At 57.5% G+C, this 56,130-nt stretch carries 56 protein-coding genes, 2 tRNA genes and 1 pseudogene (1 of these 59 only partly in view); 23 read left to right on the forward strand and 36 right to left on the reverse strand.

The genetic code is table 11. The features are described 5' to 3' along the window. Window positions 1-121: 121 nt before the first annotated feature. Window positions 122-195, reverse strand: a tRNA-Gly gene (locus tag ACTG3T_RS00005). Window positions 196-270: 75 nt separating this feature from the next. Here ACTG3T_RS00005 and ppk2 point away from each other — a divergent pair. Continuing rightward, the gene (ppk2, locus tag ACTG3T_RS00010; protein WP_439100211.1) at window positions 271-1,050 is read left to right on the forward strand and encodes a polyphosphate kinase 2; all 780 of its coding nucleotides are present in this window, start codon (window positions 271-273) and stop codon (window positions 1,048-1,050) included. Here ppk2 and ACTG3T_RS00015 read toward each other — a convergent pair. After that, window positions 1,047-1,538, reverse strand: coding sequence for a DUF2141 domain-containing protein (locus ACTG3T_RS00015; protein ID WP_439100212.1), 492 nt, complete (start codon window positions 1,536-1,538; stop codon window positions 1,047-1,049). The genes ppk2 and ACTG3T_RS00015 overlap by 4 nt on opposite strands. A gap of 102 nt (window positions 1,539-1,640) precedes the next feature. Then, window positions 1,641-3,203: an acetolactate synthase large subunit gene (locus ACTG3T_RS00020; RefSeq protein WP_439100213.1), complete on the reverse strand. Its 1,563-nt coding sequence runs from the start codon at window positions 3,201-3,203 to the stop codon at window positions 1,641-1,643. A 286-nt stretch (window positions 3,204-3,489) separates the two neighbouring features. Between ACTG3T_RS00020 and ACTG3T_RS00025 the strand changes: the two genes are divergently transcribed. The 4 genes from ACTG3T_RS00025 (at window position 3,490) to egtD (ending at window position 7,240) form a co-directional block, all read left to right on the forward strand. After that, entirely contained in the window at window positions 3,490-4,044 is a 555-nt protein-coding gene (locus ACTG3T_RS00025) for an outer membrane protein (protein ID WP_439100214.1), read from the forward strand. Between the two features lie 65 nt (window positions 4,045-4,109). Continuing rightward, complete coding sequence (locus tag ACTG3T_RS00030) at window positions 4,110-4,985, forward strand: PhzF family phenazine biosynthesis protein (protein WP_439100215.1); 876 nt, start codon at window positions 4,110-4,112, stop codon at window positions 4,983-4,985. Continuing rightward, the gene (egtB, locus tag ACTG3T_RS00035; protein ID WP_439100216.1) at window positions 4,982-6,223 is read left to right on the forward strand and encodes an ergothioneine biosynthesis protein EgtB; all 1,242 of its coding nucleotides are present in this window, start codon (window positions 4,982-4,984) and stop codon (window positions 6,221-6,223) included. Before ACTG3T_RS00030 ends, egtB begins: the two co-directional genes overlap by 4 nt. A 39-nt stretch (window positions 6,224-6,262) precedes the next feature. Continuing rightward, window positions 6,263-7,240, forward strand: a complete 978-nt coding sequence (gene egtD, locus ACTG3T_RS00040; protein WP_439100217.1) for an L-histidine N(alpha)-methyltransferase — start codon at window positions 6,263-6,265, stop codon at window positions 7,238-7,240. Window positions 7,241-7,281: 41 nt separating this feature from the next. On the opposite strand, the gene ACTG3T_RS00045 is transcribed toward egtD, so the two are convergent. Next, window positions 7,282-7,794, reverse strand: a complete 513-nt coding sequence (locus tag ACTG3T_RS00045) for a DUF427 domain-containing protein (RefSeq protein ID WP_439100218.1) — start codon at window positions 7,792-7,794, stop codon at window positions 7,282-7,284. A 116-nt stretch (window positions 7,795-7,910) separates the two neighbouring features. Here ACTG3T_RS00045 and ACTG3T_RS00050 point away from each other — a divergent pair, with 116 nt between their 5' ends. Next, the gene (locus ACTG3T_RS00050) at window positions 7,911-8,678 is read left to right on the forward strand and encodes a hypothetical protein (protein ID WP_439100219.1); all 768 of its coding nucleotides are present in this window, start codon (window positions 7,911-7,913) and stop codon (window positions 8,676-8,678) included. A 5-nt stretch (window positions 8,679-8,683) separates the two neighbouring features. Here ACTG3T_RS00050 and ACTG3T_RS00055 read toward each other — a convergent pair whose 3' ends face one another. From ACTG3T_RS00055 to ACTG3T_RS00105, 11 genes are all read right to left on the reverse strand, one after another. Beyond that, on the reverse strand, window positions 8,684-9,607 hold the full coding sequence (locus ACTG3T_RS00055; protein WP_439100220.1) for a 3-keto-5-aminohexanoate cleavage protein: 924 nt from the start codon (window positions 9,605-9,607) through the stop codon (window positions 8,684-8,686). 42 nt (window positions 9,608-9,649) lie between these two features. Further along, window positions 9,650-10,159 carry a peptide deformylase gene (def, locus tag ACTG3T_RS00060; RefSeq protein ID WP_439100221.1) on the reverse strand — a complete coding sequence of 170 codons (510 nt, stop codon included), beginning with the start codon at window positions 10,157-10,159 and terminating at the stop codon, window positions 9,650-9,652. Beyond that, window positions 10,160-11,593, reverse strand: a complete 1,434-nt coding sequence (locus tag ACTG3T_RS00065) for a PucC family protein (protein ID WP_439100222.1) — start codon at window positions 11,591-11,593, stop codon at window positions 10,160-10,162. 78 nt (window positions 11,594-11,671) lie between these two features. Next, window positions 11,672-11,815 (reverse strand): light-harvesting protein, encoded by a 144-nt coding sequence (locus ACTG3T_RS00070; RefSeq protein ID WP_009024244.1) that lies wholly within the window; start codon window positions 11,813-11,815, stop codon window positions 11,672-11,674. A 10-nt stretch (window positions 11,816-11,825) separates the two neighbouring features. Continuing rightward, window positions 11,826-11,978 carry a light-harvesting antenna LH1, beta subunit gene (gene pufB / locus ACTG3T_RS00075; RefSeq protein WP_008293020.1) on the reverse strand — a complete coding sequence of 51 codons (153 nt, stop codon included), beginning with the start codon at window positions 11,976-11,978 and terminating at the stop codon, window positions 11,826-11,828. A 380-nt stretch (window positions 11,979-12,358) separates the two neighbouring features. After that, the gene (locus tag ACTG3T_RS00080; protein ID WP_439100223.1) at window positions 12,359-13,093 is read right to left on the reverse strand and encodes a hypothetical protein; all 735 of its coding nucleotides are present in this window, start codon (window positions 13,091-13,093) and stop codon (window positions 12,359-12,361) included. 107 nt (window positions 13,094-13,200) lie between these two features. Continuing rightward, window positions 13,201-14,433, reverse strand: a complete 1,233-nt coding sequence (locus ACTG3T_RS00085; protein ID WP_439100224.1) for an amidohydrolase family protein — start codon at window positions 14,431-14,433, stop codon at window positions 13,201-13,203. After that, the gene (locus ACTG3T_RS00090) at window positions 14,430-15,407 is read right to left on the reverse strand and encodes an oxidoreductase (protein WP_439100225.1); all 978 of its coding nucleotides are present in this window, start codon (window positions 15,405-15,407) and stop codon (window positions 14,430-14,432) included. The genes ACTG3T_RS00085 and ACTG3T_RS00090 overlap by 4 nt, the downstream gene beginning before the upstream one ends. Window positions 15,408-15,457: 50 nt before the next feature. After that, window positions 15,458-17,623 (reverse strand): PQQ-dependent dehydrogenase, methanol/ethanol family, encoded by a 2,166-nt coding sequence (locus ACTG3T_RS00095; RefSeq protein ID WP_439100226.1) that lies wholly within the window; start codon window positions 17,621-17,623, stop codon window positions 15,458-15,460. A 158-nt stretch (window positions 17,624-17,781) separates the two neighbouring features. Further along, the gene (locus ACTG3T_RS00100; RefSeq protein ID WP_439100227.1) at window positions 17,782-18,861 is read right to left on the reverse strand and encodes a HupE/UreJ family protein; all 1,080 of its coding nucleotides are present in this window, start codon (window positions 18,859-18,861) and stop codon (window positions 17,782-17,784) included. Between the two features lie 125 nt (window positions 18,862-18,986). After that, window positions 18,987-20,891 carry an adenine deaminase gene (locus ACTG3T_RS00105; RefSeq protein WP_439100228.1) on the reverse strand — a complete coding sequence of 635 codons (1,905 nt, stop codon included), beginning with the start codon at window positions 20,889-20,891 and terminating at the stop codon, window positions 18,987-18,989. Window positions 20,892-21,081: 190 nt separating this feature from the next. Between ACTG3T_RS00105 and ACTG3T_RS00110 the strand changes: the two genes are divergently transcribed. After that, complete coding sequence (locus ACTG3T_RS00110) at window positions 21,082-23,094, forward strand: prolyl oligopeptidase family serine peptidase (RefSeq protein WP_439100229.1); 2,013 nt, start codon at window positions 21,082-21,084, stop codon at window positions 23,092-23,094. A gap of 54 nt (window positions 23,095-23,148) precedes the next feature. Here the strand turns inward: ACTG3T_RS00110 and ACTG3T_RS00115 are convergent, their stop codons facing one another. Next, window positions 23,149-23,409, reverse strand: coding sequence for a helix-turn-helix domain-containing protein (locus tag ACTG3T_RS00115; protein ID WP_439100230.1), 261 nt, complete (start codon window positions 23,407-23,409; stop codon window positions 23,149-23,151). Beyond that, window positions 23,409-23,693 carry a type II toxin-antitoxin system RelE/ParE family toxin gene (locus ACTG3T_RS00120; protein WP_439100231.1) on the reverse strand — a complete coding sequence of 95 codons (285 nt, stop codon included), beginning with the start codon at window positions 23,691-23,693 and terminating at the stop codon, window positions 23,409-23,411. The genes ACTG3T_RS00115 and ACTG3T_RS00120 overlap by 1 nt, the downstream gene beginning before the upstream one ends. A 117-nt stretch (window positions 23,694-23,810) precedes the next feature. On the opposite strand from ACTG3T_RS00120, the gene ACTG3T_RS00125 reads away from it, so the two are divergent. The 4 genes from ACTG3T_RS00125 (at window position 23,811) to ACTG3T_RS00140 (ending at window position 28,661) form a co-directional block, all read left to right on the forward strand. After that, entirely contained in the window at window positions 23,811-25,151 is a 1,341-nt protein-coding gene (locus ACTG3T_RS00125) for a Zn-dependent hydrolase (protein WP_439100232.1), read from the forward strand. 288 nt (window positions 25,152-25,439) lie between these two features. Beyond that, window positions 25,440-27,197, forward strand: coding sequence for a hypothetical protein (locus ACTG3T_RS00130; protein ID WP_439100233.1), 1,758 nt, complete (start codon window positions 25,440-25,442; stop codon window positions 27,195-27,197). Between the two features lie 3 nt (window positions 27,198-27,200). Then, the gene (locus ACTG3T_RS00135) at window positions 27,201-27,734 is read left to right on the forward strand and encodes a DsrE family protein (RefSeq protein ID WP_439100234.1); all 534 of its coding nucleotides are present in this window, start codon (window positions 27,201-27,203) and stop codon (window positions 27,732-27,734) included. 51 nt (window positions 27,735-27,785) lie between these two features. Continuing rightward, the gene (locus ACTG3T_RS00140) at window positions 27,786-28,661 is read left to right on the forward strand and encodes an alpha/beta fold hydrolase (RefSeq protein ID WP_439100235.1); all 876 of its coding nucleotides are present in this window, start codon (window positions 27,786-27,788) and stop codon (window positions 28,659-28,661) included. 61 nt (window positions 28,662-28,722) lie between these two features. Here the strand turns inward: ACTG3T_RS00140 and ACTG3T_RS00145 are convergent, their stop codons facing one another. Continuing rightward, a complete protein-coding gene (locus ACTG3T_RS00145; RefSeq protein ID WP_439100236.1) occupies window positions 28,723-28,875 on the reverse strand; it encodes a hypothetical protein in 153 nt (50 codons plus the stop codon). A 141-nt stretch (window positions 28,876-29,016) separates the two neighbouring features. Here ACTG3T_RS00145 and ACTG3T_RS00150 point away from each other — a divergent pair, with 141 nt between their 5' ends. Further along, a complete protein-coding gene (locus ACTG3T_RS00150; protein WP_439100237.1) occupies window positions 29,017-31,305 on the forward strand; it encodes a fatty acid cis/trans isomerase in 2,289 nt (762 codons plus the stop codon). A 47-nt stretch (window positions 31,306-31,352) separates the two neighbouring features. Here ACTG3T_RS00150 and ACTG3T_RS00155 read toward each other — a convergent pair whose 3' ends face one another. From ACTG3T_RS00155 to ACTG3T_RS00180, 6 genes are all read right to left on the reverse strand, one after another. Next, window positions 31,353-31,541 (reverse strand): hypothetical protein, encoded by a 189-nt coding sequence (locus ACTG3T_RS00155; protein WP_439100238.1) that lies wholly within the window; start codon window positions 31,539-31,541, stop codon window positions 31,353-31,355. A 55-nt stretch (window positions 31,542-31,596) separates the two neighbouring features. Beyond that, complete coding sequence (locus ACTG3T_RS00160) at window positions 31,597-31,920, reverse strand: hypothetical protein (protein ID WP_439100239.1); 324 nt, start codon at window positions 31,918-31,920, stop codon at window positions 31,597-31,599. Between the two features lie 46 nt (window positions 31,921-31,966). Continuing rightward, a complete protein-coding gene (locus tag ACTG3T_RS00165; protein WP_439100240.1) occupies window positions 31,967-32,638 on the reverse strand; it encodes a DsbA family oxidoreductase in 672 nt (223 codons plus the stop codon). A gap of 182 nt (window positions 32,639-32,820) precedes the next feature. Further along, the gene (gene katG, locus ACTG3T_RS00170) at window positions 32,821-35,082 is read right to left on the reverse strand and encodes a catalase/peroxidase HPI (protein WP_439100241.1); all 2,262 of its coding nucleotides are present in this window, start codon (window positions 35,080-35,082) and stop codon (window positions 32,821-32,823) included. Window positions 35,083-35,217: 135 nt separating this feature from the next. After that, window positions 35,218-35,856, reverse strand: a complete 639-nt coding sequence (locus ACTG3T_RS00175) for a hypothetical protein (protein ID WP_439100242.1) — start codon at window positions 35,854-35,856, stop codon at window positions 35,218-35,220. A gap of 10 nt (window positions 35,857-35,866) precedes the next feature. After that, window positions 35,867-37,153: a serine hydrolase domain-containing protein gene (locus ACTG3T_RS00180; protein ID WP_439100243.1), complete on the reverse strand. Its 1,287-nt coding sequence runs from the start codon at window positions 37,151-37,153 to the stop codon at window positions 35,867-35,869. A 200-nt stretch (window positions 37,154-37,353) separates the two neighbouring features. Here ACTG3T_RS00180 and ACTG3T_RS00185 point away from each other — a divergent pair, with 200 nt between their 5' ends. Together ACTG3T_RS00185 and ACTG3T_RS00190 are read left to right on the forward strand one after the other, a co-directional pair. Then, the gene (locus tag ACTG3T_RS00185; protein WP_439100244.1) at window positions 37,354-38,532 is read left to right on the forward strand and encodes a phosphoglycerate dehydrogenase; all 1,179 of its coding nucleotides are present in this window, start codon (window positions 37,354-37,356) and stop codon (window positions 38,530-38,532) included. 15 nt (window positions 38,533-38,547) lie between these two features. After that, complete coding sequence (locus ACTG3T_RS00190; RefSeq protein ID WP_439100245.1) at window positions 38,548-39,843, forward strand: purine-cytosine permease family protein; 1,296 nt, start codon at window positions 38,548-38,550, stop codon at window positions 39,841-39,843. On the opposite strand, the gene ACTG3T_RS00195 is transcribed toward ACTG3T_RS00190, so the two are convergent. Continuing rightward, window positions 39,840-40,049: a penicillin-binding protein gene (locus ACTG3T_RS00195; RefSeq protein ID WP_439100246.1), complete on the reverse strand. Its 210-nt coding sequence runs from the start codon at window positions 40,047-40,049 to the stop codon at window positions 39,840-39,842. The two genes, ACTG3T_RS00190 and ACTG3T_RS00195, sit on opposite strands and share 4 nt — an antisense overlap. 91 nt (window positions 40,050-40,140) lie before the next feature. Between ACTG3T_RS00195 and ACTG3T_RS00200 the strand changes: the two genes are divergently transcribed. After that, a complete protein-coding gene (locus tag ACTG3T_RS00200; protein ID WP_439100247.1) occupies window positions 40,141-41,694 on the forward strand; it encodes a hydantoinase/oxoprolinase N-terminal domain-containing protein in 1,554 nt (517 codons plus the stop codon). After that, window positions 41,691-42,782, forward strand: coding sequence for a DUF917 domain-containing protein (locus tag ACTG3T_RS00205; RefSeq protein ID WP_439100248.1), 1,092 nt, complete (start codon window positions 41,691-41,693; stop codon window positions 42,780-42,782). The genes ACTG3T_RS00200 and ACTG3T_RS00205 overlap by 4 nt, the downstream gene beginning before the upstream one ends. A 13-nt stretch (window positions 42,783-42,795) precedes the next feature. Here ACTG3T_RS00205 and ACTG3T_RS00210 read toward each other — a convergent pair whose 3' ends face one another. The 3 genes from ACTG3T_RS00210 to ACTG3T_RS00220 form a co-directional block, all read right to left on the reverse strand. Beyond that, window positions 42,796-44,052 (reverse strand): serine hydrolase domain-containing protein, encoded by a 1,257-nt coding sequence (locus tag ACTG3T_RS00210; protein WP_439100249.1) that lies wholly within the window; start codon window positions 44,050-44,052, stop codon window positions 42,796-42,798. A 5-nt stretch (window positions 44,053-44,057) separates the two neighbouring features. Then, entirely contained in the window at window positions 44,058-44,567 is a 510-nt protein-coding gene (locus tag ACTG3T_RS00215; protein WP_439100250.1) for a hypothetical protein, read from the reverse strand. Between the two features lie 148 nt (window positions 44,568-44,715). Next, window positions 44,716-45,249 carry a DUF4252 domain-containing protein gene (locus ACTG3T_RS00220; RefSeq protein ID WP_439100251.1) on the reverse strand — a complete coding sequence of 178 codons (534 nt, stop codon included), beginning with the start codon at window positions 45,247-45,249 and terminating at the stop codon, window positions 44,716-44,718. Window position 45,250: 1 nt separating this feature from the next. Between ACTG3T_RS00220 and ACTG3T_RS00225 the strand changes: the two genes are divergently transcribed. Then, window positions 45,251-45,607: a hypothetical protein gene (locus ACTG3T_RS00225; RefSeq protein ID WP_439100252.1), complete on the forward strand. Its 357-nt coding sequence runs from the start codon at window positions 45,251-45,253 to the stop codon at window positions 45,605-45,607. A gap of 125 nt (window positions 45,608-45,732) precedes the next feature. On the opposite strand, the gene ACTG3T_RS00230 is transcribed toward ACTG3T_RS00225, so the two are convergent. Further along, window positions 45,733-46,104, reverse strand: coding sequence for a hypothetical protein (locus tag ACTG3T_RS00230; protein WP_439100253.1), 372 nt, complete (start codon window positions 46,102-46,104; stop codon window positions 45,733-45,735). Between the two features lie 16 nt (window positions 46,105-46,120). Continuing rightward, window positions 46,121-47,809, reverse strand: coding sequence for an amidohydrolase (locus ACTG3T_RS00235; protein WP_439100254.1), 1,689 nt, complete (start codon window positions 47,807-47,809; stop codon window positions 46,121-46,123). A 249-nt stretch (window positions 47,810-48,058) separates the two neighbouring features. On the opposite strand from ACTG3T_RS00235, the pseudogene ACTG3T_RS00240 reads away from it, so the two are divergent. The 3 genes and pseudogenes from ACTG3T_RS00240 to ACTG3T_RS00250 form a co-directional block, all read left to right on the forward strand. After that, a pseudogene (locus ACTG3T_RS00240) lies at window positions 48,059-48,982 on the forward strand (ATP-grasp domain-containing protein); the annotation flags it as partial. Next, window positions 48,965-49,261, forward strand: a complete 297-nt coding sequence (locus ACTG3T_RS00245; RefSeq protein WP_439100264.1) for a cation:proton antiporter regulatory subunit — start codon at window positions 48,965-48,967, stop codon at window positions 49,259-49,261. The pseudogene ACTG3T_RS00240 and the gene ACTG3T_RS00245, both read left to right, overlap by 18 nt. Window positions 49,262-49,315: 54 nt before the next feature. Continuing rightward, a complete protein-coding gene (locus ACTG3T_RS00250; protein WP_439100255.1) occupies window positions 49,316-50,386 on the forward strand; it encodes a succinylglutamate desuccinylase/aspartoacylase family protein in 1,071 nt (356 codons plus the stop codon). Window positions 50,387-50,475: 89 nt separating this feature from the next. On the opposite strand, the gene ACTG3T_RS00255 is transcribed toward ACTG3T_RS00250, so the two are convergent. Beyond that, window positions 50,476-50,552, reverse strand: a tRNA-Arg gene (locus tag ACTG3T_RS00255). Window positions 50,553-50,650: 98 nt separating this feature from the next. After that, window positions 50,651-51,202: a hypothetical protein gene (locus tag ACTG3T_RS00260; protein ID WP_439100256.1), complete on the reverse strand. Its 552-nt coding sequence runs from the start codon at window positions 51,200-51,202 to the stop codon at window positions 50,651-50,653. A gap of 330 nt (window positions 51,203-51,532) precedes the next feature. On the opposite strand from ACTG3T_RS00260, the gene ACTG3T_RS00265 reads away from it, so the two are divergent. Then, entirely contained in the window at window positions 51,533-52,687 is a 1,155-nt protein-coding gene (locus ACTG3T_RS00265) for a DUF819 family protein (RefSeq protein WP_439100257.1), read from the forward strand. 16 nt (window positions 52,688-52,703) lie between these two features. On the opposite strand, the gene ACTG3T_RS00270 is transcribed toward ACTG3T_RS00265, so the two are convergent. Next, window positions 52,704-53,129, reverse strand: coding sequence for a YqaA family protein (locus ACTG3T_RS00270; protein WP_439100258.1), 426 nt, complete (start codon window positions 53,127-53,129; stop codon window positions 52,704-52,706). A gap of 253 nt (window positions 53,130-53,382) precedes the next feature. On the opposite strand from ACTG3T_RS00270, the gene ACTG3T_RS00275 reads away from it, so the two are divergent. Further along, a complete protein-coding gene (locus ACTG3T_RS00275) occupies window positions 53,383-53,703 on the forward strand; it encodes a 2Fe-2S iron-sulfur cluster-binding protein (protein WP_439100259.1) in 321 nt (106 codons plus the stop codon). Window positions 53,704-53,768: 65 nt separating this feature from the next. Continuing rightward, window positions 53,769-54,155, forward strand: a complete 387-nt coding sequence (locus ACTG3T_RS00280; RefSeq protein WP_439100260.1) for a YchJ family protein — start codon at window positions 53,769-53,771, stop codon at window positions 54,153-54,155. Window positions 54,156-54,166: 11 nt separating this feature from the next. Here the strand turns inward: ACTG3T_RS00280 and ACTG3T_RS00285 are convergent, their stop codons facing one another. The 3 genes in view from ACTG3T_RS00285 to ACTG3T_RS00295 are tightly spaced (at most 14 nt apart) and all read right to left on the reverse strand, a layout consistent with a single transcriptional unit that may run on beyond the window. Then, window positions 54,167-55,306 carry a serine hydrolase domain-containing protein gene (locus ACTG3T_RS00285; protein ID WP_439100261.1) on the reverse strand — a complete coding sequence of 380 codons (1,140 nt, stop codon included), beginning with the start codon at window positions 55,304-55,306 and terminating at the stop codon, window positions 54,167-54,169. A 14-nt stretch (window positions 55,307-55,320) separates the two neighbouring features. Continuing rightward, window positions 55,321-55,923, reverse strand: coding sequence for a hypothetical protein (locus ACTG3T_RS00290; RefSeq protein ID WP_439100262.1), 603 nt, complete (start codon window positions 55,921-55,923; stop codon window positions 55,321-55,323). Then, window positions 55,920-56,130 carry the 3' portion of a hypothetical protein gene (locus ACTG3T_RS00295; RefSeq protein WP_439100263.1) on the reverse strand. The gene runs 128 nt beyond the window's last position, so only the last 211 of its 339 coding nucleotides appear in the window; its start codon lies beyond the right edge, outside the window — the gene reads right to left on this strand; the stop codon is at window positions 55,920-55,922. Before ACTG3T_RS00295 ends, ACTG3T_RS00290 begins: the two co-directional genes overlap by 4 nt.

A 56,130-nucleotide genomic window follows, 5' to 3' on the forward strand; every position in this document is an offset into this window, starting at 1 on the left:
CTGCGATGCCGGCGAAGCAGCGGCTCTCGCTCCCGATCCGTGACGGCCCCATCACTGTTGCGCCTACCTTTGGCAACGCTCACGCAGTTTTTTGCAACTACGACGTGGTTGTCCGATGAGATGGAGCGGGTGATGGGAATCGAACCCACGTCATCAGCTTGGGAAGCTGAGGTTCTACCATTAAACTACACCCGCATCGCCCGACCGGCCTGAATACAATAATCACAAGCCAGCTGTGAGTCCACAGATGAATGCCTGGGAGATAAGAGAATGAAGCGCAAACATTACGCACAGGAATTGCGCGAGCTGCAGGCCGAACTGGTAGCGCTCCAGGAGTGGGTAAAAGATACCTCCCAGCGCATCATCGTAGTCTTTGAAGGCCGCGATGCCGCGGGTAAGGGGGGGTGTATTCGAGCGCTCACCGAGCGGGTAAGTCCTCGGGTATTTCGCGTGGTGGCGTTGCCCAAGCCTTCAGACCGTGAAAAAAGCCAAATCTATCTGCAGCGCTATATCAGTCATTTTCCCGCGGCGGGGGAGATCGTGGTATTCGATCGCAGCTGGTACAACCGGGCCGGCGTAGAGCGGGTCATGGGGTTTTGTACTGAGCAGGAGTCCCAGCGCTTCTTGCAGGAATGCCCAAATTTTGAGCGGAGCATGATCGTAGACAGTGGTGTGATTTTCCTGAAGTACTGGTTGGAGGTCAGCGAAGAAAAGCAGGAGCGGCGTTTTCAGGACCGCATCGATGATCCGGTCAAACAGTGGAAACTATCGCCCATGGATCTGCCGTCACGGGAGCGTTGGTACGAGTACTCCCGGGCGCGAGACGATATGTTCCGGGCCACGGATACGGATTTTGCGCCCTGGAACATTCTCAACGCCGATGATAAACGACGGGCCCGGTTAAATATGATCCGGCACTTTTTGTCGCAGGTGCCATATACGAAAGAGGATCGTCCCTCTATCGCACTACCGCCCCGGGATATGAATGATGCCTACGATGACAGTGCCAGCATCGCAGAGCGACGTTGGGTGGAAGACCACTACCGTTAATTCAGCGTGATTTCGATAGTCGTTTCGCCGTCCACCATGAACATCGATTCCTCGAAGTCCGGCTCGCCCAGCATGCGCTTATAGTTGCTGAAGCCGTAGCCCTCGCTGGGTATCCCCAGCATATTGGTATCCAGCTCGCCGTTAGCGTTTTCGTCGTGATACAGCTTGACGGCGTAGGGTCCTGGTGCCAGATCCTGGAATACAAGGCGGACTTTAGGACCTGCAACGCTGTCTTTGGCGGTGGCCACGGGTCCCAGGCTGTCTTCCCAACCCTCGGGTGAGTTGAATACCGCCACCATCATCGCACCGCCCATGCGCTCGATGCCGACGACATCGACGATCAACTGGTCTGCTTTGCCCGGGATTGCCAACCCAAGTCCCAGACACAAGACTGCGCCGGTCAATTTGTTTGAGAGTGTTCCGCCCGACATCGCTGTGCCTTTGAGTAGCTTCCTGGGGAACAAGGGTAGTACGCGGCGCGCTTTCATGCATCTTTTATCCCCTAATACCGAGTTGTCGGTTAGCTGGATAGCGCGTTAGCAGCTTCATCGGTTTCACGGGTTCCAATGGCGACTTTCCTCTGACACTCATTAAATCGAGCAGGTAAGCTCGCCCAGTCTTTCTGTGAGCTTCTGGTTTTCGCGATAGTCGATGGGGACCAGAACCAGGCTCGGTCCTCGGTGTTCCCGCGCGGCCTGCAGCACCTCAGGGAGCTCACCTCCTGACTCCACCTGCTGATAGTGCCAGTCAAAGGCGGCGGCCAGCTGACGCCAGTCAGGATTGCCGAAGGCCAGGTCGGTGTGGTGGCCGAATTCCTGGTCCTGCTTCCAGGCAATGAGTCCATAGGCATGATCTTCCCAGATCATCACCGTGATGTTGCTCTCCAATCGTTTCGCTGTCTCCATTTCCTGTACGTTCATGAGAAAACCAGCATCACCACAGATGCTGATGATCTCGCGCTCCGGATCCACCATGGATGCCCCGATGGCACCGGGAAGGGCGAAACCCATGGAGCAGAATCCATTGGGAATGAGGCAGCCGTTGGGCGTGCTGCAGTGATAGTGGCGCGCAATCCACATTTTGTGAGCCCCCACGTCGGACAGGAGCAGGCCGTTGTCGCCGTAGAGCTTTTCTACTTCGTGGAGTACTTTCTGTGGCTTGATGGGGCCTCGTCCGTCATCACTTGAGTGCTCCAAAAGCTCCGACTGCATATCGCCGCGCGTGGCTGCCTGCTGGGCCATGTCAAAATCCGGCGCGGACTCTTCTTTAAAGGCCGCTACCAGCGCGGCAAGATTGTCCGCGATGTCTCCCACCAGCTCGCATTGCGGGTTGAAATGCTCGTCGATCTCGGCAGGGAGGAAATCGATGCTCACCACCGGTTTGTCACCCTCGGGGTTCCACAGGTGGGGATGATACTCAACCATGTCAAAACCAATGGCGATAACCAGATCCGCAGCGTCGATGGCGCAGGTGCCGATGTCTTTCGTGCCCAGTCCGATGGTGTACAGGCACTCGGGCGCATCGGGGTCTACGGCGCCTTTGCCCATGAACGTATTGAGTACGCCGATACCGGTAAGGCTCACGAGCTCCCGGAGCTCACTGGAAGCGCGCTTTCGTACGCAGCCGTTGCCCGCAAGAATCACCGGTCGCTTGGCGCTGCGAATACGAGCGGCTAATTCCTTAACCGCCTCGGCTGCGGCCTGCGGGCGCCGGTAGCGGATGGGTAATATGGGCTCCGCGGCGGTGTGCCTTTTGGCGACGTCTTCGGGAAGTTCCACCAACACCGCGCCGGGCTTCTCCGTGCGTGCCACCCGCACGGCCTTGCGGATGATTTCGGGGATGGTGTCCGCATGGATCACCGTCTCGGCCCACTTGGTGACCGGTTCGAACATCTTTACCACATCCATGATCTGATGGGATTCCTTGTGCAGGCGCTTGGTGCTGCCCTGGCCCGTGAGCACCAGCATGGGCGTACGGTCCATATTGGCATCAGCGACCCCGGTGATAAGGTTAGTGGCGCCGGGGCCCAGGGTGCTGAGACAGGCCGCCGGTGTGCCGGTCAGACGACCGTAGACCTCTGCCATAAAGGCGGCGCCCTGCTCATGGCGGCAAAGAATGAAGCGCAGCTGTGAGGAGTTTTCCAGACTCATCATAAAGTCGGCGTTTCTTCCCCGGGTACGCCGAAAATGTATTCGATACCCTCCATTTCAAGACATTTAACAAACAGGTCTGAAGCCTTCATTCCCTTTATTCTCCCAGTGAAGCTGTGGATGAGCTGCCCGCTGCGTGCATTAAGCGGGGAGGGCGACGGGTCAACGGGCCGTCGCAGTTGGGACAGAGGGTATCTAAGTTATTGATACAACTCCTATAGCAGGTGCATCACAGGAACCGATGGTGGCTTCGCCTATACTGGGTATCTTTCACCGAGGAAGAAGTCACATGTTCAGACCAGGCAAAGTTACGGCTATAAAGCCCGCCATTGCTCTGCTGCTTAGTTTGCTGGGGTTGGGAACCGCGGCAAGCCGCGCGGATTCACTGTACGTAGGTGCTGGCGCTTACTTTACCGATGTGGAGCTCACCGTCGGCGGTGAGGACGACATTACGCCGGCGGGCTTTATCGGCTATCAGTTTCTGGACAGCAATGTACTCATGTTGTCGGCGGAGGCGGGCTACTACGACCTCGGTGCCTGGTCCGGGACCCTGGATGACGTCAGTTACTCCGTGGATGCCAGTGCGCTGACGGTGGCTGGCGTTGCCTATGTGCCCCTGGGACCGTTCTTTGAGGTTTATGCGAAGGCGGGACTTGCCGCGGTAGAGTTGAAATCGCGGTTTGCGGATATTCCCCGTACCGATGACGATACAGAAACTTTTATTGGCGCCGGCGTGGCTCTGGATTTTTTTGACACCATCGACGTCTACGCAGAGTACCTGCAGTTCGACAACCAGATTGATTCACAAATGGTGGGTGTAGGCATTCGCTTCGATTTTTTTTGAGGCGCTCCGTCGTGACTGTCATGCTCTGCACTAAAAAAGCTGTTAGCATTTTAGGATAATAGCTCTTGCGGTTGCTTTGGACAGCCGCCTGGCTGTTGGATGTCGCCCCAAAAAAAGAAAAGGCGCTTATCGACCCTCACACTCCAAGCTTGGTTCTTTATGCATTCGCTGGCGGCGGTCAAGCCGGGGAGGGTGGCTTTCCTGAAGGCGGCGCCCGTGGCAATCCCTGTCAGCTGAGTCTTCTTTCTTCGGCCCCCGACGCGTCCCCTATCCCCGACTGCGATACCCAGTGTCTGAGTTGGCGCATCGACGATGATGTCTGCGCGCTGCGCTGCTGGTCCCCCGCTGATCGTGAAATACAGCTTTGCGGCCACGGTATGCTGTGCAGCGGCGCGGCGTGGCTTCGCGAAGGCCAGACTCTGAGTCAGCTGGAGATGAACGGTCTCCGCGCGGCTTTCCATGCGGACGACGACAGGTACTGGATCGGTCTGCCCTCAATCAGCTGCTCAGCCTGCCGGGTTCCCCATTGGATTGGCGAGTTTTTTACCGTACCACCCTGGCGCGCGGCAGAAGCGGGGGATGAGGACGGCTACCTCGTGCTGGAATGGCCCGAAGGTTTTGATTTGCGCAGTTTGCCGGTTCCCCGTTACGCGCTTTATCGCCGCACCCGTCGCGCGCTTATCGTGACGGCGCGGGTAAGGGATCCTCGCTTTGACATACAGCTGCGCTATTTTGCGCCTCAGCATGGGGTGCCTGAAGATACCGCCACCGGGTCGGCTATGCGCGTGCTGGCTACTTACTGGAGGAATCGGGATTTGAGCGACCAGCTGAGCGCGCAGCAGTGCTCCCACTACGGTGGCGAGTTGCATAGCCGTATTCGTGGCGATCTTACCTGGGTGGGTGGGCGCGTCAGCGGGATCTCACCGGGGGCGGCTCCGTGAGCACTGAATCCATCATCGATCGCTTTGTCTCAACGCGTGAGCGCTTCCTGACAATCTGTGAGCCTCTTGAGGTGGAAGATTACGGTTTGCAGGCGGCAGAGTTTGCCAGTCCTCCCAAGTGGCATTTGGCACACAGCTCCTGGTTTTTTGAAACCTTTTTGCTTAAGCCTTTCGTAGTGGGCTATGAACCCCTGGAGCCTCTTTACGAAGTGCTCTTTAACTCTTACTACAACGGTATCGGAGATCAACATCCCCGGGGGCAGCGGGGCCTGCTTTCCCGCCCGTCCCTTGATGAGGTCCTCGCCTATCGGGCGCATGTGGATCGGGCGATGGTTTCCTTATTGAAGGCTGCAGACGAGCACGCCTCCGAGGAGAGCATTATCTCTCGAACCGTGCTGGGTATAGAGCATGAGCGTCAGCACCAGGAGCTGTTTTTTACGGATCTTAAGTTTTCCCTCAGTGCTAACCCGCTGTATCCGAGCTATGTGTCTGCGCCTGCGGAGCAGGGGCAAGCGCTGGAGCCGCTCTTGTGGACAGGATTTGAAGAGGGGCTCGTGGAGATCGGGCACAGCGGGGACGGGTTTTGCTTTGATCACGAGCTGCCCCGCCACCGGGTTTTTCTTGAGTCCTTTGAATTGGCCAACCGGCTGGTGAGCAATGGCGAGTATCAGGCCTTCGTGGATGACGGTGCATACCAGCGCCCGGAGCTTTGGCTGGCAGATGGCTGGGCTGCGGTGCAGGAGAATCATTGGACGGGTCCTCTTCACTGGGTGGATCGTGATGGCGAGGCCCTGGAATTTACCTTAATGGGTTTACAGCCGCGCCAGGCGGCGACACCGGTGAGTCATGTCAGTGGCTACGAGGCGGATGCCTACGCGCGCTGGGCCGGCGCGCGACTGCCCCGTGAAGCTGAATGGGAGCAGGTGGCGGCAAGCCATGTATCAGATTCCCTCCTTTCATCGGTGGACTCGCACCACCCCCGTTCGGCAGTCGGCGGTGATCTTCAGCAGCTCTATGGTGAGTGCTGGCAATGGACCCAGAGTGCCTACAGTCCCTACCCGGGATTCGCGCCCTCGGCGGGTGCTATCGGTGAGTACAACGGCAAGTTTATGAGCAATCAGTGGATTCTCCGGGGAGGCTCCTGCGTCACTCCGCCCAGCCAGGCGCGGCCGACCTATCGCAACTTTTTTTATCCCCGGGATCGCTGGCAGTTCAGCGGCATTCGCCTCGCCAGATAGCTCTGGCCCTAAAACCAGAATAAGGAACCATTGAGCGTCATGAACGAACCGTTGGGCAAAGTGAGCCGCGTCAGCTTTAAAGATGAGCATCCGGATCTGGGCGACGGTCGGGAGGAGATAATCAAAGGGCTATCTTTACCTCAGAAAAGCGCTGATCCCAAATGGTTCTACGATCAGCGCGGATCCGAGCTCTTTGACGAGATTACCCGTTTGCCCGAGTACTACCCCACGCGTACCGAAGTCCTGATTCTTGAACAACAGCGTGAGGCTATTGCCAAAATCTGCGGCTCGGATTGCGTGTTGATTGAGCCCGGCAGTGGATCCAGTGAGAAAGTGCGTATTTTGCTGGATGCGCTCAGACCCTCTCTGTATGTTCCCATCGATATTTCGGCCTCTTTTCTCAGGGACTCGGCAGAGCTGCTGGGTGAAGAGTACCCGTGGCTGGATATTCATGCGGTGTGCGCCGATTTCAACGGCGGTTGGGCTTTTCTGGAGACACTGGCCCCGTCGCCGCGGGTGGTGTTCTATCCGGGTTCGACCATTGGCAATCTTGAGCCTGATATGGCGCTGCGTTTTTTGAAAAGTTTGCGGGACATGGCGGGCCCCGATGGGGGTGTGCTGATCGGCGTGGATACCCACAAGTCGACGGAGCGACTCAACGCCGCCTACAACGACAGCGCCGCTGTCACTGCCGCCTTTAACCTGAATATCCTCCGTCGTATGAACGAGCTCCTGGAGGCAGACTTCGATGAGTCACGCTTCAGCCACCATGCGTTTTACAACGAAAGCCTACGCCGCATCGAAATGCACCTGGTGAGCAATTGCGACCAGCAGGTTCGCTATGACGGGGGGCGTTTTGACTTTCGCGAAGGCGAAACCATCCATACGGAATGTTCCTACAAGTACAGCCTGGAGGACTTTACGGCGCTTGCCCGCTCGGGAGGGTTCGACATCGCAGAAACCTGGCAGGATGACGCGCAGCTGTTTAGCGTGCATTACCTGCGGCCGACGGTTTAGCTAGCCGTCGGTTCAGACCAAAGGGTCTACGGCGCCTGCGCTCACCAGTGCCCGGTGCCAGGCTCGCCCTTGAACGGTCCCACCAGACGGTCGGTAATCCAGCCACCGTAAAACTCCCCGGCCTGCGGTCGCACCCGCTCATCGTTCACCACACACTGCACCCGTGCGGGATAAAAAGAGGCATGGCGGTCAATGGCAGCAAAACTTTCCGAGGGATTGGCGTACAGCCAGGCCACGGGGCGCCCTTGGGGGTCGTCAACCAGCGCGAAGTAGCTTGCCTGTCCTTTCCATTCACAGAAACTGTGGTGGGCGATCTCTCGGAGTTGGGACCAGTCGATGTCTTCTTCCGGGAGGTAATAGGTTGGTGGGCTGGCGGTTTCCAGTACTCTCAATGCGCGGCGTGTTTTGGCGATGGATACACCCGCATCATTCACCTCAACGAGTTCTTCCGTCGACACCAGAACGGGCGGGCGGGGATAATCCCAGACCGACTCCTGACCGGGACCGGGTGCGACGGCAAACTCCGGACGTTCCTTACCGGTATACTTCCACATGCTGCGTGACCTCACTCGGGCGTGCAAAGCAACATCTCTGCTATTGAAAAGATCCTGTGAATCCGACCTTGGGTATCTTGGCGTATTTTAAGATCAATGCAAATGAAGTGACCAACGTGCCAACACCCCACTCGGCAAGGTCAAAAGGTTCATTCTTCTTCCTAATCTTTGCGATCACCTTGCTTGGCATTGTGCTCGTGGGCTTTACGCCGTCGTTCTTTCTGCGGTTTGTCATTGCGGCGGAGCCCCTTCCTTTCTATCTGCACCTCCACGGAGCCTTGCTCACCGGCTGGTTCCTGCTCCTTTGCATGCAGGCTTCTTTGGTTCGTAGCGGCCGTGTCGAGCTTCATAAAAAAGTAGGCCGCTATGTCATGGCCTACGCTGTGGTAGTGGCCGTAGCAGCGCTCATGGCCACGTTTAACTATGTGGGGCGGGAGCTAGGAAAGGGCTTTACGCTGGCGTCTGATATGGGGGATGTGAATCCGCTGCAGGCTTCGGGACTACCCTTTGTCGAGTTTGCCGCGGCGCTGGTGTCTTTCAATATTGCCTCGGTTGTCGGCTTTGTTGTGCTCCTGGCTATGGCGATCGTCCGAAGAGAGCAGCGAGGCCATCACAAACGCTATGTGATGTTTGCCTCACTGTCGATTGTTGCACCCGGGCTGGCGCGGATTTCGCGCATGCTTCTGCAAACGGAGCAGGGCCCCCTCATACCGCTGGGATTGGTCGGGCTGGTAGCGGCGATTGTGGTTTACGATTTCGTCACGCTGCGCGGACTCCATCGCGCCACGGCGATCGCCATCGCCGTGTTTTTTGTTCTCAACGGCATCGCCGGACTTGTGGCGTTGAGCCCTCTGGGTAAAGTTCTTGTGACAAGCTTGGCGTAGCAGGGTTAGTGCCGGGTAAAGCTCACCGGATAGCTCGGTAGGTCAAGCATCGCTGCCGCCTCCGCGGGGGTGGCGATAGGGCGTTCATAGTGCCTGGCGATCTCCACCACCTCTTTCACCAGTTCAACGTTGGTCGGCGTACGATCTCCGCCATAGGGCTCCAGGCCCACCTGTACATGGCCTCCTCGTTGAATAGCGGCTTCTGCGAGACCGCAGCCTGCGCAGTCGGCTCCAAAACTCGACACTAACCAGGGCACATCCCAGTCGCCAAGCATCCCGAGGTAGGCGTCCAGGCTCGTTGCTGTGGGCGGCATGCCAAAGGGCAGTTCGTCTGCCGCAAAGTACAGTTTGATCATGCTGCCGCGGGGAAGCTTGTCCGCCCGATGATAGGCAAGAATGAATTTTAAAAAGCCGGGTTCAAAGATCGATACGCTCATGCCGATGTTGTGGCGACGACAGGCCTCCACGTAATACCGGGAATCGCTCATGTCGTTGCGGTACAGGTAGTCGCTGGGAGCAAAGAGACCGTCTTCATCCAGCAGGGAGAGGTTAAAGGTGCCGGGATCCACCAGACCCTGGGCGAGCAATCCTTCGGCCGCCATGTCCTCGACGTGTTTGTAGCGGGTTTCCACCTTTACCCCTTCCTGGCCCACGGGCATGGTGGGGGTCAGAATGGCATCGGGACGTAACTCCAGTAGTCTGCGCCAGGGCCGGGCGTAGCGTTCGGTATCGAGCTCTCCCGAGCCGCCGATGATGGGTTCATCCGTATGATTGTGGATAAGCGCCGCACCGGCTTCCATGCAGGCCACTGCATCGGCAACGATCTCATCGTCACTGTAGGGGACTGCGGGGTTCAGAGTCTTGCTGGCTGCGCCGTTCAGGGAGGCTTCGATGATGAGCGGTTTTCCCGCTACGGATGGGCTGGTCATAGGGCGTCCTAAAATGGCGTCGTTGCCCCCAGTCTGCGTTACTCAGGCCGCGCGGGAAAGACCTGCGCCAGCGCCCGAAGCCATTCTCAGACGTAATTTCTTAAACCAGGACAGGCGGTCGGTGAACAAAATACCGTCCAGGTGATCGATTTCGTGTTGCACGCACACGGCGTGAAGTCCATCTACCTCGAACTCGCAGGACTTGCCATGGGCATCCTGAGCGCGAAGCGTCACCCGTATGCAGCGCACGACGTTTCCCTCTATGCCAGGCACCGACAGGCAGCTTTCTTCCACGAAGCGGGACTTGGAGCGTCTGAGGATTTCGGGGTTGATGTAGAGCCGAGGGCCAAAGTCATCATCAGGCACGTGAACAACAATGATGCGCTTGAGGATGCCCGCCTGGGGGGCGGAGAGACCAATAGCGCCCGAGTGTGCCAGGGTTTCGAACAGATCGTCGACCTGTTGTTGCAGCACTTCGTCAAAGCTCGACACCGGCTCAGAGTGCTGCCGCAGTCGCTCATCGGGTATTTCAATGATATCCAGGATCGCCATTTAGACGGGTTGCTCCGCCGCGTTTCGGTGTTCCTGATCAAACTGGTCCTGACGAAGAAGCGGCGCAATCAAAATCAGCGTTACAACAAGCAAAGCGATTTCGATGCCATAGACCGTCATGTAACCACTGGCGCTGGCGCTGCTGGCACCGGCGGTTAGGGAGCCGGCCTCGAGAGCGTTGACCATGTCGCGAATGACGCCGCTAAGTGCTACGCCGATCCCCGCTGCCGTAGCCTGTACTGCGCCCCAGGCGCCCAGTGCCAGACCCGCCTGTTCGCGGGGAGCACGATTCATGGTGGAGGTGAGGGTGCCGTGACCAAAGAGGGCACCACCAAAGCCCACCAGGAAGTTGCCGATGACAAACAGCCAGGGATTAACTAAGGGGGCGGCGGTGATCACCAGTGCGAAGGCCGGTAGGCCGATAAACGCGCCGATGCGTGTAGCGACATAGGGATCCATGCCATCGCCTATGGCTTTGGATGCGGCGCCAAAGCCTACCAGGCCACCCACGGCAAACAGTGCGGTGAGCAGGGTGGTGGAGCTCACGGACAGGTTTAAAACATGCCCGCCAAAGGGCTCGAGGAGTATGTCAGCCATGCCAAAGGCCATAGTGCCCATGCCGACAATGGCGAGCCTGCGGATGGTGTGTTCACCCTCGCAGAACTTCAGCCAGGCCTCTTTGAAGCTGGGGTCCTGGGCGACGGTGACGGCGCCGCGCTGGGGGCGTCGGGCTTCCTGCTTCCACACGGCGGTGACGTTAAGGACCAGGGTGAGGAGAGCGGCCATCTGGATCACCTGAACCAGGCGTCCGGGACTGAAGTCAATGAGCACCGTGCCGAAGATCAGCGCGCTGATCATCATGCCAACCAGCAGCATGACGTACATAAGACCCACGACCCGGGGATGGGATTCTTCCGGTGTAAGGTCGGTGGCCAGTGCCAGTCCGGCAGTTTGCACGGTGTGAATGCCGGCGCCGACCAACAAAAACGACGCGGCGGCTGCAACCTGACCCACCCAGGGAGACACGCTGCCGGACAGTCCCTCGCCAGCGAGCACCAGCAGGGCAAAGGGCATGATGGAAAAACCGCCGAACTGCGCCAGGGAGCCTTTCCACACGAAGGGCACGCGGCGCCAGCCCAGGGCGCTCTGATGATTGTCCGAGCGAAAGCCGATGAGGGCGCGAAGGGGGGCAAAGATCAGGGGCATTGCCAGCATCACGCCGACGATGGATGCGGGCACATTGAGCTCTACGATCATGACCCGGTTGAGCGTGCCCACCAGGAGCACCATCGCCATGCCGACGGATATTTGAAAAAGGGACAGGCGCAGAAGGCGTCGCAGAGGCAGGTCAGGCGTCGCGACATCCGCAAAGGGCATGCAGCGTGATCCAAGGGAGGACCACAGAGAAATGAGTTTTCGGTCGAAACGGTTCACCGTTACTCAAGCCTTAGAAATAGTTCGGGGCGACCTGAGCCGCCCCGAAAGGTCTTGTTTAAAACCGCTCACGCGATCTTAGCCACCCCAGAAGGCAGCAAACCAGGTTGTGTTGTTCAGGATCGCGAAATGCACAGTCAGTGCGATAACTGCTACGCCACCCAGCATCAGTGGGATTCCAACTGTAGGATTTACTACAGTCCAAAGTTTTCCGTTATTCATGGTTTACTCCTTAGCCCAACCAGGGGGTTAGTGTGTATGCCAGGGCATGCGCTACCAATGCGATGACGAAAAATACACGCGTACCATCAATGATGTACTTGTGCACCTCTTCTGATTCCCTGATGGTCAAGCCGGTGGGGAACACCTTTTCTCCATTTTCCACTTTAAGTTACTCCGTTACCTATCACAGTGATGGCGGGATCGCTGCCACCAAGGCAACTTTTCCCGTACAGATCAGAGTAGAAAGCCGTCCACTTATTGTCAACAATATATGTCAATTATAGGTGTCAATTTAAGTTTACACATCGACAGAGCAAGGGCTGCATGATGAAGCTTTATTTCAATGGCTTGGGACGGCCGGTCTGCGTACTTGGGTCAAGGAGCTTTCCGCGGCGGTTTTCTGGATGCCGCAGTGAAGCTTAAGGCTCTGAATTTTATAAAAAAACCCCGGCACCATTGCGGCAGCCAGGGCTTTGATATTGAGAATCCCGGCAGCCACCAGCCGTTCAGGTCTGTTGAGGCATACCGGCTAGCTATGTAGCTCTAGCTCAGGTAATGATCGCGCTTGGAGAGCAGGGGCAGCCCCAGCATGGACGAGAAGGGCGTATCGCTCTTGGATTGCAACGGCAGCCCGAAGGAGGTGCTTTTGCCTTCCACGCGATTGCTTTTCAGCGGCAAATTCAGCATCGATGACAGGGGGGTGTCGCTGCTGCTTTTGATCTTCCAGCCGACTTTGGACGAGAAAGTGAAGTCCGAAGCCAGGGGCTTAAACCAGCGGGACAGATGGCTGAGGCCATCCTGCTGCAGGCTGAAACCCAGCGCCTCTGACATGGTGCCGTTTACGAGCGTGGGCAGACCCAGCATATTGGAGAGGGGCGTGGCCTGTTCGCTCAGCGGTACAAAGGGCTCCGGAGCCGGCACGTGGGAATCCGGGAGCGGATCGTGCTCGTCCAGAATCACCTCGACCATGCGCGATGCAATAAAGGGAGGCGTTGCAATAACGAGTGTTCGCCCTTCGGTGAGTCGCGACATATAAAAATCGGCGTGCTCGCCCAGCATGCTGCCCACACGCACTGCATGACTCACCGCCTGGGTGTTTGAATGAGTGTCTGAGGACGTTGCAGGAGCCGCTTCAGCGGTTGTTTCCTCAGTCATCTGAGGGGCCGCCTTGGGGCCTTCCATCACCGCAACATCGTTGCTGCTGTAACCCACGTCTACCAGGGCCTGTGCGGCAGCTCGAGCCCGACCTTCGTCATTATACAAACGCGCTATTAACATCACCTGAATCCTCTTGTAGCAGGTTATTTTGCTTTTCTAGAGAAACATACGCCGGTTCTCAAAATTTGGACCGAAGTTGGACAAAAGTTTTTTGCCCCCACTGCAGCTTAGCCCAGTAACTCAGGAAATAAAGTTTTGGCGTTGCCCTGCAGAATCGCGTCACGGATGGACGAGCGCTGTGGTGTGTCTGTGGTGATAAGGACTTTGGCCAGCGTTGCACCCAGGTGGTACCAGGGCCAGTCGGTGCCAAAGAGGAGGCGTTCGCCGCCGGTCTTTTCAATAATTCGTTCCAGGCTGGTGATGCCCTGCCCGTGAATGCCTATCCAGGCGTTTTGATGTTTTACCGCGAGGTCTACCATGGCGTCGCTGTCCCGTGCCCCCGCATGACCCAGAATGACCTGCAAGCGCGGAAAATCGTCAAGGACGCGGGCGTAATGCCGCGGTACGGCAAAGGGTTGGCTGGACTCGGGCTCGATGCCTGCACGCCCCCCATGAAAGAACACCACGATGCCGAGGCGCTGTGCTTCTTCGTAAAAGGGCATGAGACCGGGATCATCCGGATAGAACTTTTGCACCGTGGGGTGAAGTTTTACCAGCTTTGCCCCCGCTGCCGCGTAGCGACGCAACTGCTCGACGCGATCCTCATCGCGAGGATGAACGGAGCACCCGCTGGTCAGACGATCGCCCGCGCCTGCCAGCGCTATGGCGCTCTCCCACTGTTCTGTGAGGTCGTCGCCAAAGGGCAGTCCCAGCTTGATGGGCAGTACGAAGGAGTGCTTCACGCCCATGGCATCCATTTCTGCGATGAGGTTGGGAATGGTGTGGCTGCGCACCACGTCATTGCCCCAGAGGCCCTGGGTGGTGAGCACTTTTTCGTTTTGTTTGAGCGCTTCCGGTGAAAAGTTGCCGTTGACGTAGATATCCAGATCCAGTTCACAGGGTGGCTTGCTCCCGTCGCAATCCAGAAGATGCCGCGTCCGCGGCGTTGCTGCCAAAAGGTCCAGTTGGGGTTTGAAGAGAATCGACATACCCAGATGCGCGTGCACATCGACGATGCCCGGCAGGCTGTCATCAACGCAGATCAGCTGTCCTCCGTCATCGGTGTCAAACCAGGGGAGCGTCGCCAGCCCCCGGTAACCGGCATAGCGATGAACCCCATAGGGACCTTTGCCCTTCTGCTCGGTCTCCCGCCTGCGCTGATTCGCAAGGTGGTCGATGTCGGTCTGGGTGTAGCGGCCCGGGGCTATTTCATCGCTGCATCCGGGAATGCCCGACAAGGCGAGACCACCGGCGGCGCCGAGCAGAAGTTGCCGGCGCGACAGAATGGTTCTGATGGTCATGCCAGGTCGGTTCCTGTCAGCAGCTCCGATAAGGCCCAGAGCTTTTTTGCTTCACCGGGATCAACAGCGTGAGCATCGACTCCGCTGAATCGCGCGGTATCACTCCCCGCTACGGTCTCGGCGGCTATATCGCAGTCTTCGCAGTACACCCCGCCGTGACCCTCCAAGGCGGGTGCCGTGGCTGTCCAGATGCTGGTGGCGGCGCCCTGTTCGGGACTCTTGAAGATTGCGTTTACCGTGCCCGCCTCATCGATCCAGCCCATGGCAATCATTTCTTCTCTGGGTAAGTGACGCTGCAGGGGTGTCATGATGCCGCCCGGGTGCACGGCAAAAGCGCGAACGCCATCGGCTTTTCCCCGAGTATCCAGCTCTACCGCAAAAAGACTGTTGGCGGTTTTTGCCTGACCATAGGCGATCCACTTGCTGTATTCGTCTTTATCGAACATCAGGTCGTCCCAGCGGATGGGCGAGAGTTTGTGTCCCGTGGACGACAGGGAGACAACGCGTGCCCCACCGTTTGCCCTGAGCGCAGGGTAGAGGAGCCGTGTGAGGGCGAAGTGCCCCAGATGATTCGTCGCAAACTGTGCTTCGCGGTCCTGCGCAAGGCGAGTCTCGGGGCAGGCCATGATTGCGGCGTTGTTGATGAGGATATCGATGCTTTTACCGCTTGCGATAAAACGCTGGGCAAAGACTTTGACCGACTCAAGATCGCCCAGATCGAGAGTTTCGACATTAATGTCACCGGGCAAGTCAGCGTATACCGCAAGCTCTGCCCAAGCATGGTCAGGCCGTCTTGCCGGCACCAGCACATTGGCGCCGGCAGTGGCCAGCGCCCGGGTGGTCTCCAGCCCAAGCCCGGAGTAACCGCCGGTGACAATGGCCTGCCTGCCCGAGAGATCGATGCCGTCGATGACCTCCAGCGCCGTACTGTTGCGATCAAAGCCTGAGTCCATAGGCGTTTGGGCTGTGGTCATCGAAGACTCCTCCTGTTGTCGGTTACTGTAAAGGAGGCCAGGACAGGGCTTTAGTCATCGTTCGCCGACGCCATTTCTCGCTCTGCCATATCGTTCCTTGCCTGGTAAATCACGTAAGCGCGGATAGCCTCAACATCCTCTTCGCTAAGGTGGTCAGCAAATGACACCATGCCATTCTTGGCCAGAACGCCATCGTGCACGACGCTTTTCCAGGTTTCGGCATTGGTGGTAATGGGCGACCAACGAAGGTCGGGTAGCACACCGGAGCTGATCGCGAAGGGACCGTGGCAGACAGCGCAGTTTCGCGCGTAGTGCACCAAGCCTGCATTGATTGTCTCTTCGTCGCCAAACGCAACCGCTGTGGTCATGCGGTCAACAACGGGGAGGTCGGGCGCTGGTATTTCGCCTGTGCCTCCAAGCTTGAATACGACGACCTTTCCCAGTGTGGCAGTTACCTTGTCGTCGTAAGCAAAGCCGGCGCTCAACCCAAAGGCAGAGCCCCAGCCGGAGGTAATGGCGACGTATTGCGTGCCATCGATAGAGTAGGTGCCGGGCCCCGCATTGGCGCCCGATTGCAGGTTGTAAGACCAGAGCTCTTCACCCGTTGCCGCGTCGTAGGCAAAGAATTCACCGTCCAGGCGCGCCTGAAAGACCAATCCCCCTGCGGTGGACAGCACGCCGCCATTCCATGCGTTGGCATGTTCCACACTCCAGCGGGGCTGTTGTGTTTTGGGATCCCAGGCGATGAGTCGCCCTTTAAGGGTGGCTCTCGCCGCCTTGATGTCCGTCGATCTGACCTCGGCAGGTACCAGGGCGGCGAAATCGGCACCGGTGTTCCAGCCGGTAGTTTTGCTCGCGTAGCGCGCATCCGCACCGTAGGCCTGCGGGATTTCCTGTGCGGGGATGTACGCCAGGCCTTCGATGGGGTTAAAGGCCATGGGGTGCCAGTTGTGCGCACCCAGAGGGCCCGGCAACAGCACTACGGGAGCTGCACCGTAGCGAGCACCTTCGGCTTCGATAGGTCGACCGGCTTCATCCAGACCCTTCGCCCAGTTCACCGGACCAAAAGCGCTGCCAGAAATGAACTGTCCGGTTTCGGCGTTAACAACATAAAAGAAACCGTTCTTTGGCGCCTGCATGGCGACGCGCATGGGTGCCCCGGATTCACCCAGGGGCAGATCTGCCAGGATGATGCTCTGCGTTGCCGTGTAGTCCCAGTTGTCCCCTGGGGTTGTTTGGAAGTGCCAGCGATAGCGCCCGGTCTCGGCGTCCACAGCAACAATAGATGACAGGAATAGGTTGTCGCCGCCTGAAGGGTCGCGAAAATCGCGGTTCCAGGGAGAGCCGTTGCCGACGCCAAAGATAATCTGATCGTTGACCTCGTCATAAACAATGGAGTCCCAGACGGTGCCGCCGCCGCCGTCCGTAACCCAGTCGCCCTCATCACCCCAGCTATCGTTGGCAAATTTGGCAAAGACCTCGTCAGAAATCTCGTTGTCCGGTTCCTTGTTGGGGTTGGGGACCGTATAGAAGCGCCAGATTTTCTCGCCGGAGTCTGCGTCATAAGCACTCAGGTAGCCGCGCACACCCATCTCGGCGCCACCGTTACCGATGAGCACCTTGCCGTCCACCACCCGGGGTGCCCCGGTGATGGTGTAGGGCTTGGATTGATCGACGGTGACGATGCTCCAGTTGCGCTCGCCGGTTTTTGCATCCAGCGCTTCGAGGCGCCCGTCAATCACCCCGACAAACACCTGTCCCTCGTAGACCGCGACACCCCGGTTCACCACGTCACAGCAGGCGTTGACGCCAACAGCCTTGTCGACCTCGGGATCGTAGACCCAAAGCTCCTCTCCGGTCTCGGCGTCCAGGGCGTACACCAGGGACCAGGCGGAAGTCACGTACATCACGCCATCGACCACAATGGGCGTCGCTTCTACGCCACGATTGGTTTTGAGTTCGTAGGTCCAGGCAACGCCCAGATCGGCAACGTTCTCACGATTAACATCGGTCAATGAGGAGTGTCGTTGCTCGTCATAGCTGCCGCCATAGGTAAGCCATTCTTCGCTGGCACGAGTATCGATGATGCGCTGGGTAGTGACATCAGCAAAGGCCTCAACGGGGGGCTCTGCCGGTGCGACGACGGCTTCTTCGCTCTGTTTACTGCAGGCCCCCAGAAAAAGCAGCGGTAGGACCAGGGCCGTGGTTTTGGCCATCGATGAAGCTCGCTTGCTTCGGCGGATTAACGCATTGTGGCTGGCAGCGATCGATGGCTGTAAGGGACAAAACTTGGACATTCTAAATAGGCCTTATTGTTAGTTAGGCCCCCAGTCTAGGATGACAATCGCCTCTTGAACAGTGCCATTTACTGCCCCTAAAAAAAACGCGTGACCGCGATGCCCAGGGTAATAACGATGACCATTGCGGAGCCGATCTGCTTCCATTTTGTGGCATCGGAAAACAAACGCGAGAGCAACAGCGCCAGGATGCCCAGGTCGAAAAGGAACAGGAGCTGCGCCGCTTCTACTCCCAGATTGAATGCCAGTAAGCCCGTTACAAGAAAGTCGGCGGGGAGGCCGATTTCACGTAGCGCCGAAGCGAACCCCAGTCCGTGTATGAGTCCAAAAAAAATCACCAGCGGATAGCGCGTATGTGCTCTGGCGCGGCCCCTGAGATTGGCGATGGCCACCCACAGGATGCTCAGCAAGATCAGCGGTTCAACGATTGACGCCGGTGCGCTAAACCAACCCAGTGCCGTGAGGGCCAGGCTCAGGGAGTGCGCGAGGGTAAATAGCGTTACGATGCCCACGAGTCCCCCAAAGGATGCCGACCCGAAAAACAACGCCGCTACGAATAACAGATGATCCACGCCGTCGGGAAAAATGTGTCGGAAGCCGGTGATAAACAGATCTGTAAATACGGCTCGGGCCTCTGCAGCGGTATCGTCCATGTTTTCTGTGATGGCAGGCTCTGACCCTGCAGGCCCAGCGCCGAGGATGTTAAACGCGGGGGAGCGTTGACCGCTTACCAACCATCGCGTTTGCTTGCGACCACTCGCCTCATCAATGAGCGTGTTCGCAATGGGTTCTTCAAATCTAAAGCCATCGAGATAGGTAATTTGCAGGGTAACCGGCGCCTGAACGGATTCAGGCAGGGTGCCCACAAGTTGCAGATGGCTGCGTGGCCAGCCCAGAGGGTCGAGGAACTCTTCCTGCGATGCGTCGGGAAGCCGCAGCTCTGTAAGCGTCAGGGCGACGGGTTCGCCGTTGGCGGTAAGTGCTAGCGCATCCGGGAGGGGTGCCAGCGCTTGTGCGATGCCGCTGTCGCCAAGAGGGTTGCTCCGCTGACTCCAGGACCAGTAAGACTCGCGGCTCCCGGCAGTTGCCAGCAGGTCGAGCGCGAGCTCGGCGGTGACGCTGCCATCTGTCGACACCGACACCGATGATCGCGACATGTTGAGAAGATGCGCGTTGGCGCTGGCTGTTGTTAGGGAAAGAGTTAGGAAAAGAGTTAGCAACAGAGCTAGCAATAGCGCAAGAAGCAGAGCAAACCGCCGCGCAAAAGGATGACCTTTTTGCATCACCAGGCGACGGGATGGGTCTCGCCCGTGGTGATGTTCACCAGTCCGCCGGGGTTATCTTTGTAGGGCGCTACTAATTGCCACTTCCAGGGTGAGGCGGTGAGAAACGCAAAGCGCATACGCTCCGGTAGTCCCGGGTTGCCGATCCACTCCATTTGGTCCGCGGCATTGAACAGCGCCTCTACCTCCGTGCCCACCTCGGTGACTGATCGTTGGGATACCAGTCCTGCGACCTCCAGGCGAACGGTGGCCACCAGCTCTCCATTGTGAACCAGCGCCCAGCCTCCCTGCATTTCAGCGACGGTATTTGCCGCGAGCGCCATGGCGGCGTCATCGTTCCCAAGAACCCAGATATTGTGGAGATCGTGGGACTGGGAGCTGGCGAGGGCGGAGTTGGGTGACAGGGGGCCTACATTGCGCCAGAACATGGTCGATAGCGCGGCGTCGCCGTGGTAGCGATCGAGCATGGCAACTTTGCTGATGCCCCGGGCCGGATCCGCGCGAAGTTCGCCATCACTTACCGCCAGGGTGTCGATGGGCAGCTCCGGCTTGAAGTAGAAGGGTTCTAACACTGCGATATTCATCGTCGCCCTGCCTTCGGGGGCAGGCATTGCGAAGTCCGCTGCCGTGAGCTTACGTCCAACATTCACGGTGTTGGTGGCCCAGGCGGGGTAGTCGATCTTGGGTACGTCGAGGAGGTATTTGCCGTTTTGCGCTGCCAGCCTGCCGCTGGCATAAACCGACTCTACGGCAACGGTGTCGGGATCTGTGAGGAGCACAATGTCCGCGAAGCGCCCCGGTGCGATGCTCCCGACGCGATCATCAATGTTGAAGTGCCGGGCCGTGTTGTAGCTGCCCATTTGATAGGCGATTGTGGTGGGAACCCCTGCTTTGATGGCCGAGCGAATGTTGTAATCCATGGATCCCAGTTGAGTGGTGGTGTGCACATCGCGATCATCGGTGGTGACGGAGATATTGCTCCAGTCACTGATGCCTTCCTTAATCAGGTAGGGGAACAAATCGCGCATGGCGCGGACTTTGACTTCGAGAAAGACCCCCCGACGGAGTTTTTCCAGCCCTTCTTCGGGCAGGCGAACCTCGTGATCCGAGGACAGCCCCGCCGCCGCAAAGGCATTGATCTCTGCCGCCGTCACCAGGCCCGCACCGTGTCCCTCGATCACCCCGCGACTCTGACGGGTTGCCTGCATCATGCCCCAGATGCGCGCGTGGCCCGGGGCGTCCAGCTCGCTGACCGACGTCCAGTCCATCACTTCGCCTAAACCCACCACGCGCAGGTCTCGCTCCATAAAAGCGGCCATTTCATCGTGACCGTAATAGCCGCCACCCGATTCATAAACGGTGGGAGGCGTAGCAGACCCCACAGCCGGAAAAATCTTTAGCGGACTGCCGGCATCTTCAGCATAGAGCCAGAAATCAACGTTGTTGTTGCCCACGACGTTGGAGATTTCGTGGGAGCCTTCCACGGTCCAGGTGCTGCCAAAAGGGATGACCAGTTCTGCCTCGTACTCCGGCGTGAGGTAGCTGCTCTCTATGTGTTTGTGCGATTCGCCAAAGCCGGGTACGGCCCAGAGACCTTTTGCATCCCGGGTGGTCAGCGCCTTGCCGGTGAAGTCACCACTATTGCCTACCCAGGCGATGCGGTCGCCGGAGATGGCGATGTCCTGCGCCGACTCCCAGTTGCCGGTAAAGACGTTGAGGAGCGTGACGTTGCGGATGAGTAAATCGGCGGGCGCCCGGCCCAGGGACACCTGCAGCAGTTGTCTGCGGGTCTCCACTTCAGGAGAGAACACCGTGGTCTCTTCGCGATAGCCGGGCAGCTGCTGGGCAAGCACATTGCCACCGATCATCAGGACGGTGAGCAGGGCGAGTCGCATGAATCGCATAAGAGTCTCCATGAAAATTGATAGCGCGCGGTTATCATAGCCCAGCCATTCGCTTCGGGCTTCCCATTCAGCCTGCTGATCGTCATTGGAACGGTCCCTGGGCGCTTCCGCCGACCTGTCATTAGACAGCGTTAAAAGTGCTGCTATGATTTGGCCTATTCCTGCTTAATGATTCCGCGAGGTCGTTGCTATGCGCACTGTTGGCGTTGGGTTGTCTGTTTTTCTATTGTCCTTTGTGAGCTTCTCTACCCTTCTTTTCGCTCAGACAGAGGGCGGCCAGCATCCGCTCACTATCGACGACATCATGGCCATCAAATCCGTGGGTGATCCCCAGGTGAGCCCCGATGGGCAATGGGTGGCCTACACCGTTACCCAAAAAGACCTGGAGGAAGACAAGTCCCGGACGCAGCTATGGATGGTGTCCACGGACGGTGGCGAGCCGATCCCCATGACCTCACCCGATAGTTCGGCGAGCAGCCCCAGATGGAGTCCCGACAACAAATACCTCAGCTTTACCGCAAGTCGCGGAGAGGATGCCGAGACGCAGGTGTGGAGCCTCAACCGTCTGGGCGGAGACGCCATGCAGGTCACCGATGTAAAACAGGGCGTGAGCGGCTATGCCTGGTCCCCCGATGGCAGTCGCCTGCTTCTCGAGATTAAAGATATGACCGCCGCCGAGATGAGCGAGGACGAGGACGACGATGATCGGCCGCAGCCCCACGTCATCGATCGCATACAGTTCAAGCGCGATTACACGGGCTACCTCGATCGTCGCCGCACGCACATTTACACCTACACACTCGGCGACGAAGCTCCCGTGCAGGTGACCTTTGGTGATTATGACGATGAGGATCCGGTGTGGAGTCCCGACGGCCAGCACATTGCCTTTGTCAGTGATCGCTCCGAAGAGCCTGACCTGCACTATGGCTCGAACATCTGGCGTGTTGATCTCACGGGTGAAGAGCCCAGGCTTTTTCAGGTCACCGACAGCGAAGGTAAAGAGCGCTCACCGACCTGGAGCCCCGATGGCAAAAGCATTGCCTATGTGAGTTCTACGGGACCCGATGTCGGTGGCTCTGCACTGACTCCAACGCAGTACCTGGCGGTAACGCCGGTCGATAACTATGAGCGGCGTCTGCTGACGGCGGAGCTGGATCGCAATGTGTCTGATCCCCGGTTCAGCGCCGACGGCAAGCGGATCCGTTTTCGCCTTGAGGATAGCGGGCAGGTGCATTTTGCGTCCATCGCCAGTAATGGCACGGATCTCAAACGTGAGCTTGATGGACCGGTCACCGTGCGTGACCTCGAGGTAGCAGGTGGTCGCACCGTGGTGCGCGTCGAGCAGGCGAACAGGCCTGCGGAGATTTATGCCTACGATGACGGCGTGCTCAGTAATCTCACCAACGTTAATGGTGAAGTGTTTGATGCGCTTATGCCGGCAAGCGTGGAAAAGCAGGCCTTCAAAAGCGCCGACGGCACCACTGTAGAAGCTTTTTATGTGCGGCCCCCCGACTTTGAAGAGGGTAAGCGCTACCCGACCATTCTCTGGCTGCATGGCGGCCCTGCGGCTCAGTTCAGCTATAGCTTTCGAAGCACGGCGCAGCTCTTTGCAGCAAACGGCTACGTAGTGATCATGCCCAACCCCCGCGGATCCGTAGGCTATGGCGAGGACTTTGCCAAGGGCACCGTCGCTGCCTGGGGCGAGAAGGATGTGCAGGATGTATTGGCGGCGGTAGATCATGGCATCGAGATGGGCATTGTGGATCCCGATCGCCTGGGCGTCGGGGGCTGGTCCTACGGCGGCATTCTCACCAACTACGTGATCACCCAGAGCACGCGTTTTAAAGCGGCGTCCTCGGGCGCGAGCCTGGGCCTTGTGCCCGCTAACTACGGTCACGATCAGTATCAGCTGATGTACGAGCTGGAGTTTGGTCTGCCCTGGGAGAACCGCGAGCGCTGGGACGCGCTGTCACCCTTCTGGCAGGTGGAAGACATCACGACGCCGACACTATGGATGGGTGGAGAAGTTGACTGGAACGTACCTATCATCAACTCCGAGCAGATGTATCTCGCCATGAAGCGTTTAGGGAAAGAAACCCAGTTGGTCGTGTATCCCGATGAGCACCACGGTATTCGCCGGCCCTCGTTTCAGGTGGATCGCTTTGAGCGATGGCTCGCGTGGTTTGATCACTATCTGAAATAGGTCTCTGCCGGCTTGGCGTGCCACAGGCTTTAATGTGGGCGCCTCTGGGGTCCTCTATGCAGCAGACTCCGTTCTGGTGTCCCACCCTGGAAAGACAAGCACGGCGGGGTGGCACCTCAAAGCACGAGCGAGCGTTTTCGCGCGATCAACTCCAATATTCACACGTCCCCGTTCAATTGATGAAATAGTCGATTGCGGCATACCCGTTAGTTTTGCGAGCTGTGTCTGACTGAGCTCCTGAAGCTCCCTAATAATCCTCACGGACTCTCCGGGAGAGACTACAACTCTCCGTGTTGCTTTGCTGAATTCACTCATCAGGACCTCCTGCGATAATCATGGGGTGTGACGTCTACAACAAATACCTCTAATCGGTCGCCCTGAACTTTGTAAATAACCCGATACTGTTTATTTAACCGAGACGAGCGGTAGCCCTTCCACTTGCCACGGAGCGCCTCGTCTCTGAATCCGCGAATTAGCCCTAATCCATCTGGACCAGACAGCTCAACCACGTCTTTCCATTTTTCGTAGCGCTTTTGGACTTCAAGAGGCGCTTTTTCAAGCTGTTTATCCAGACGCTTATGCTCAAATACTGACCACATTGCTTAAAAGATATATATCTATTTAGATATGTCAACCCTGTGGGCGTATGATGAGTGTCTCGGCGGCATTGATGTTTGCTAGCCATAAATATTGGTTGAATCTATGAGCGTTCATCTATGATTAGGCAGGTTTTTTATAGCGCATTTCCTTACCGTGGTGTTATCCGCAACGGCGCCTGTGGCGCTCTTCTTTTACTGGGGTCGTTTCTCAGTAACGCTACGGTCGCCGACGACATGCTCCGCGCCGACCCCGACCGCATGCAATCGCGCATCGAAGCTTTACGCAAGTTTGGCACCAACCCCGAGGGTGGCGTGAGCCGTGTCGCCTTTAGCGACGCTGATTTGGCGGGGCGTGCCTGGCTCAAAGAGCAGATGGTGTCTCTGGGTCTGGAAGTGAAAACTGACACCGCCGGCAACATCATTGGCCGGCGGGCGGGGAGCGACGATGACCTCGCACCGATTCTTTTTGGTTCGCACATCGACTCGGTACCCGGCGGTGGAAACTACGACGGTCAGGTTGGCGTAGTGGGTGCTTTGGAGGTTGTCGAACTTCTCAATGAAGCGGGCATCACTACGAAGCATCCCCTGGAGGTCGTGAGTTTTACCGACGAAGAGGGAGGGCTGGTTGGCAGTCGCGCCATGATCGGCAAGCTCACCGAGGATGCCATGGACGTGGTCTCCAACAGCGGTTTTACGATCCGTGAGGGCCTAAGGCGTGTCGGCGGTGATGCTTCGCGCATTGCAGAAGCCGCGCGGACGCCCGACTCATTAAGCGCTTTTTTGGAGCTGCACATCGAGCAGGGGGGGCTCCTTGAGCAAAAACAACTACAGGTCGGCGTGGTGCAGGGCATCGTCGGTATCCGCTGGTGGGACGTTACCATCGAAGGCGTAGCCAACCACGGTGGCACGACGCCCATGCGTCAGCGGAATGATGCCTTGGTTGCGGCATCGCGGTTGGCCATTGCGGTCAACACCACTGCAACGGAGCTGGAGGGCCGGCAGGTGGCAACGGTGGGGCGTATTGAGGCGTTTCCTGGCGCCCCCAATGTGGTGCCCGGCAGAGTAGTGATGAGTCTCGAAATCCGCGACCTTGATGCCGATAAAATGCAGCAGCTGTTCGATCTGATCCAGGCTCAGGCCGTGGACATTGCACAATCCGCAGAGGTTTCTATCAGCTTCACGGAATTGGATGTGGCCTCACCGCCCGCGCTCACAGATACGGCAATCCGCGATCTCATAGCCGAGTCCACGGAGGCGCTTGGCTACAGCTACCAGCGTATGCCATCCGGCGCGGGCCATGACGCTCAGGATCTCGCGAAGATCACGCCCACAGGCATGATTTTTGTGCCCAGTAAGGGCGGTATCAGCCACTCGCCCTACGAGTACACCTCGCCCGAGGATATGGCGAACGGTGCCAGTGTTTTGCTGCACACCATTTTGGCACTGGACGCGCAATAAGTTGTGAATACGACAAGTAGATCGATTAGGGCGTCAAATTCGATGCCAACATTGGCGATGCCAGTCTGCAAATTCCCGAAGGCGAGGTCTTTGATGAACGCAAGCTATTGGTGGGCTCCGAGGTGCTTTGGGAGCAGGGCAGGGGCCGCTGTAAGCTTAGGGCAAAGCTTCAGGCCGGGGATCTGACCGTAACCCTCACTGAGTAGGATTCCGGCGGGCACCAGAGGAACATAGCGGTGCTCCAGCCGATGCGGTAGTGTTCAATGCTCGTAAATCAGAGGCATACTCATGACACCGTTTTTCAACCGCTTGCTATCGGCTTGTGCACTCCTTGCCTTGCTTACAGCCTGTTCAGGTGACACCACGGTTAACCCGGAACCGTCACAAACAGCCACGGGACCATCTTTCCATATCCGCTTTGATCCATCCTTGGGCGATGCTCCCCAGAACGGCCGCTTACTCCTTCTCCTGTCCAACACCGACCGCGATGAGCCGCGCTTCCTGGTAGATAATTCTCTGGACACCCAGCTGGTCTATGGTCGCAATGTGTCGGACTGGACTGCCGGGTCCGACATGCCCATTGATGCCGCGCATATTGGATTCCCTATCAACACCCTCGCCGACCTGCCGCCGGGCCGCTACTACGTGCAGGCGCTGCTGAATCGTTACAAGGACTTCACGCTGAGTAACGGCAAAACCGTGAGCCTGTCTCCGGATCAGGGCGAAGGGCAACAGTGGAATCGTAAACCGGGCAATTTCTATTCTGAGCCCGTGGCACTGGATATCACCGCCGACGGGAAATACGAGATTGTCATGGATCAGCAGATAGACCCCATTGAGCCTGCCGAAGACACCAAGTTCATCAAGCATGTGCGCATGAAGAGCGAGCTGCTGTCGGAGTTCTGGGGCGAGGATGTGTACCTCGGCGCGCACGTTCTATTGCCCCGGGGTTTTGAGGAGCATCCCGAGGCACGCTATCCGCTCATGGTCTTTCACGGTCATTTCCCCAGCGACTTTGGCGCCTTTCGACCGGAGCCGCCGGATCCTGATCTTGAGCCCGTTTACAGCGAACGTTTCTCCATGGAGGGATACAACATCATTCAGCAGGAGGAGGCACACAATAATTACCTCCGTTGGATAGCCGATGACTTCCCGCGATTTTTGGCCATCGAGATTCAACACCCCACGCCGTACTACGACGATTCCTATGCGGTGAATTCTGCGAGTCAGGGGCCCTATGGTGATGCGATTAACTACGAGCTGATTCCCTTTATCGAAGAGCAGTTCCGGGGCATTGGCGAGGGATGGGCGCGCTTTACCTACGGTGGTTCCACCGGTGGTTGGGAGGCCATGGCAACGCAGATGTTTTATCCCGATGAGTTCAACGGCGCCTTTGTCGCCTGCCCGGATCCCATCGATTTCCGTGCCTACCTCACTATGAATATCTACGAGGACAGCAACGCCTACTACTACCCCAGCGATTTTCAGAAGATCCCCCGTCCCGGACGACGGGATTATCTGGGTAACGTCACGGCAAGTATCAAGGACCAAAATGATCTGGAGCGAGTATTGGGTGACCGCAATCGCTCGGGGCAACAGTTTGATATCTGGGAGGCAACCTTCTCCCCCATGGACGACGACGGCTACCCGGCAGACCTGTGGGATCCCGCGACCGGCGACATCGATCCGGAAATCGCCGCTTACTGGAAAGAGAACTTTGACCTGAGCTACATCCTGCACCGTGACTGGGCAACGCTAGGTCCCAAGCTCGAGGGCAAGCTGCATATTTATACGGGCGATATGGATAACTACTATCTCAATAACGCCGTGTACCTCGTGGAGGAGTTTCTGGAGAGCACTACCGACCCCTATTATGCGGGCGAGGTGGACTACGGTGATCGTGCGGAGCACTGCTGGAACGGGGATCAGGAGAACGGCAATCATCTATCGCGCTTACGATACAACTGGATGTACGTGCCCCGGATCCTCAAGCGGATTGAGGACAGTGCGCCCGAGGGTGCTGACCTGAGTAGCTGGAGGTATTGAGAAATGAAAATAATGACAGCTTGGTGGGCGGTGATATCCACAGCGCTGGTTTTTTCTCCGGGCGTGATGGCCGGACCGGAAGACTTTCATTCTGGCGGTCTCATCAAGGGCTATGGCCGATTCGCGGATGTGCCCACCGCAAAACCCTTACCCGCCGATACGCATTTTAAACTGGCGATCGATGTGGTGGATGGTGGGGTTACCGGTGAGGTGAACAGCCGCTTTAAAATCGCCGCAGGTTTTCTCAACCTGCAGCATGCCAATGGTATTCCTCCCGAAAACGTGGACATTGCTCTGGTAGTGCACGGCACGGCACACAGAGACCTGCTCAATGACGACGCCTACGGCGGCAAGAATCCCAATGCCGAGCTTTTGGGTATTCTTCAGGGCTACAAGGTAAAGGTGTTGTACTGCGGTCAGAACGCTGTTTCTCGGGATATCTCACCCGATGACCTGCTGCCGGGTGTGGAAATGACCCATTCAGCCACGACGACGCATGTACTTCTGCAACAGCAGGGCTATTCCCTTCGTCCCTAGGGAATAGTCCAGCACTTACCCTGATAATGGCCCCTGGAAGGAGAGCGGATAATGACAACGGCGGATGAGTGGCTGGCGCGGGGCAAAACCACCGAGTTGCTGGGTCACAGGGTTTTTTATGTCGATGAAGAGGCCGTGGAGGAGTCCCGCGGCACGATTCTGCTTATTCATGGATTCCCCACTTCCAGTTGGGACTGGTGGAAAATCTGGCCGACGCTGAACCAGCACTATCGTCTGGTGGCCATGGATCTTTTGGGTTTTGGATTTAGCGCTAAACCCACACCTCACGACTATCGGATTATGGAGCAGGCAGATCTTTGCGAGGCCCTGGCCGATGGGCTGGGCCTGGAGCAGTTTCACGTACTGGCTCACGATTACGGAGATACCGTTGCCCAGGAAATGCTCGCGCGGCAAAACGAAAATCTGGGCGTCGGTAAGTGGCAGTCCTGTATGTTTTTAAATGGCGGCTTGTTTCCCGAGACCCACCACGCGGTGCTTGCTCAGAAACTGCTTAAAAGCCCCATCGGTTTTATCTTCCGCCATGCGCTTACCAGAAAAAGCCTCAGCAAGTCCTTTGATCACATTTTTGGTGAAACCAAGGCGAGCCAGGAAGAAATTGATACCTTCTATGAGCTTTTTGACCGGGACGGTGGCCGGCGCAACGTTCATCGCCTGATTCATTACATGAGCGATCGCATCGAGCATCGTGAGCGATGGGTCGGGGCGCTTTCTTCGGCGATGTGCCCCATTGGTCTGATCAACGGTAACCTGGACCCCGTATCGGGGAGCCATATGGTGAAACGCTTTGAAGACCTGCTCGGCAGTGATTTTTTTATCCACCATTTGCCCACAGTGGGACACTACCCGCAGGTAGAGGCGCCGAAGGAGGTGTTGGCAGCCTACGAAACCTTTTTGGCGACGCTGTAGGGTTTACTGTTTTCGCTACTGTCGTCGCTATGGTCCTCCAGCCGCGCCGCAGCAGCCTCGTTTAAACGGGCCTGCTCACCGGAATTTGCTCCAGTGCCAGGGTGCCGTCCAGCGAGTACATGAGCACCCCGAGAAGGGTGACGCGCCATCGTCGCCTTGGGGCTCCCGCATCGGCTGCGAGGGTGTAGCACTGAATGCCATTAAGAGGGACCATCCGCGTTTTCAAAACACAGTGTGGAGCAAGCGTCTCCCTGTGCGAATAGCGTGATCGCTTTATACTTGAGCCCAATGGCTTGGCGACGCGCGAGCCCTCCGACCCACTGCTCGGATGTCGATTTTTGTTATGGAAGTGCTTTTGTCTTTATTGCGCCGTACTCTCAAGCCTGGGCCGCTGATGTGTTTGCTGTTGCCGGCTTTTCTTTTGGGGGGCGTGCAGGCGCACTCAGAGACTCTCATCGCAGAGGACTATCCTGCACCGGTAAAGGCGGTAATCGAGCAGCGGTGCATGGTCTGTCACGGCTGCTACGATGCGCCCTGCCAGCTCAAGATGGACGCCTGGATCGGGCTGCAGCGGGGCGCCAGCAAGGACAAGGTGTATAACGGTGCGCGACTGCTGCCGGCAAATCTTACCCGTCTGTATGAAGATGCACGGAGCGTCGAGGAATGGCGGGAGAAGGACTTTTTTCCGGTCGTAGATGAATCTGACCCGCATCAGGGCGTGATGTATCAGATGCTGAAGCTGAAGGAAGAAAACCCCTCGTCAAGCTCAGGAAAGCTCCCGGATACCTTTGATTTTAGTTTGAACCGAGATCAGAGCTGCCCTAAGGCCGATGAGTTCGCCGAGTACCGCGACGAGCGACCTTTGCAGGGTATGCCCTACGGATTCCCCGGTCTCGATGCCGACAGGCAGACGCTGCTGACCGAATGGCTGGATGCGGGCGCGCCGGGCAAGCCGGTACCCCCGCGTTCCGATGACGAATTACGTGCTGTCGATGCCTGGGAGACCTTCCTCAACGCACCGGATAACAAATCACGGCTAATGAGCCGCTATATTTTTGAACACCTGTTTATTGGTGATTTGTATTTTGAAGAACTGGGCGCTGACCCCACCTGGTACAAGCTCGTGCGCTCACGCACCGCACCGGGACAGCCCATCGATTTGATTGCCACGCGGCGTCCCTACGACAAGCCCGGCACCGACACTTTCTACTATCGCCTGCAGTCGCGCTACATCAGCCGTCTGGCCAAACGACACATGCCCTACGCCCTAAGTGCGGAGCGCATGGATCGCTGGAAACAACTATTTCTGGAGCCGGAATATGAGGTGACATCGTTGCCTTCTTATAAAGGAAAGCACGCCTCTAATCCCTTTATGAATTTCCAGCAGCTCCCTGTGGAAGCACGCTATCGTTTTATGCTCGAAGAAGCGCATTTTACGATCATGGCCTATATCAAGGGTCCCGTCTGTCGCGGCCAGGTGGCTCTTAATGTCATCGATGATCACTTCTGGGTAGCCTTTGTTCGCCCCAACAGCGTTGATCCGGAGCAGCAGGCCGACTTTCTGGCGGCGGAGGCGCAGGAAATGCGCCTCCCCCAGGCTAAGGGCAGTTTAGCGATTACCGCACTGCAGTGGCGAGGCTATGCAAAGAGCCAGCAAAAGTTTCTTAGGGCCCAGGCGAAGGCGGTAGCGAAGGTTGTAGACCAGGAAAGTCTGAGACTGGATATGGACCTGATCTGGGATGGCGGTGCAGAGCACAATGATAACGCAGCGTTGACTGTGTTCCGCCACTTTGACAGCGCAACGGTGGTGAAGGGGTTTGTAGGTCAGCAGCCCGAAACGATGTGGGTGATCGACTACTCACTTTTGGAGCGAATCCACTATCTGCTGGTTGCGGGTTTTGATGTGTACGGCGCGGTTGGCCACCAACTGGAAAGTCGCCTTTATATGGACTTTTTACGTATGGAGGGGGAGCAGGCATTTTTGTTGTTCTTGCCGGACGGCGAACGGGAAGCGGTACGGAACCACTGGTATCGCGGCGCGAAGGACGATGTAAAGAAGTACATTGTGTCCCCTAAGCTCGAGAAATTTGAACGGCCTTCTGCCATCGAGTTTCAGACCGATGACACCAGGTCCGAACTCATGGCGATGTTCAAAGCGCGTATCCCCTCTGCAAGCAATGATCGTTATGCGGTAAATGAAAAAACTCTGGAGGCACTCATGCAGGGTCAGGGCAGGGCTTTTAGCTTCTTGCCTGAAGTGTCGTTTCTACAGGTGCTCAGCGCCCGTGGTGAGGCGGATGTGTACAGCCTGATTGCGAACAGGGCTCACAGTAACAATGCCCAGCTCTTTGCAGAGGAGGATCGACGCTTACCCGAGGAGGACTCGCTCACGGTGACCGAGGGCTTTGTCGGCGCCTATCCCAACATGTTTTTCCAGATTAACGAGGCGCAATTGCCCAAGTTCAGCAAAGCGCTCCGGTCCCTTGCAAGCCCGGATGATTACACGGCTCTGGTGGAGGCGTTTGGTGTGCGCCGCACGGCACCCTGGTTCTGGAAGCTTAGCGATGACTTCACTGCGCAGTACAAAAGCAGTCACCCCCTGGAGGCCGGCCTCTTCGATCTCAACCGGTACCAGAATCGCTAGCAGGAGCTTGGGTTTTTCTTCAGGGAGTTGCCTCCCGCCAATCCCTCCTAGACCTGCATGCCTCCGCAGGGTGGGATCACGGTGACGGGGTCGATGTACCACTGTGCAATCACAAAGCCTGCCATGATCCCCAGCAGCAGCACAGCCAGGGTATAGGCATGATGTATTCGCTGCTTGCGTTTTATTCGCGCAAGGAGGACATCCAGCTCTGCGTGTTTATCTTCCAGCGTTTCCATAGGATTAGTGTAGCGGGAGTTGGATGCTTTTGGATGTGATACTTGCAGGCGGCGCTTATCGGAGCCCTCGAAGTCTGGCGACAAGCACAATTAAAGTCGGCCAAAAAATGGTGTTCACAAAGTCGTGAGCACTGGCACCCCAGCGGAGATAGCCAAAGGATCGCGCATCATCATGCAAATCGAGTGCTTCCATGATCGCAGCTATCGCAATAACGGGTAACAGACTTGCCCAGCAAATGCGGCCCCGGTGCCAGGTAACGATGGCGATTAAAAACACCGCCATGCCGACGTATATGTGCACAGCATCCTTTGATAGATCCACAGCGTTCAAGATATGGATCTTCATTAACTGGTAGGAGCTGGTTTCTACGCGGGGCACTGATAGTGCCTGTACGGTAGATCCGCGACCGGATCGGGTTTGAGTGTCAGCACCAGCTGGCCTCATTAGCCGGCCGTCGCAGCAACTCCTCAACGTTGGTTTTCAAAATACGGTAGCCCACATTACCGAAGAGCGTCTGACGGTTGTCGTTCATGACAACAGACGGGCTACCCGTGACGCCTATACGCCTGGCTTCCTGATAGTCTGCCATCAACGCGCCCAGGGCGGCGCCGTTTTCCAGTTGCTCGTTGATCAAGATTGGATTCAGCCCCGCATCGGTCGCCAGTTGGTTAAGCTCTTTGGCGTCGCTAACATCCAGTGTCCGCTGGAAGAAAGCGCCGCGACATTCGCGTTCGAGCTGACGGGCCGCATCATCACCATGGGCCAGTCCTGCGGCCTTGATATACGTGTGGCATGCTGCGGATGACCTTGGGCGCACAGTTTTCCAGATGTCATCACTGACCGTTGCTTCCTCGAAGTCCGCGGCAGACTCGATGACATGCCGACCAAAACCCTCATAGCCGCCCTTGTCTGCCCATTGCCTTCCAATACGGTTAGCGGTGTCGCCAAACACGTCGACGAAGGCATGGCGAATGGTAACTTGGCCAGCAAACTCCTCCGAGAGCTGATCGATTCGCCGCTGTGATATCCAGGCCCAGACGCAGAGTATGTCCGTGAAGTAATGGATCGTGGGTTTATCTGCAGAGCTCAAAGACATCGGAATTACCCTTCGCCAAAGGCAGAAAACGTAAAAAACGATGGTGGATGATACATCCCTCCTGCTTATGACGCTAAAGGCATAGAAATCGAGGCAAAAAAAAGCACCCCCACTCCGTGAGGGCGCTTTTACGGTGAAAAAGGCGTGACCGGATAGTCAGAGGCCTTGGTCGATGCCGCTGCTTAGTTAGCGGCTACCATGCTGTCCCCACCCTTAAGGTCGAAGCGGTCCAGCTTCATGACCTTGCTCCAGGCATCCACAAAGTCGTGGACGAAGACTTCCTCGGCACCGTCGTAGGCATAGACCTCGGCAATCGCGCGGAGCTCAGAGTTGGAGCCGAACACCAGGTCCACCTCGGTCGCTGACCAGCGCATCTCGCCGGTGACACGATCCCTGCCTTCGTAGACGTAGGGATTGTCTTTGGTCGGACGCCATACGTTGCGCATGTCCAACAGGTTAGTGAAGAAGTCGTTATCGAGCGCCTCGGTTTCGTCCGTGAGGACCCCGTGCTCCGACCCGCCTGCATTGGCATCCAGCGTGCGCATGCCACCGATGAGGACGGTCATCTCCGCCACGGACAGGTCAAGCTGATCGGCCTTGTCCAGAAGCGCGTCCGCAGGCTGTCGGTAAGCCGCATCACTATAGTAATTGCGGAAACCATCGGCCTTGGGCTCGAGAACGGCAAAACTGTTCACATCCGTCTGCTTCTGACTCGCATCCGTGCGACCGGGGGTGAAGGGCACCTCGACGTCATAGCCAGCGGTTTCAGCGGCACGCTCTATCGCTGCGGCACCGGCCAGCACGATGACGTCAGCGAGGGATACCTGCTTGTCACCACGCTGGGACTTATTGAAGTCCTTCTGGATACGCTCCAGGCGCTTGAGCACGCGGGCGAGTTCCCTGGGGTCATTTACTTCCCAGTCCTTTTGGGGCGCAAGACGAATTCGCGCTCCGTTAGCGCCACCACGCATGTCGCTATCGCGGTAGCTTGCGGCCGACGCCCAAGCGGTCCGCACAAGCTCTGCGGTAGTGAACTCCGACGACAGAACCTTCGCCTTGAGCTCCGCCACATCACCGGCGTCGATGAGGTCGTGATCGACTGCAGGTATCGGATCCATCCAAATCATCGCTTCTGCAGGTACTTCAGAGCCTACATAGCGAGCCATGGGGCCCATGTCGCGGTGTGTCAGTTTGAACCAGGCTTTCGCAAAAGCCAGCTCGAATTCCTCAGGGTTCTTGAGGAAGCGCTGGGTGATCTTTCGGTACGCCGGATCTTCCTTGAGCGCCAGATCGGTGGTGAACATGATTGGCTGATGGCGCTTGCCGTCGACATGTGCATCCGGGACGGTGTTGGCACCGCCGTTGTCCTTGGGCACCCACTGGGTGGCGCCGGCGGGGCTCTTGGTCATCTCCCAGTCATAGGAGTAGAGGTTGCTCAGGTACATCATGGACCACTGGGTCGGAGCGGCTGTCCATGCGCCTTCCAGTCCACTGGTGATGGTGTCTTCTGCATTGCCTTTACCGCAGCTGTTATTCCATCCCATGCCCTGGTCTTCCACGCCTTCGCCTGCGGGCTCCGCCGCCAGGCAGCCATCGGGCTTCTTCGCGCCGTGTGCTTTACCAAAGGTGTGTCCGCCTGCAATGAGAGCAACGGTTTCTTCGTCGTTCATCGCCATGCGACCAAAGGTTTCGCGGATGTCATGAGCTGCCAGCTTGGGATCCGGCTTGCCGTTGGGTCCCTCGGGGTTTACATAGATGAGACCCATCTGCACCGCTGCCAGGGGCTTCTGTAACTCGCGCTCCCCGGAATAACGCTCGTCGGCCAGCATCACGGACTCTGGACCCCAGTAAACCAGATCGGGCTCCCAGTCATCTTCACGGCCACCGGCAAAGCCGTAGGTCTTGAAGCCCATGGTTTCCAGGGCAACGTTGCCGGTGAGAACCATAAGGTCCGCCCAGGACAGCGCGTGGCCATACTTCTGCTTCACCGGCCAGAGAAGTCGGCGGGCCTTGTCGAGGTTGGTGTTGTCGGGCCAGCTGTTGAGAGGCTCAAAGCGCTGCTGTCCGCCACCGGCGCCACCGCGACCATCCATGGTGCGGTAGGTGCCCGCACTGTGCCAGGCCATACGTATAAAGAAGGGACCGTAGTTGCCGTAGTCTGCAGGCCACCAGTCCTGAGATGTGGTCATGATTGCTTCGATGTCGGCTTTGACTTCAGCAAGATCAAGCTTTGCAAAGGCGGAGGCGTAATCGAAGTTGGGTCCCATGGGGTTTGCGGTGTTTTCGTTCTGGTGCAGCGGGCGCAGATTTAGCGCCTGGGGCCACCAGTCCTGCACTGTTTTCGGTTCGCCGCCATGGACGTAGTCAGCGCCTGCGGGCGCAGTGGCTGTCAGCGTTGCCGCCATTGCCACGCAAAGAGACAGTTTGTTCTTGAGCATGTTCATATGATCCTCGTCGTCTGTCTTGTTAAGTAAAGTCAGGCTACTTGCCTGACATACACACAGCGTAGAAGATCATCGATGAACAGTAAAATGAATTAAAAATTAAAATTCGATCTAAAAATACGATTGAACTGGCTTTTAAAGTGCCGCCGTTATCGATTTTTCCGGATCAGGCTGTCGCACTGTGATGGTTTGAACCAGCAGGATTTCGCAGGCGCCGGGTCCCCTATCCCGTCTTGTGAGACTGCTGGGAATCACTCGGTTGTCGGGGAAGTGCACGTCCACCAACTCTCCCGTCAGGTGAACGATCGCACCTTGAGGTGTTTCTGATATTTGACGCAATACGCTGTCATTGGCTGGAATTAAATGAATATTCGCCGACGATAGGTTCACAAAATCAATGTTGATCGGGGCGTCATAGAGATGCCAGAACATAAATCGATCACCCTGCGCGACTTTGATGGGCCGCAAAACTGCCTCATCGGATAGCGGCCCCCAGCCGAGGGCAAAATCCCAGGGGGCAACGGCCGCGAGATCATCCCAGCGGTATTGCCGCTTACTCAGTACCTTCGCCGTAATGTCGTAGCCCGCCCTGGGGGCAAGGCGAAATTCGCCCATGGGAAAAGCAGGAGCATCAATAGCCCACTGACGTGGTACTTCGGGTGCCAGCACGCCATCTCCCAGCACCACGGTGTCGCTGCAGGCGGAGATAATTGCCACGAGCAGCACCGTGAAGACATGACGCCGCCAGGCCTGCAGTTGTCTGAAGCGTCTCACGGTTGTTCTGCTATTCGCCCGCTAGGGCAAGGCCTGAGTGCTGATGATGATGTCCTGATAGCTTGGTCAGCGCTTTTAACGACTCGGGGTCGGCACGCGAAGCAAACACACCGGAGACCGCGACCTGGCGGGCGACCGACAGCATGTCGGTTTGTTGGGCGCTAAAGTCCAATCCGGTGCCATACCAGGCGATGACAAGATCCCTGGCTGGATCGACGTAAAGTCCCTGACCCAGGTATCCACCCTTAAATGCGCCACCGTCATCCCAAACCTGATCCCATTGCCACCCTGCGCGGCGGGGAAGATCATCGCCGTGATCTCGTTTCAGCCACTCCAGTTGCTCTTTGCTTCTGGCGATTCCACCACCGGCCTTCAGGTCGGCCATCATGGTGTTCGCGATATCCGGAAAGTCCTCGCTGTCGGTAAACACCAGACCAAAACGCGCGAGATCCCGAAGGCGGGCCATGAGGCCTCCCGATGCATAGGCGTAGCCTTCATCGCTCACGGCCATCAGCGCGTCCGATTCAGCGCCGATGCGGCTCCAGATTCTCTCCTCCACGGCGTCAGCGTAGCTTTGCCCGGTGACGCGCTCGATGACGAGCATCAGTACGTTGGTATTGGCAGAGACATACTCGTTGCGCTCCCCCGCGGGACGGAGCCGCCCCATCCCTTTCACCAAAGCCGTGAAGGACTCATCGCGTCCGGTGGGCGCGGTAATGCCCAGGGCCTCCTCCATGCGATACACACAGGTGGAGTTGTCCTGATAGCCGTCACTGTCCCGGCAATCCATACCGGAGGCCATGTTGGCAATGTCGTAAATCGAGGTGCCGGCCCAGGCCGTGGATTCAAGCTCGGGTAAATAGCGCTCAATGGAATCTTCCATCTCCACTTTGCCCTCGGCTACCAGGGTCGCCAGCGCCGCTGAGGTGAGCACCTTGGTGACGGACCAGCCAAAATGCCGTTCTTCGGGAGCCATCTTTGGATAGGCTTCAACAGCGACTTTGCCACCGTGAAGAACGATGACGCTGTCCAGGAGCTCATCGCCCGCGACATAGTCGGCAAAAGTCAGCTCGTCTCCGTCGACCAAGACGGGCAGGGCTTCCAGCCCCGCGGCGCTTGTTTGCTCAAGCTCGCGATGCTCCTCACCGCGGGCAATGGTTGTGGTGTGCAGGTAGGACTCCGCGTGGAGATGGAACTGCAGGCTGACGGCACCGCCGCTGTCGAAATTCGTGGGTGTGACGCTGTTGAACTCACTGTGCGGGTCCGTCGCGGCCAGGGCGGATAGAGGTCCAAGCAACAGAGCGGTGCAAAGGGACAGCCAGTTCGCTAAGTGAAAAGGCGATCTACCGAGCACCCCGGTTGATCTGCCCGTTTCTGTCGGTGGCGCTGTACGCATATCGAGTCTCCAGCAATCGAGCTTCTATCTTATGCTGTCTGGCGGTCTCGAGGCTATTCGACCTACAATCCCGCGCTCCACAAGTGAGCAACGAATTCCTCATGTACAAAATCCGCACCTACAACAGCATCTCTGTGAAGGGTCTAAATCGCTTTCCTCGGGAAGACTACGAAGTGGCGGGGGAGCTGCCCCATCCTGATGCTTTTCTCCTGCGCAGTCAGAATCTCCATGATGTGGATTTTCCCGAAACGCTAAAAGCTGTCGGCCGGGCGGGAGCCGGGGTGAACAACGTGCCTTTGGAGCGCTGCAGCCAGGAGGGGATCGTCGTTTTCAATGCACCGGGCGCGAATGCCAATGCCGTCAAAGAGCTGGTCCTCGCGGGTATGCTGCTGGGCTCCCGGGATATCTACGAGGGCATGAAGTTTGTGGAGTCCCTCGAGCCCCAGGATGGTCTCGATCCTCTGCTGGAAAAAGAAAAAAAGCGCTTTGCGGGTACGGAGCTTATCGGCAAGACCCTGGGTGTGGTGGGTCTGGGAAATATCGGTTCCCTGGTGGCCAATATGGGTCTGGCCTTGGGCATGAAGGTTATCGGCTTTGACCCGGCGATCAGTGTGGAAGCTGCCTGGCGTCTTTCCAGCGACGTGGAGAAGATGGATAACCTCAGCAGCCTGTTCAGTCGCGCCGATTACATCAGTCTCCATTTACCGGTACTGGATGCTACCCGGGGACTGGTCAGCGATAATCTCCTGACTAACGTAAACCCGTCGCTGGTGCTGCTCAACTTTGCCCGGGGGGAGATCGTCGACAACGACGCGGTGATGCGCGCATTGAGTGAAGGACGCATGCATCGCTATGTGTCTGACTTCCCCGCGAAGGACACACTTCGCCATCCGGGGATGTTGCAAATGCCGCACATTGGCGCAAGCACCGGCGAGGCGGAAGAAAACTGCGCCATCATGGTGGCCGATCAGCTCATGGATTTTCTGGAGCACGGTAACATCAGCAACTCCGTAAACTTTCCCAACATTTCCCTGCCGCGCGCAACGCCGGTGCGGGTCACTATCACCAACCGTAATGTGCCCAAGGTGCTCAATCAGATTACCGCGATCATCGCGGATTACGACATCAACATTGTGGACATGCTCAACAAGAGCCGCGCCGATATCGCCTACAACATCATTGATCTGGAGGCTTGTCCCAGCGATGTCTCACTCGAGGCGCTGCGCGCCATCGACGAAGTGATCAACGTTCGTGTGATAGGGTCCTGTAACCACTCCTGATGCAGGTCTTTCAGCTTGGCTGACGCTCTGGCTTACGACGCCGACTCCCGTACCCCCGTTGATCCTGCTCAGGCGGTGAGTGGAATGCAGATCGGCATCGTGCTCATCGGTATTTCCATCACCCTGCCGCTGATGTATAGCGCCGGCGAGCTTGCCCGGGGTATGGGGCTGCGCGCAGCCATCATTGCCACCTTCCTGGGGGCCCTGTCTTTGAGTCTCATGTCTATTCCCGCAGCGATTGTGGGTGCCAAAACACGGCTCTCGAGCTACATGATCATCGAGCATACTTTTGGCTATGCGGGCGCCAAGTTCATCAATTTCGGCTTTGGCGTGTTCCTCCTTGGCTGGTATGCCGTCACGGCGGAGCTCTTTGGGCGCACTCTGTTCCTGGCTGCGGGGCAACTCACCACCCTGGCGCTGCCAGAATGGATGTACACCGTTCTCTCCAGTCTGATTGTTACCGTCACCACCATTTATGGCTTCAAGGCCATCGACCGACTGGCACTGATCGCAGTGCCGTTTTTACTGCTGGCGCTTGCCGGGGTTGTGATGTTGTCACTGCGACAGGTCGCTTTTGCCGAGCTATTGGACATACCCGGAAGTGGTGCCATTGACCTGCCCACAGGCGTTTCTGCGGTGATCGGAGCAGCCATTGTCGGCGTTGTGCTCACACCGGATTTGACCCGCTATGCGCGCACGACCCGGGACTGTGTGGTGGCCTCTTTTGTGGGGCAGGGCGGTGGCATGGGTATCGCTTATATCGTGGGCATGATTCCCGTGCTCGTCTGGGGTGAGCTTGAGCCCATGACCTACATGACGCTCATGGGTTTTGGAGGGCTGGCTCTGGCGGTGCTGGTGTTTGCTACCTGGACCACCAACGTGATCAATCTCTACTCCACCGCTCTGGCATCGCGGGCGTCCGTCCCTTTGGGAAATTACCGCTCGGTCGTGATCATCATGGGCGTGCTGGGCACTGGCGCCGCCATCGTCGGAATCTCCGATCAGCTCATCGATTTTTTGATTCTCATGGGTCTCCTGGTTCCCCCCATCGCGGGCATCTATTTTGCGGATTTCTACATTTTTGGACGACGGGATTTTTCAGAGCAGCATCTGAGCGAGCGCCCCGCCATCAAGGTCAGCGCGGTGCTTATCGCACTGGGGTCTGGTCTTGTATCCGCGTGGCTGTATTACGCAGGGGCATCGCTTACCACCATCGGTGCCCTTGATGCGCTGTTACTGTCGATGGTGGCCTACTCCACAGTGGAGTTTGTGATTACTGGGCGCAAGCGGAACGGGGAGCAGGCGCACTAGTAGTAGGAGTTAGGTGAGGTGTCCGGATTGATTTCTCCCGCAACTTCATCGGGATCGATGTCCTGCTCGAGAAGGCAGTCGCGCACGAGCTGCACTTGCTCCAGTACCCGCTCATAGCGATCTCCATACTCGTATTTTGTTACTTCAATAGGTTGAGGCATGAAAGTAAAAGCGGTTTTCAGGGCGGTGAGTTCTGTCTCAGTCATGGCAGTCTGTTTTCCTGTCCATTGGCGTAGTTCAAGAAGCGGTAAGCTTCGCACAGAATGGCTTTCATGCAAGGTCGGGGTTTAGCTAGCTATGCGAATTGGTATTGATGTGGGTGGCACCCACACTGACGCTGTCATTCTCGATGGCCACGAAGTGGTTGCTTCCACCAAGTTCCTGACGTCCGCAAATGTGCGCGATGGCGTTCTTGGTGCGCTTGATGTGATCCTGGCTGAGAGTTGTGCCGCCCATGATGCCATCGAGGCGGTGATGATCGGCACCACGCAGTTCACCAATGCGGTCATTGAGCGCCGCGAACTAGCGCCCACTGCCATCATCCGTATCGCATTGCCCTCCGGGAAAATGATTCCCCCCATGACCGACTGGCCCGAAGACATCGCGGATGCCATCGGGCGTCACTGTTACATGATCCATGGGGGGCTTACCTATGATGGCTTTCCCATTGGTGAGCTCGATGAGCTTGAGCTCGATAGCGTCATTGACGACATAGCAGGCAAGGGCATTGAGCTGGTGGCGATATCCGGTGTGTTCTCGCCGTCCAACCCCGAGCAGGAGCTTGCCGTTGCCGAGCGCCTGCGCCAGAAAATACCAAATGTCGGATTGACCTTGTCCCATCAGATCGGGGGTATGGGCCTCCTGGAGCGTGAGAATGCGGCAATTCTCAACACCGGTTTGCGGCCTCTCGCCGCGAACGTGGTGCAGGCTTTCAGGGATGCGTTGGCCGCGCGGGAGATCCGCTGCCCTTTTTATATCAGCCAGAACGACGGCACCCTCATGTCTGCGGAGTTTGCCGCGGAGTTTCCCGCGCTGACTTTTGCTTCGGGCCCCACGAACTCCCTTCGCGGTGCCAGTCTGCTTACCCAACTGCAGGATGCGGTGGTGGTGGATATCGGTGGCACAACGTCGGATATCGGTGTGCTCCAGGGAGGCTTTCCCAGGCAGTCCAACGTGGCGATCAAGGTCGGCGGCGTGCGCACGAACTTCCGTATGCCGGATATTCAGGCCATCGGCCTTGGCGGGGGCAGCCTTGTCAGTGCCGATGGGGGCACCATCGGACCGCAAAGCGTGGGTTACCGCTTGGTGACCGAAGGCTGTGTGTTTGGCGGCGATACATTGACTACAACGGATATTGCCGTCGCTGCCGGAGCAGCGGACATCGGTAGCCCCGAGAAAATTGCGGATCTTTCCGGGAGTGTGATCGAGACTGCGATGAGACGCATGCACGAGATTATCGATGACGGCATTGATCAAATGAAGTCCAGCCGTGATCCTGTGCCGGTTATTCTCGTTGGTGGTGGTGCGGTTCTCGTGTCCCGAAATTTAAACAACGCCTCCCAGCTCCTGCGACCGGAACACGCAGGGGTGGCGAATGCTATCGGTGCAGCCAACGCGCAGGTGGGGCGCGAAATAGAGCGCATTGTGTCCTATCGTGAGCATCCGCGGGATAGCGTGCTTGCGGAGCTCAAGGCCATGCTGACCGAGGAGCTTATCGCTGCAGGCGCGCTGCAAAGCAGTATCAAGATAGCGGATATTGAAGAAACCGCCATCGCTTACATGGCCGATGAGTCAACGCGCCTGCGGGTAAAAATGATCGGTGATCTGGATTTTGCGGGGACTCAGTCATGAGCGTCACCATTACCCATGAAGATATCGAAGCGCTGTGCATGGGCTCGGTGTTTCTCGCCACCGGCGGAGGAGGCGATCCCTACATTGGCCAGCTGCTGGTCACGGAGGCTCTTAAAAAATACGGGCCTGTGACACTGTTCCCCCTGGCCGAGCTTCCGGATGATTCTCTGGTAGTCGCTGTGGGGGAGGTGGGGGCTCCATCCATCAGTCTCGAGCATTTACCTGTTGGTAACGAGTGTCTGGAGGTGGTGGATCGACTGCAGGCGTGGATGGGTAAACCCATCACCCACCTGGTGTCCTTTGAGGTGGGCGGCGCGAATTCGGTGATTCCACTGTTGGCGGCAGCGGCTAAAGGAATACCGCTCATCGACGGTGATGGCATGGCCCGGGCGCTTCCTGAGGCGCAGATGATGACCTTTGCCATCGAAGGCGTGAAACCCAGTCCCGCCGTTGCTGTGGACTACAGCGGTGGCGCAGTGTATTTCGATGTGCGCGATGCAGAACTCTACGAGCGCCAGATACGCAATCTTTCCATGGCCATGGGCGGCATGGTGTTTACCGCTGAGCATCCCATGAACAGCGAGGAAGCGCGGCGGGCCATTATTCCCGGAACCATCAGTTTTGCGCTGGAGCTGGGGCGAACACTCCAACAACATTCTGGCAATGCCGCGCAGATTGAGGAACCGCTGAAAGCGCTGTTCGAGGCCTCGGATTACGGACAGTTCAAGCGCCTTTATACCGGCAAGGTGGTGGACATCAATCGCAAGACGGTGGGGGGCTTTGATGTGGGCGAGGCTATTTTGGAGTCTACGGTGGATGATTCGCCGCCCCTGCGTTTGGCCATCAAGAACGAATTTCTCCTCGCCGAAATCGGTGGTCGCGTGGTCGCCAGCGTGCCGGACCTGATCACCATGGTGGACCATGAAACCGCTGTGCCCATCAATGCGGAGCGAATTCACTACGGTCAGCGGGTGAGTGTCTTTGGTATTGGCTGCCCGGCCCACTACCGAAGCGCAAAGGCCTTGAAGGTCGTAGAGCCTCGGGTATTTGGCTTCGATATCGATTACGTGCCCATCGAAGACCTCTAAACGCTATGCGGTACTAGGGAAGTGCGGTCTCTATAGCTCGCACCAGTTGCTGCTGCGTGGATTCATTTACCTGCGGTGCGCCGCCCTCGGCATCGGGCCAGCTGGAAAGCATCACAATCACTGTGTTTGTTTCGGGCGCCACATGAATGAGCTGGCCGTGCACGCCCCGCGCCTGTATGGAACCGCGGCCATCACCGACACCCCACATAAAGGAGCGGTAGTAAGGCTTAAAACCTGCCGCGGCCTGATAAGGCCAGCTTCTACTGCCGTCCCTTGAGATGATGTCGTCTACCCACGCCGGGGCGAAGAGCTGTTCTTCTCCTACGGTGCCGCGGTGGAGGATAAGCTGCCCGACACGCCCAACGTCCCTAAGCGTGGCGTGCATGCCGCCCGATGCCAGCGTGAAGCCACCGGTATCCACCGTAATACCCGCATCCTGTTCCGCGCCGATGCGCTTCCAGATGCGCTCCGATACAAGGTCGGCAAAGCGTTTACCCGTAGCGGCCTCCAGCACCCAGGCCATCACGTCCGTGGTGCCCGATTTGTAGACAAAACTGCCCTGGCGTCCCGGCATGCGGCCCACCGCGGGTAAGAAAAGGTAATTGCCGATGACCGCTACGCCCTCGCAGTCCGGCCCGGTAAGCAGTCCGTCGGAGCAGTCCTGCCGCCTAACGGTGCTGTCAGCCGCGGCGTAATCCTCATTCCATTCAGAGCCGTCGCGCATGTCCAGAACATCCCTGAGTCTGTCGGGCCCCCAGCCGCTATCAGTGAGCGCCGGCACGTAGTCGGCCACCGTCTTGTCGAGATCAATGAGACCGTCTGCAGCCACGCTGGCCGCGGTGAGACCGGTGATGGTTTTGCTCACGGACCAGAGGAGATGGGTGCGCTCGGGTGTCAAGGTGCCGGCGTAGCGCTCGAGGACGACTCGACCATCCTTGATCACCAACAGGCCGTCAATGTATTGGTCGTCCATAAGGGCGCCGAGTTGTCTGGGCATCCCGTTCCAATCGACGGTCATGTCTCTTGCGGCAGAGTCGAGACCCAGAAGAGGCCGGGGACTGTCGCTACCGTGGCGGATGGGTTTACTCGGTAGCACCTCGCTCATGTGGGTATAGGCCCAGCGGTTGAGGGGGCCGAATTGCCAGGTCGCACCGTTGAGACCTTCGGGGCGCTCATCTTCCACGCTACTGGCGGGAGCGCTCACAGCGAACATGGCTGCGCAGCTGAGGGTAGTCAGGAGAGAGGATGCTGTTCGCGTGCGAGAGCTCATAATTGCTAAACGTCCGGTTGAGTCAGGGGGTTGCCAAACAATTCGTCCAGAGGCGGAGGATTACACAACGAGCGCATGGCATCATCCGGTACGGTCTCTGCTAGCCCCAGGTCGGTGTACAAGGTATCCAGTTCCCGGAGCGTTTCGCAGGCCTCATAAAGTTCGTACACCATACTCGATACCACCACTGCGGCTCCGATATACGGTAAAGATTCCGCGGGAATAGCGGCGATGCCCCGCGCGGCGACACGCTTGGTTCGGGCAGTCAGGCTTCTGCCGAAGCCCTTTACAGAGGCGCTGCGACGCAGCTGGGTGCTCTTCAGGGTGCGTAGTTGCCGTTCACTACCGGCGAGTCTGGACGATAGCGCTGCACTTGCCGTGCGCACTCCCAGGGTTGTGGCCAGTGCCGTGGAGACGGCTGCGTTGAATGCGCTGCTGGTCAGCAGCAGAACATTGCTTGCCAATAAGCTGAGCAGGGTAAGCAGGACGGCGCTGTGCCGAAGTAGTCGCAGCATCGTTTAAAACTCCGCGCATCGTGCCCCGAGGGGCGATGAACGAAGAATACGCGGGTAGGGCCGTTAACTGAATATCAGATGGAAGCGGGGGTTTTTATTTTAGAGACGGTCGGGGATAGAAGCCGCGCATTAAAAAAGCTGTGACGCCCTAGAGCGTCAGATCAAGGTCGATGTTGCCCACGACGTTCATCTGGGAAACCACGGTCTCAAGGTGCGCGGGGTCGATATCACCGAGGATGTTTACAAACACTGCTTCTTCGGAATCCACGGCCATGATCATCAGGCCTTTGATACGATCACCGCCCTCTTTTACAAACACATGGACGCGTTCGCCCGCTTCCTTCACCCGAACAATCTGCTCCCATTGTGCGTTCAAGAGCTTGGCGCTCACCCCATCCATGCGGGACGCAGCGACTGCCGTGTCGCCGGCAGTGTCATAAACCTGCACCCGGATGTAATCGAGGTTTTTGAGCGTTTCCCTGGCCGCGGGATCGTCATGCTGCATGGCTCCTACGAGCTTTAGAATGGAGCCGCCCAGATTGACCGTTACCCGAGCCTCACCGTACTCATTGGACAGCGTAGAGAAATCGACATAACCCGGCAGGTCTGCGCTGGCGGCATCGGCTGAATAAGCTGATGCCGGGGTAAGCAATAAACACAAGATAAGTGCAAAGGTTTTCATTGTGATGACCTCGATGGGGACTCTGGATACACAGAGTGCGCAAAGTCCGGGTCAAGGTCACGGTTTTAGCGACGAGGTGAGGCGCCGGCGGGACAGACCGCAGCAATGCCTCAAAAAGAGCTTCCCTGGGCAGGTCGTTCTGGTCAGCGATGGTACTGCCGATGAGCTTGTGCTGGCGGGCGATGGGAGCGGCCACGACCCAGTGGTCCGCGTTGAGATAACCCAGAAGTCCGCTGCCGGGAATCAACTGATCGTAGAACAACAGCTGACCATCGTTGCGCCCGTCAACCAGGCTCAGACGGTTATAGTTGCCCGCAAGGGCGGTGGATATGCGCGCCGGCGCCGGGCCAGTTTGTGATCAATGACAGGTGTGCCTGTTTGGCGTCTTCAGCCAAAGGTGAGCCGCTGATGGAACCTGCAGCGCTGATCACCGCAACGATACGCTCCCGTATTTCGGGGTAGGTGACCAATGCCTCCAGGCTGTCATTCGCGCCCTTGGAGTAAGCGATAACCGAACTGCCCCACATGGCCTGCGATGGTGTCATGGGTATCCATCCACTCTTCAAAGCAATCCCGGCCCACGCCCGGAACAATGAGCGCTGTCAGATTGGCGGTGCTTTGGCCGAGGGGTACCGGAGCACCCGACCCCGCAGGCTCTGCGCTCACCCGCCTCAGCGCCTCCTCGCAGGGCCTATAATCGGGCAGGGCATCCTGCCGCTCATCGCTGATACCGATCTTGCTCGCCGGCATGAGGACCAGCGGTAAGGTCTCTTCGGTGCTGGTTATGGGGAAAGGGTTGGTGCAGGACGCGATGAGCGTCAGAAATACAACCCAGGTGCTTCGTGCAAGGTTCATGGGTGGGATTTGCGAATCAGGATTCAAATACCGCCTGACCATCCAGATAGGTGGCGACGATGGGGATGTCCTTGATGGCATTGGGATCGGTCTTGAGCGGATCCTGAGCCAGCAAAACAAAGTCTGCGAGCTTGCCGGGTGTTAGAGAGCCCTTCTCGTGTTCCTCAAAAGACGCATAGGCGCCGTTGACGGTGCAGACCTGCATGGCTTCCGCCGCCGAGATGCGCTGGTTCTCACCCCATACGCGACCCTGGGAGTCCTGACGGGTGACCATGCTCTGGATTGCCATCATGGGCTCGTAAGGTCCGGGGGTGAAGTCCGATGCCGGCGCGACCATGATGCCCGCGTCAATAAAGGAGCGATGCGCGAACATGCTGCGCATTTTTTCCCGGCCGTAATCGACCCACTTATTGCCGTGATAGTAAGCGTAGGTATAAAACGGTGTGGGTATGCTCCCGGTCGTTTTGATGCGCTTGAGGAGTTCCCGGTTGACCAGGGAGCAATGCTCGATACGGAAGCGTGGGTTAGCGCCCTCCCAGTTGCTCAGCACCCGCTCATAGGCGTTGAGAACCATGTCGATGGTCACATCGCCGTTGGCGTGAATACCGATGCGAAAATCATTGGCGACTGCCTCGTCTACCGCGACATCAATCTGCTCCTGGGACATGGTGAGGATGCCGTAGTCGTCTGTTCCCTGAAACGGCGTGCTCATGCGCATGGTGCGCTCCGAGGCGCTGCCGTCTGCGGCGTATTTCACAGCGCCAACCCTGAGCATGGGGTTGCCAAAACCCGAGCGCATACCCGTTGCCTTCATAGCCTCATAAACTGGTGTATTGCCTCGGGGCATAAAGGCAACGCGGGTGTACAGCTCCCCGGCATCCAACGCGTCCATATAGGAAATCCAGCCCTCCAGGTTGCCCGCGGCATCGGTGGTACTGGTAAGACCTGATGCCGCCATGCGTCGGGTCATAAGGCTTGCACCCTTGCGATTGGTCTCGCGGTCCACCTCCGGCCACTCGCCCACATCGTCAAAGACATCCATGGCGAGCTCAGCGACTTTACCGGTGAGCTGGCCATCTTCCCTGAAAAAACGTCCTCCCTCGGGGTCCGGCGTATCGTTGCCGATTCCTGCCATGGCAAAGGCTGTGGAGTTCACCACGCCGGTATGCCCGCCGCGGTGGCGAACCATGACCGGCTGCGAGGGTACGACCGCATCGATGTCCTGAAGCGTAAGAGGGCGACCCTCGTCGAATTTGGTGTCGTCGTACATATGGGCAAGTACCCACTGCCCCGGCGGTGTTCGCTGTGCCTGCTCTTTGAGGAGCGCCTGCACCTTTGAGATCTGTCGCACGTTGACATCAACACTGATGGCCTCATTGGCCAGCAGTGGATGGGAGTGGGCGTCGATAAATCCCGGTGTCACGGTTAAGCCTCGGGCATCGATACGCTGCGTCCCGGGGCCGGCTAAAGCTTCTACATCGGCGATGGATCCCACGGCGAGAATGCGGTTGCCGCGCACGGCCATGGCCTCCGCGTTGGAGGTGGTGACATCCATGGTATGAAACGTGCCGCCGGTAACAATGAGGTCCGCTTTTCCCATTGCCCGCTGACCCCAGCTCGGCCCGCTTACCGCAGCGGCGGTTGATGCCGTTGCCATCGCTTTGAGCAGGTGCCGACGTTTGTTATCGATCGCTGCGTTGCCCATGGTGCATTACCTTGTAGCCGAGTAGGTTAATTTCAGAGTACGTCCAAGGTCTGATCCTGACAACATGCAGCCATGGCGTTTTTATTGCGCAATCGGGGGCTAGTCTAAGCCCGTGGGTGGCGTTGATCGTCCTTTACGAGTAGGGTCCGAAGAACCCCTGATCCGGCTGATTTCCCTGATTCCTTGCCGATGCAAGACATTCATCAGGGCCGATGGTCGTTCTTCTCATAACCACGATCGAGGCAAAACATGAAGCTAGCAATACTCTCCTGTGCGCCCAATGCTTACAGCACGCGGCGTTTAAAAGAAGCCGCCGAACAGCGTGGTCACGACGCTAAGGTGCTGAATACTCTCAAATTTGCCATTGACCTGGAGGAGGGTTCTCCCGAGCTTTACTATCGCCAGAAACGCCTCAGCAGCTATGACGCGGTGCTGCCAAGAATAGGCGCTTCCATCACCTATTACGGCACGGCGGTGGTGCGTCAGTTTCAGGAAATGGATGTGTTCTGCGCGAATACGGCCCATGGCATCGCCAATTCCCGGGACAAACTGCGCAGTCTGCAGATTCTCAGTCGCCATCACATCGGACTGCCCCGGACGACCTTTGTGCGCGATCGCAAGGATGTACTTCCGGCTATCGAGCGGGTGGGTGGGGCACCCATCGTTATCAAACTGATTGAGGGAACCCAGGGCATTGGTGTGCTCTTGGCGGAGTCTGTAAAGCAGGCCGAATCCATCATTGAGCTTCTCCAGAGTCAGAAACAGAACGTGTTGATTCAAAAGTTCGTTGCCGAGAGCAAGGGCAAGGATATTCGTGCTTTTGTGGTGGGCGATCAGGTCGTTGCCGCCATGCGCCGGGTGGCCCAGGGCCAGGAGTTTCGCAGCAACGTTCACCGCGGCGGGGTCGCTGAGCCGGTAGAGCTGGATGAGCGCTATCGCGAGACGGCGGTGCGTTGTGCGCAGATTCTGGGTCTGCGGGTAGCCGGTGTGGATATGCTGGAAGGTAAAGACGGACCCCAGGTGATGGAGGTAAATTCATCCCCGGGCCTGGAGGGTATCGAAACGGCAACGGAGCTGGATATCGCGGGCGCAGTAGTGGATTATCTGGCGGCGCAGGTGGATTTCCCGGAAATCGACATCCGGCAGCGACTGACCGTGAGCAAGGGTTATGGCGTTACTGAGCTGTATATCCCCGAGGGCTCAAAGTTCGTGGGGCAAACCATTCTCCAATCCACGGTGGAAGAAAAAGACCTCAATGTGCTGACGCTTTACCGCGGTGGCAAGGTGCTCCCCAATCCCCGTCGGGACAGGGTGCTGGAGCCCGGTGACAAATTACTCTGCTACGGCAAGCTCGAGGCCATGCGGGATATGATTCCCGCGCGGACCCAGAAGAAGCGGCGACCCGAGGTGCTGGAGCTGGATACTGAAATTACCTCGGTGAGTCCGGAATAGAGAGATAGCTTTGCTGCGGCGATTCCACCGCGGGCATTATTGGGGCACAGAACATTGGCAGCGGCACGTAAGGGTTCGGAACTGGTTATTGGCGGGATAAGCATTGCAGCGGGAGAGAGCGAGCTTATTGATCTGCGCGTGGCGCCGATGTACACCCATGATGATTTATCCATCAATGTGCAGGTGCTCCGCGGCAAGCGCCCCGGGCCGACACTGTTTATCAGCGCCGCGATTCACGGCGATGAAATCAACGGGGTAGAAATCATCCGTCGCCTGCTGCAGCACAAGGCGCTCAAGAACCTGCGCGGCAGCCTGCTGGCCATACCCATCGTGAATGTTTATGGCTTTTTGAATCACACGCGCTATCTACCCGATGGTCGCGACCTCAACCGCTCTTTCCCCGGCTCCTCCAAAGGCTCTCTCACGGGCCGCGTGGCCCATACCTTCGTCAAGGAGGTGGTGAAAAAGTGCACCCACGGCATCGATTTACACACCGGTGCCCGCCATCGCAGTAATTTTCCGCAGATTCGCGCAGACCTGGATGACGAACAGGCGGCGGAGATGACGCGCGCCTTTGGCGTTCCCCTGGCCATCGATGCAAAAATTCGCGATGGCTCCCTGCGCAACTGCGCGGGAGACCTGGGAATCCCGGTGATTCTTTACGAGGCGGGAGAGGCGCTGCGGTTTGAAGAGGTCTATATTCGTGCCGGGGTACGGGGAATCATTAACGTGATGCGCAACATCGGCATGCTTCCCCCGTCCCGAAGCAGGAAAGCGCACCCGGAACCGATTATCAGTAACGAGACTACCTGGGTTCGTGCAGGGGAGAGCGGGGTACTGCGAACTTTTACGGCCCTGGGGGATAAGGTAAGCGAAGGCCAGACTCTGGCGATAGTTGCCGACCCCCTGGGCGCCTCTGAGACGCCAATATTGGCGCCATCCAGTGGCGTGGTGATCGGGCGTACCAATCTGCCCCTGGTGTACGAGGGAGATGCCACTTTTCACATAGCCAACTATGGACGGCGCGCGAGCGCGGTGGAGAGACACGTGGAGCAGTTTCAGGAAGAGCACGCGCCGGACGAGCAGTCGTCAATGGGCGAGGGAGATGATGCGCCGATAGTCTGATCCGCTACCGGGCTGGTACAAAAAGCGAGAAGGGGTCTTCAAGAGAGGAGGACTCTGCTAAAGCAGAGAATAAAAAACGAGGGGAAAAATGGCGCGCCCGGAGAGATTCGAACTCCCGACCAACTGGTTCGAAGCCAGTTACTCTATCCAGCTGAGCTACGGGCGCAAATAACACGGCGCTATACGCGCCAAACACTAGTGTATCGCTAATCGAGGCTGAAATTCTTGTATTTTTGCCCCGATCTGCAAAAAAAGAGACGCGGTTTAGGCTGCGGCCTCTTGCTCTACCTCAGAGTCTTCTGCCGCTGCGCCCTTATCTTCAAGGGCTTCAAGCTTCTCTTCCAGGGCTTTAAGCTGTGCCTTGAGCTCCGCATTCTCGTTTTTTGTCTGCTTGTAGGACTTCTGCAGCAGATCATTGGCGGAGGTTTTCTCGGCGAGCTTCTTCTTGCTGGCATCGAGATTCTTCTTCATCTTTGCGGGATCAAACTGCTTTAATGTCGCCATTTCCTCACGCACTTCAGACAGGTCTGATTGGAGCGTTTTGGCCCGTGTTTTTTGCTTGGCGACGTCTTCCAGCAGGTTTTCGCAGCGCTGGTGGAGCTCGCGATTGCGCTGCTCAACCTTTTTGTTCTTTGACGCGTCTACCGACAACGCCGAGATCTGCTCCAGCTGCTTGGCGATAACGGCTTTCTGATCTTCCGTCGATTTTTCGAGTTTGCTGATTTCTTCCGCCTTGGCATCAAGTTGTACCTGATACTCGGCGCGGAGCTTTTCTTCCAGCTCCATGATTTTTTCCAGATTTCTTGCAGTAAGCATTCAGTATGTCCGTTGATATCCGTGTTGTTGAGCGCAGATCGTGGCGGCCTTCAAAAGCCAGATGCTTTTCGTCGCAACTTCTTTGAAGCTACGGAGGGCACTTGTCTGGGCGACGATCGCTTGCGGCTCGCAACGGACCGTCAAAATAAGACGCTGGGTTGTGAGCCAGGGGAACCAAAAATCAATGCGTTTAGCTCGCGTCCATTTTTAGCGCGGCAAAGGGTATCTGCAGAGCGCCTCAAGTGCAAGAAACCACGGAAAAAAAGTAGGGGGAATATCCCATGCCCAGCCGGTGCTCGGCACCGTGCGTGTTCCGTGTAAACTGCGCTTATGTTCACAAGTTCTCTGACCATTGCCGCGGTATTGGCGGCCCTTATCGCCCTGTCCGAATGGCTGGCGACACGAACCTGGCTCCGCCACTTCGGTGCAGCGTTGCTGGTGATCGTGCTCACGGCCATCGTTGCGAACCTCGGCATCATTCCCACCTACGGCCCGGAAACGCCGCTCTACGGCGCTATTTTCACCTACGTCGCGCCTCTGGGGATTTTTTGGCTGCTCCTGCTGGTCGATTTGCGGAGTCTGGGGCAGGTGGGGGGGCCGACGCTGTTGCTCTTCCTGTTCGGGGCTTTCGGCACCGCTTTGGGAGCAGCCGCGGGGCACTGGATAGTCGGTGGGGCAGAGGCGCTGGGTGATCAGCATGCGGCCCTGGCAGGTATGTTTACCGGCACTTACGTGGGCGGGAGCGTGAATTACAACGCCGTGGCTCTGGAATATGGCGTTATGGAGGATGCTGCCCTGTACGCCGGAGCCGCAGCGGTAGATAACGCCATGACCACGGTGTGGATGATTGTTTGTGTGACGCTGCCTCGCTTGCTGGTGGGGTTCTGGCCCAAGGTAAAAGACCAGCAAGAGCGCGTGGCCCGGGGTCCCATTGAGGATGATGGCGAGGTCACACGTATTTTTGATCTTGCGGTGGTGATGGCCCTGGGCATCGCCGCCGTGAGTTTATCCGACCTGCTGGCAGACATTCTTAAGGAGTCCGCGGGAGTCGACATACCTTCGGTACTGGTGCTCTCGACCCTCGCGCTGGTTCTGGCGCAATTACCGGCGGTTCAGCGCATAAAAGGTGCCCGTTTGCTGGGTCTTCTTGCCGTCTATTTGTTTCTAGCGGTCATCGGTTCCCTTTGCGATGCTGAAGCGCTCATGCGCATGGGTGAGCTGGCGCCGGTGCTGGGCGTGTTTGTGGTGGTGTTGGTGTCGGTGCACGGTACCGTTGTGTTTGGCGCAGCCCGCCTGCTCAACGCTGACCTGGAAACCGCGTCTGTCGCATCCCAGGCAAACATCGGTGGTGGTACCTCGGCGCTGGCGTTGGCCCGGAGTCTCGGGCGCAGCGATCTTGAGCTCCCGGCTATTCTTGTGGGCTCTGCCGGTCTCGCCCTGGGTAACTATCTCGGCTTTACCATGGTTGGGTTGCTGGGCGGTTAGTACGCGAAGCGCTGGATCAAATCGCGTAGAGCGCGATCAGCAGCACAAAGCCGTAGCGCAGTCCCTTGCCGATGGCGACCAGCACCAGGAACGTGGGTAATCGCACGTTCATGACCCCCGCGATGAGCGTTAAAGCGTCACCACCGATAGGCAGCCAGGCAAACAGTAGCGACCAGACCCCCCGATGTTGGAACCAACGCTGCGCCCGCTCTATCTGGCCCTCACTGAAATAGAACCAGCGCTTGCTCTGAAATCTGAGCAACTGCTTGCCAATACCCCAGTTCACCACTGCCCCCAGGGTGTTCCCCAGCGTTGCCGTCAACAGCAACATCACCGGGTCCGCGCCCTGTTGAAGACCCAGGACAAGTACGATCTCTGAATAGAAAGGCAGGATCGTCGCCGCCAGAAAAGACGATCCGAAAAGTAGCAGGTAGTTTTCCAAGAGACTCCTTTGGAGTGGTTTTTTTGCCCTGGGGCTGTGAAGCGGGTCGCCAAAGTTTTGTCGACAATACGCTATGCTTGAGTAAAAGTATGAAGATGATGGAGTTGCTATCCACGGCTAGGTACTTGGTTGCAGAAACGCGGTCGCATCAGGAGTTGTAGATGTCAGCGTCACCCGTGGCAGATAACAACCCCTTCGAGGCACGCTTTTTCGGTACAGTGCTCCTCATAAATTCATCACTGAGAATAATACTATGCCATCTATCACCCTCATCGAGCACAATGGCGAAAGCCACACCATTGAAGCCAAAATCGGTAAATCTCTGATGCTCAACGCCATTGATAACGGCGTGCCGGGTATAGACGCCGACTGCGGAGGCGCCTGTGCCTGCGGCACCTGCCATTGTTTTGTGGAAGAACCCTGGGCAGCTGTGACTGGCGGTGTCGAGATGTTAGAAGAGTCTATGCTCGGTATGCGGCCGGACCGTGCTGACAACTCGCGTCTTAGCTGCCAGATCGAAGTGTCCGAGGATATGGACGGCCTGGTAGTGAGGCTCCCCGAGTATCAAATGTAGGCGAGAATGCGAGTAGTGCGTATAGCCTGGTACCTGCATCACTCTGACCATTGGCTCTGGACGACATGGTGGTCCTAGGATGCTGTCATTGCCAAAGCGACATCGCATTCGTTGGTTGCTGCGGTCCATTCCTTGATGGCACGGCGATTCCCGATACGCCGGAAAAATTGATGCGCTCGCGCTACAGTGCTTTCGTGGTCTGTGACGAGGCATACCTTCTTGCGACTTGGCATCCCAAAACACGCCCCAGCCGAGTGCGTCTTAATGAGGCGCAGCGATGGTTAGGATTACAGATTCGAGAAACCACTGGCGGTGGTCCACGGGACGTCGCAGGAACCGTCGAGTTTGTCGCGCGTTCCAAAACCCATGGTAAGGGCCAGCGGATCCACGAGATCAGTCAGTTCGAAAAAATCGACGGACGCTGGTATTACCTCAAGGGCAAGCACCTCTGAACAGGCCTGAGTCAGTCAAGCGCCAGCAACCGAGCCAGGGACCGATCGATTAAAGCTCCGGTGTCGAGGCTGGCGTCGTTACACATCATCGCCAGGGCGGCGTGCTTACCCGGCAATCTTGCATAGTAGGTGCTCGTGCCCAGCCAGCCGCCGGAGTGTTCAAAGATCATGGTGTCACCCGCGCCCCGAATATTCTGGCCGTTGGCGTAGAGCCGTCCATCAGATCGGTGCTGGCTGTTCGCTGTATTCATAAGCGCCATGAGTGTTGCAGGCTCTCTTCCCAGCTTTGGCGCATAAAAATGGCTGTCCCAGATGAGCATGTCATCCAGATTGGTGTGCAACCCGCCGTCACCCACCCAGAACAGGTTGGTCATGTCGTTGACGTAAATCCCCTCATCGTTCTTTTTATAGCCATCAGCGCGCTGGGGAACAATCTCTACCGGATCATCACTGAAAAAGCTGTTGTGCATGCCCAAAGGAGAAAAAATACGCCGTTCGGCGTAGTCCCGCAGACTTTCTCCAGAGACATCCTCCACCAGCATAGCCAGGATGACGTAGGCGATGTTGCTGTACAGGAAACTCTGATTCGGGGCCTGGGCGAGGGGCAACTGCTCAACAACCGCGTAAAACTCTTCGATGGTCAGATAGTCTTCATTACCCAGGCGAAACTCACCGCCGGCGGCCGACTTGAGGTCGATGGCGTTGCTGGCCTTCGGGCCTTCGTAGGAGCCGGCAATCAAGTCGTAGTCGCCCATACCCGATACATGACCCAGCATGGCGTTAATGGTGACGCGCGCGCCGTAGGGCTTTAGCTGCGGCAGATAGTCCCGTATGTCGGCATCGAGATCGATTTTGCCTTCGTCGGCGAGGAGCAACACGGCCATGGCCGTGAACTGTTTGGAAACGGAGGCCATGCGATGTACGTGACTGCCATCCAGGGGCACGTCCAGTTCCATGTTTGCGAGGCCATAGCCCGTTTTGTGGAGCCATTTCCCGTCCCTCGCCACCCCCACGCTGCAGCCCGGGCCATCATCGGGAATAGCGGAGAAAATCACGTCCATATCCTGGGAGATCTCTCCCCGCGCAAAGTGCGAGGACATCAGTGCCATGAGGAAGAGACTTTTCAAAAAGGTATTCATGGACTTGGCCATAGTGGGGTTCCTCTTTAGGAAGGGCGAATCAGCTTTGCCAGATGCGAGATAACTTTGGGCTGGGGCATGCCCTGGGTGTGCTTTGCCAGGTCTTCGGATCCGGGCCGTGCTGTGATTATCCGGGCCGCATCCCGTGAGTAATAGAAGCACGCATCGCTATGGAGGTCATCAAAGCGCTTCTTCAGCGGATCCAGCAAGCGGTCCGGTCCTCCCCAGGCATACCAGGCCCAGGGATAGTGTCGTCCCTCTTCGGGGCAGGGAGGTGCGCGGCGGGTGTGGGTGAGAGATCGCTTGGCCTGATTTAAATCGCGATCGCAAAGATAGAACAGGTTAAGGACCTGTAAGTAGCTGCCTGGGGGAACCGGTTCTCCCGCCGCTGCATAGGATTTACGCAACACGGAAAGCACCGTAGGCAGAAACTTGTCGCCGGAAAGGACAATAGGCGTGAGCTGGGCTGTGCGTTTACCGGGAGTGGCTGATCCGGGGTTCTTGCCTATGATACAGCCGAGGACCCGGTCCTCCTGGTCTGGATTGCAAGTCGGCTCGAGGTAGATGCGGGTGTCGAAACGGAAACGGTTTCCGCTCAGGGTTTTAAAGCGGGCCCAGTAGTGACTCAATTGTCCTGGGGCTTTTCTTTTGCCTGAGACTCTGGGAGTTCCTGGTACTTTTCACGACACTCCCGGTGTACTTCCTTGATGCACGCCGACTTGTTTGCGCGGCGATTGCAGCGCTGCTCTTCTACCAGCACCTGGTACTCGCAATTTTCTATCGCTGCGTTCTTTTCTTCAGTTTCGATCTCGCCGCCGTAGTAGCTATAGGGTTCG

The sequence above is a fragment of the Congregibacter sp. genome, assembly GCF_965660375.1.
Classification (GTDB): domain Bacteria; phylum Pseudomonadota; class Gammaproteobacteria; order Pseudomonadales; family Halieaceae; genus Congregibacter.

What these genes read in the sequence shown, in the direction of transcription:
- ppk2 (WP_439100211.1), top strand. Translation starts at nt 271, where the DNA reads ATGAAGCGCAAACATTACGCACAGGAATTGCGCGAGCTGCAGGCCGAA.
- ACTG3T_RS00015 (WP_439100212.1), bottom strand. Translation starts at nt 1,538, where the DNA reads ATGAAAGCGCGCCGCGTACTACCCTTGTTCCCCAGGAAGCTACTCAAA.
- ACTG3T_RS00020 (WP_439100213.1), bottom strand. Translation starts at nt 3,203, where the DNA reads ATGATGAGTCTGGAAAACTCCTCACAGCTGCGCTTCATTCTTTGCCGC.
- ACTG3T_RS00025 (WP_439100214.1), top strand. Translation starts at nt 3,490, where the DNA reads ATGTTCAGACCAGGCAAAGTTACGGCTATAAAGCCCGCCATTGCTCTG.
- egtD (WP_439100217.1), top strand. Translation starts at nt 6,263, where the DNA reads ATGAACGAACCGTTGGGCAAAGTGAGCCGCGTCAGCTTTAAAGATGAG.
- ACTG3T_RS00045 (WP_439100218.1), bottom strand. Translation starts at nt 7,794, where the DNA reads ATGTGGAAGTATACCGGTAAGGAACGTCCGGAGTTTGCCGTCGCACCC.
- ACTG3T_RS00055 (WP_439100220.1), bottom strand. Translation starts at nt 9,607, where the DNA reads ATGACCAGCCCATCCGTAGCGGGAAAACCGCTCATCATCGAAGCCTCC.
- def (WP_439100221.1), bottom strand. Translation starts at nt 10,159, where the DNA reads ATGGCGATCCTGGATATCATTGAAATACCCGATGAGCGACTGCGGCAG.
- ACTG3T_RS00070 (WP_009024244.1), bottom strand. Translation starts at nt 11,815, where the DNA reads ATGAATAACGGAAAACTTTGGACTGTAGTAAATCCTACAGTTGGAATC.
- ACTG3T_RS00080 (WP_439100223.1), bottom strand. Translation starts at nt 13,093, where the DNA reads ATGTTAATAGCGCGTTTGTATAATGACGAAGGTCGGGCTCGAGCTGCC.
- ACTG3T_RS00085 (WP_439100224.1), bottom strand. Translation starts at nt 14,433, where the DNA reads ATGACCATCAGAACCATTCTGTCGCGCCGGCAACTTCTGCTCGGCGCC.
- ACTG3T_RS00090 (WP_439100225.1), bottom strand. Translation starts at nt 15,407, where the DNA reads ATGACCACAGCCCAAACGCCTATGGACTCAGGCTTTGATCGCAACAGT.
- ACTG3T_RS00095 (WP_439100226.1), bottom strand. Translation starts at nt 17,623, where the DNA reads ATGGCCAAAACCACGGCCCTGGTCCTACCGCTGCTTTTTCTGGGGGCC.
- ACTG3T_RS00100 (WP_439100227.1), bottom strand. Translation starts at nt 18,861, where the DNA reads ATGTCGCGATCATCGGTGTCGGTGTCGACAGATGGCAGCGTCACCGCC.
- ACTG3T_RS00105 (WP_439100228.1), bottom strand. Translation starts at nt 20,891, where the DNA reads ATGCGATTCATGCGACTCGCCCTGCTCACCGTCCTGATGATCGGTGGC.
- ACTG3T_RS00110 (WP_439100229.1), top strand. Translation starts at nt 21,082, where the DNA reads ATGCGCACTGTTGGCGTTGGGTTGTCTGTTTTTCTATTGTCCTTTGTG.
- ACTG3T_RS00115 (WP_439100230.1), bottom strand. Translation starts at nt 23,409, where the DNA reads ATGAGTGAATTCAGCAAAGCAACACGGAGAGTTGTAGTCTCTCCCGGA.
- ACTG3T_RS00120 (WP_439100231.1), bottom strand. Translation starts at nt 23,693, where the DNA reads ATGTGGTCAGTATTTGAGCATAAGCGTCTGGATAAACAGCTTGAAAAA.
- ACTG3T_RS00125 (WP_439100232.1), top strand. Translation starts at nt 23,811, where the DNA reads ATGATTAGGCAGGTTTTTTATAGCGCATTTCCTTACCGTGGTGTTATC.
- ACTG3T_RS00130 (WP_439100233.1), top strand. Translation starts at nt 25,440, where the DNA reads ATGACACCGTTTTTCAACCGCTTGCTATCGGCTTGTGCACTCCTTGCC.
- ACTG3T_RS00135 (WP_439100234.1), top strand. Translation starts at nt 27,201, where the DNA reads ATGAAAATAATGACAGCTTGGTGGGCGGTGATATCCACAGCGCTGGTT.
- ACTG3T_RS00140 (WP_439100235.1), top strand. Translation starts at nt 27,786, where the DNA reads ATGACAACGGCGGATGAGTGGCTGGCGCGGGGCAAAACCACCGAGTTG.
- ACTG3T_RS00145 (WP_439100236.1), bottom strand. Translation starts at nt 28,875, where the DNA reads ATGGTCCCTCTTAATGGCATTCAGTGCTACACCCTCGCAGCCGATGCG.
- ACTG3T_RS00155 (WP_439100238.1), bottom strand. Translation starts at nt 31,541, where the DNA reads ATGGAAACGCTGGAAGATAAACACGCAGAGCTGGATGTCCTCCTTGCG.
- ACTG3T_RS00165 (WP_439100240.1), bottom strand. Translation starts at nt 32,638, where the DNA reads ATGTCTTTGAGCTCTGCAGATAAACCCACGATCCATTACTTCACGGAC.
- katG (WP_439100241.1), bottom strand. Translation starts at nt 35,082, where the DNA reads ATGAACATGCTCAAGAACAAACTGTCTCTTTGCGTGGCAATGGCGGCA.
- ACTG3T_RS00185 (WP_439100244.1), top strand. Translation starts at nt 37,354, where the DNA reads ATGTACAAAATCCGCACCTACAACAGCATCTCTGTGAAGGGTCTAAAT.
- ACTG3T_RS00195 (WP_439100246.1), bottom strand. Translation starts at nt 40,049, where the DNA reads ATGACTGAGACAGAACTCACCGCCCTGAAAACCGCTTTTACTTTCATG.
- ACTG3T_RS00200 (WP_439100247.1), top strand. Translation starts at nt 40,141, where the DNA reads ATGCGAATTGGTATTGATGTGGGTGGCACCCACACTGACGCTGTCATT.
- ACTG3T_RS00205 (WP_439100248.1), top strand. Translation starts at nt 41,691, where the DNA reads ATGAGCGTCACCATTACCCATGAAGATATCGAAGCGCTGTGCATGGGC.
- ACTG3T_RS00210 (WP_439100249.1), bottom strand. Translation starts at nt 44,052, where the DNA reads ATGAGCTCTCGCACGCGAACAGCATCCTCTCTCCTGACTACCCTCAGC.
- ACTG3T_RS00215 (WP_439100250.1), bottom strand. Translation starts at nt 44,567, where the DNA reads ATGCTGCGACTACTTCGGCACAGCGCCGTCCTGCTTACCCTGCTCAGC.
- ACTG3T_RS00220 (WP_439100251.1), bottom strand. Translation starts at nt 45,249, where the DNA reads ATGAAAACCTTTGCACTTATCTTGTGTTTATTGCTTACCCCGGCATCA.
- ACTG3T_RS00230 (WP_439100253.1), bottom strand. Translation starts at nt 46,104, where the DNA reads ATGAACCTTGCACGAAGCACCTGGGTTGTATTTCTGACGCTCATCGCG.
- ACTG3T_RS00235 (WP_439100254.1), bottom strand. Translation starts at nt 47,809, where the DNA reads ATGGGCAACGCAGCGATCGATAACAAACGTCGGCACCTGCTCAAAGCG.
- ACTG3T_RS00260 (WP_439100256.1), bottom strand. Translation starts at nt 51,202, where the DNA reads ATGCTTACTGCAAGAAATCTGGAAAAAATCATGGAGCTGGAAGAAAAG.
- ACTG3T_RS00265 (WP_439100257.1), top strand. Translation starts at nt 51,533, where the DNA reads ATGTTCACAAGTTCTCTGACCATTGCCGCGGTATTGGCGGCCCTTATC.
- ACTG3T_RS00275 (WP_439100259.1), top strand. Translation starts at nt 53,383, where the DNA reads ATGCCATCTATCACCCTCATCGAGCACAATGGCGAAAGCCACACCATT.
- ACTG3T_RS00280 (WP_439100260.1), top strand. Translation starts at nt 53,769, where the DNA reads ATGGTGGTCCTAGGATGCTGTCATTGCCAAAGCGACATCGCATTCGTT.
- ACTG3T_RS00285 (WP_439100261.1), bottom strand. Translation starts at nt 55,306, where the DNA reads ATGGCCAAGTCCATGAATACCTTTTTGAAAAGTCTCTTCCTCATGGCA.